General features: G+C 41.9%; 50 protein-coding genes and 1 tRNA gene (1 of these 51 running past the window's edge). 27 read left to right on the forward strand and 24 right to left on the reverse strand.

What is annotated here, in order from left to right:
- On the forward strand, nt 1–1,378 hold the 3' portion of the coding sequence (locus DCK90_RS11695; protein WP_108246395.1) for a dipeptidase. 11 nt of this gene lie to the left of the window's left edge; 1,378 of the gene's 1,389 nt are visible here — the last part of the coding sequence; its start codon lies beyond the left edge, outside the window; the stop codon is at nt 1,376–1,378.
- Here the strand turns inward: DCK90_RS11695 and DCK90_RS11700 are convergent.
- Nucleotides 1,375–1,953, reverse strand: a complete 579-nt coding sequence (locus DCK90_RS11700) for a PhnA domain-containing protein (RefSeq protein ID WP_108246396.1) — start codon at nt 1,951–1,953, stop codon at nt 1,375–1,377. The two genes, DCK90_RS11695 and DCK90_RS11700, sit on opposite strands and share 4 nt — an antisense overlap.
- 133 nt (nt 1,954–2,086) lie before the next feature.
- On the opposite strand from DCK90_RS11700, the gene DCK90_RS11705 reads away from it, so the two are divergent.
- The 5 genes from DCK90_RS11705 (at nt 2,087) to tamL (ending at nt 13,175) form a co-directional block, all read left to right on the forward strand.
- Nucleotides 2,087–2,452 carry a BlaI/MecI/CopY family transcriptional regulator gene (locus tag DCK90_RS11705; protein WP_108246451.1) on the forward strand — a complete coding sequence of 122 codons (366 nt, stop codon included), beginning with the start codon at nt 2,087–2,089 and terminating at the stop codon, nt 2,450–2,452.
- Nucleotides 2,453–2,454: 2 nt separating this feature from the next.
- A complete protein-coding gene (locus DCK90_RS11710; RefSeq protein WP_108246397.1) occupies nt 2,455–4,488 on the forward strand; it encodes a M56 family metallopeptidase in 2,034 nt (677 codons plus the stop codon).
- A 106-nt stretch (nt 4,489–4,594) separates the two neighbouring features.
- Nucleotides 4,595–5,695, forward strand: coding sequence for a DUF4407 domain-containing protein (locus tag DCK90_RS11715; protein WP_108246398.1), 1,101 nt, complete (start codon nt 4,595–4,597; stop codon nt 5,693–5,695).
- A 142-nt stretch (nt 5,696–5,837) separates the two neighbouring features.
- Nucleotides 5,838–10,835 (forward strand): translocation/assembly module TamB domain-containing protein, encoded by a 4,998-nt coding sequence (locus tag DCK90_RS11720; RefSeq protein ID WP_108246399.1) that lies wholly within the window; start codon nt 5,838–5,840, stop codon nt 10,833–10,835.
- Nucleotides 10,836–10,895: 60 nt separating this feature from the next.
- Nucleotides 10,896–13,175 carry a translocation and assembly module lipoprotein TamL gene (gene tamL, locus DCK90_RS11725; RefSeq protein ID WP_234414751.1) on the forward strand — a complete coding sequence of 760 codons (2,280 nt, stop codon included), beginning with the start codon at nt 10,896–10,898 and terminating at the stop codon, nt 13,173–13,175.
- Here tamL and DCK90_RS11730 read toward each other — a convergent pair.
- From DCK90_RS11730 to DCK90_RS11755, 6 genes are read right to left on the reverse strand one after another with little or no spacing between them, the layout of a single operon-like run.
- Entirely contained in the window at nt 13,172–14,944 is a 1,773-nt protein-coding gene (locus tag DCK90_RS11730) for a MutS-related protein (protein WP_108246401.1), read from the reverse strand. The genes tamL and DCK90_RS11730 overlap by 4 nt on opposite strands.
- A gap of 6 nt (nt 14,945–14,950) precedes the next feature.
- Nucleotides 14,951–15,310, reverse strand: coding sequence for an MmcQ/YjbR family DNA-binding protein (locus DCK90_RS11735; protein ID WP_108246402.1), 360 nt, complete (start codon nt 15,308–15,310; stop codon nt 14,951–14,953).
- A complete protein-coding gene (locus DCK90_RS11740; protein ID WP_108246403.1) occupies nt 15,307–15,711 on the reverse strand; it encodes a Dabb family protein in 405 nt (134 codons plus the stop codon). Before DCK90_RS11740 ends, DCK90_RS11735 begins: the two co-directional genes overlap by 4 nt.
- A gap of 1 nt (nt 15,712) precedes the next feature.
- Nucleotides 15,713–16,336 carry a DUF4230 domain-containing protein gene (locus DCK90_RS11745; RefSeq protein WP_108246404.1) on the reverse strand — a complete coding sequence of 208 codons (624 nt, stop codon included), beginning with the start codon at nt 16,334–16,336 and terminating at the stop codon, nt 15,713–15,715.
- A complete protein-coding gene (locus DCK90_RS11750; protein ID WP_108246405.1) occupies nt 16,329–16,688 on the reverse strand; it encodes a DUF4260 domain-containing protein in 360 nt (119 codons plus the stop codon). The genes DCK90_RS11745 and DCK90_RS11750 overlap by 8 nt, the downstream gene beginning before the upstream one ends.
- 3 nt (nt 16,689–16,691) lie before the next feature.
- Nucleotides 16,692–17,441 (reverse strand): cyclase family protein, encoded by a 750-nt coding sequence (locus DCK90_RS11755; protein WP_108246406.1) that lies wholly within the window; start codon nt 17,439–17,441, stop codon nt 16,692–16,694.
- A 369-nt stretch (nt 17,442–17,810) separates the two neighbouring features.
- On the opposite strand from DCK90_RS11755, the gene DCK90_RS11760 reads away from it, so the two are divergent.
- A complete protein-coding gene (locus DCK90_RS11760) occupies nt 17,811–18,632 on the forward strand; it encodes a leucine-rich repeat domain-containing protein (protein WP_108246407.1) in 822 nt (273 codons plus the stop codon).
- A 64-nt stretch (nt 18,633–18,696) separates the two neighbouring features.
- Here the strand turns inward: DCK90_RS11760 and hemW are convergent, their stop codons facing one another.
- The 7 genes from hemW to DCK90_RS11795 are packed head-to-tail and all read right to left on the reverse strand — an operon-like array spanning nt 18,697 to nt 24,548.
- On the reverse strand, nt 18,697–19,821 hold the full coding sequence (gene hemW, locus DCK90_RS11765; RefSeq protein WP_108246408.1) for a radical SAM family heme chaperone HemW: 1,125 nt from the start codon (nt 19,819–19,821) through the stop codon (nt 18,697–18,699).
- A 35-nt stretch (nt 19,822–19,856) separates the two neighbouring features.
- Nucleotides 19,857–20,213, reverse strand: coding sequence for a four helix bundle protein (locus DCK90_RS11770; RefSeq protein ID WP_108246409.1), 357 nt, complete (start codon nt 20,211–20,213; stop codon nt 19,857–19,859).
- Between the two features lie 59 nt (nt 20,214–20,272).
- Nucleotides 20,273–20,824, reverse strand: coding sequence for a crossover junction endodeoxyribonuclease RuvC (ruvC, locus tag DCK90_RS11775; RefSeq protein ID WP_108246410.1), 552 nt, complete (start codon nt 20,822–20,824; stop codon nt 20,273–20,275).
- Nucleotide 20,825: 1 nt separating this feature from the next.
- On the reverse strand, nt 20,826–21,305 hold the full coding sequence (locus DCK90_RS11780; RefSeq protein WP_108246411.1) for a hypothetical protein: 480 nt from the start codon (nt 21,303–21,305) through the stop codon (nt 20,826–20,828).
- A 44-nt stretch (nt 21,306–21,349) separates the two neighbouring features.
- Nucleotides 21,350–22,486, reverse strand: a complete 1,137-nt coding sequence (locus DCK90_RS11785) for a tetratricopeptide repeat protein (RefSeq protein ID WP_108246412.1) — start codon at nt 22,484–22,486, stop codon at nt 21,350–21,352.
- A gap of 11 nt (nt 22,487–22,497) precedes the next feature.
- Nucleotides 22,498–24,189 carry a M56 family metallopeptidase gene (locus tag DCK90_RS11790; protein ID WP_108246413.1) on the reverse strand — a complete coding sequence of 564 codons (1,692 nt, stop codon included), beginning with the start codon at nt 24,187–24,189 and terminating at the stop codon, nt 22,498–22,500.
- Nucleotides 24,186–24,548 carry a BlaI/MecI/CopY family transcriptional regulator gene (locus DCK90_RS11795; RefSeq protein ID WP_108246414.1) on the reverse strand — a complete coding sequence of 121 codons (363 nt, stop codon included), beginning with the start codon at nt 24,546–24,548 and terminating at the stop codon, nt 24,186–24,188. The genes DCK90_RS11790 and DCK90_RS11795 overlap by 4 nt, the downstream gene beginning before the upstream one ends.
- A 134-nt stretch (nt 24,549–24,682) precedes the next feature.
- Here DCK90_RS11795 and DCK90_RS11800 point away from each other — a divergent pair, with 134 nt between their 5' ends.
- Nucleotides 24,683–25,195 (forward strand): DUF456 domain-containing protein, encoded by a 513-nt coding sequence (locus tag DCK90_RS11800; RefSeq protein ID WP_108246415.1) that lies wholly within the window; start codon nt 24,683–24,685, stop codon nt 25,193–25,195.
- Here DCK90_RS11800 and DCK90_RS11805 read toward each other — a convergent pair.
- Entirely contained in the window at nt 25,192–25,746 is a 555-nt protein-coding gene (locus DCK90_RS11805) for a nitroreductase family protein (RefSeq protein WP_108246416.1), read from the reverse strand. The genes DCK90_RS11800 and DCK90_RS11805 overlap by 4 nt on opposite strands.
- 47 nt (nt 25,747–25,793) lie before the next feature.
- Nucleotides 25,794–26,681 carry a LysR substrate-binding domain-containing protein gene (locus DCK90_RS11810; protein ID WP_108246417.1) on the reverse strand — a complete coding sequence of 296 codons (888 nt, stop codon included), beginning with the start codon at nt 26,679–26,681 and terminating at the stop codon, nt 25,794–25,796.
- 218 nt (nt 26,682–26,899) lie between these two features.
- Between DCK90_RS11810 and hutH the strand changes: the two genes are divergently transcribed.
- Genes hutH through hutG form a run of 4 tightly spaced genes read left to right on the forward strand, consistent with a single transcriptional unit; the run spans nt 26,900 to nt 32,696 of the window.
- The gene (gene hutH / locus DCK90_RS11815) at nt 26,900–28,477 is read left to right on the forward strand and encodes a histidine ammonia-lyase (protein WP_108246418.1); all 1,578 of its coding nucleotides are present in this window, start codon (nt 26,900–26,902) and stop codon (nt 28,475–28,477) included.
- A gap of 1 nt (nt 28,478) precedes the next feature.
- On the forward strand, nt 28,479–29,705 hold the full coding sequence (gene hutI, locus DCK90_RS11820) for an imidazolonepropionase (protein ID WP_108246419.1): 1,227 nt from the start codon (nt 28,479–28,481) through the stop codon (nt 29,703–29,705).
- Between the two features lie 11 nt (nt 29,706–29,716).
- Complete coding sequence (locus tag DCK90_RS11825) at nt 29,717–31,720, forward strand: urocanate hydratase (protein ID WP_108246420.1); 2,004 nt, start codon at nt 29,717–29,719, stop codon at nt 31,718–31,720.
- 4 nt (nt 31,721–31,724) lie between these two features.
- The gene (gene hutG, locus DCK90_RS11830; protein WP_108246421.1) at nt 31,725–32,696 is read left to right on the forward strand and encodes a formimidoylglutamase; all 972 of its coding nucleotides are present in this window, start codon (nt 31,725–31,727) and stop codon (nt 32,694–32,696) included.
- 490 nt (nt 32,697–33,186) lie between these two features.
- Here hutG and DCK90_RS11835 read toward each other — a convergent pair whose 3' ends face one another.
- Together DCK90_RS11835 and DCK90_RS11840 are read right to left on the reverse strand one after the other, a co-directional pair.
- Nucleotides 33,187–33,636: a LexA family protein gene (locus DCK90_RS11835; RefSeq protein WP_108246422.1), complete on the reverse strand. Its 450-nt coding sequence runs from the start codon at nt 33,634–33,636 to the stop codon at nt 33,187–33,189.
- Nucleotides 33,633–34,892: a Y-family DNA polymerase gene (locus tag DCK90_RS11840; protein ID WP_108246423.1), complete on the reverse strand. Its 1,260-nt coding sequence runs from the start codon at nt 34,890–34,892 to the stop codon at nt 33,633–33,635. The genes DCK90_RS11835 and DCK90_RS11840 overlap by 4 nt, the downstream gene beginning before the upstream one ends.
- A 146-nt stretch (nt 34,893–35,038) precedes the next feature.
- Between DCK90_RS11840 and DCK90_RS11845 the strand changes: the two genes are divergently transcribed.
- Nucleotides 35,039–37,339 (forward strand): FdhF/YdeP family oxidoreductase, encoded by a 2,301-nt coding sequence (locus DCK90_RS11845; protein ID WP_108246424.1) that lies wholly within the window; start codon nt 35,039–35,041, stop codon nt 37,337–37,339.
- Between the two features lie 4 nt (nt 37,340–37,343).
- On the opposite strand, the gene DCK90_RS11850 is transcribed toward DCK90_RS11845, so the two are convergent.
- Together DCK90_RS11850 and DCK90_RS11855 are read right to left on the reverse strand one after the other, a co-directional pair.
- The gene (locus DCK90_RS11850) at nt 37,344–38,522 is read right to left on the reverse strand and encodes an acyl-CoA dehydrogenase family protein (RefSeq protein ID WP_108246425.1); all 1,179 of its coding nucleotides are present in this window, start codon (nt 38,520–38,522) and stop codon (nt 37,344–37,346) included.
- 43 nt (nt 38,523–38,565) lie between these two features.
- The gene (locus DCK90_RS11855) at nt 38,566–39,276 is read right to left on the reverse strand and encodes a tRNA1(Val) (adenine(37)-N6)-methyltransferase (RefSeq protein WP_234414752.1); all 711 of its coding nucleotides are present in this window, start codon (nt 39,274–39,276) and stop codon (nt 38,566–38,568) included.
- Nucleotides 39,277–39,467: 191 nt separating this feature from the next.
- Here DCK90_RS11855 and DCK90_RS11860 point away from each other — a divergent pair, with 191 nt between their 5' ends.
- Nucleotides 39,468–40,043, forward strand: a complete 576-nt coding sequence (locus DCK90_RS11860) for an outer membrane beta-barrel protein (protein ID WP_108246427.1) — start codon at nt 39,468–39,470, stop codon at nt 40,041–40,043.
- 54 nt (nt 40,044–40,097) lie between these two features.
- On the opposite strand, the gene rimM is transcribed toward DCK90_RS11860, so the two are convergent.
- On the reverse strand, nt 40,098–40,625 hold the full coding sequence (gene rimM, locus DCK90_RS11865; protein WP_108246428.1) for a ribosome maturation factor RimM: 528 nt from the start codon (nt 40,623–40,625) through the stop codon (nt 40,098–40,100).
- A gap of 12 nt (nt 40,626–40,637) precedes the next feature.
- The gene (locus DCK90_RS11870; protein WP_108246429.1) at nt 40,638–41,210 is read right to left on the reverse strand and encodes a 30S ribosomal protein S16; all 573 of its coding nucleotides are present in this window, start codon (nt 41,208–41,210) and stop codon (nt 40,638–40,640) included.
- A 264-nt stretch (nt 41,211–41,474) separates the two neighbouring features.
- On the opposite strand from DCK90_RS11870, the gene DCK90_RS11875 reads away from it, so the two are divergent.
- From DCK90_RS11875 to DCK90_RS11895, 5 genes are all read left to right on the forward strand, one after another.
- Nucleotides 41,475–41,930 carry a ferritin-like domain-containing protein gene (locus DCK90_RS11875; RefSeq protein ID WP_108246430.1) on the forward strand — a complete coding sequence of 152 codons (456 nt, stop codon included), beginning with the start codon at nt 41,475–41,477 and terminating at the stop codon, nt 41,928–41,930.
- Between the two features lie 149 nt (nt 41,931–42,079).
- Nucleotides 42,080–46,465 carry a DNA polymerase III subunit alpha gene (gene dnaE / locus DCK90_RS11880; RefSeq protein ID WP_108246431.1) on the forward strand — a complete coding sequence of 1,462 codons (4,386 nt, stop codon included), beginning with the start codon at nt 42,080–42,082 and terminating at the stop codon, nt 46,463–46,465.
- A 102-nt stretch (nt 46,466–46,567) separates the two neighbouring features.
- Nucleotides 46,568–46,885 carry a thioredoxin gene (gene trxA / locus DCK90_RS11885; RefSeq protein WP_108246432.1) on the forward strand — a complete coding sequence of 106 codons (318 nt, stop codon included), beginning with the start codon at nt 46,568–46,570 and terminating at the stop codon, nt 46,883–46,885.
- Nucleotides 46,886–46,969: 84 nt separating this feature from the next.
- The gene (locus DCK90_RS11890) at nt 46,970–47,899 is read left to right on the forward strand and encodes a DUF58 domain-containing protein (protein ID WP_108246452.1); all 930 of its coding nucleotides are present in this window, start codon (nt 46,970–46,972) and stop codon (nt 47,897–47,899) included.
- Nucleotides 47,900–48,024: 125 nt separating this feature from the next.
- Nucleotides 48,025–48,098, forward strand: a tRNA-Asp gene (locus DCK90_RS11895).
- 113 nt (nt 48,099–48,211) lie between these two features.
- Here the strand turns inward: DCK90_RS11895 and DCK90_RS11900 are convergent.
- Nucleotides 48,212–49,042: a ferritin-like domain-containing protein gene (locus tag DCK90_RS11900; RefSeq protein ID WP_108246433.1), complete on the reverse strand. Its 831-nt coding sequence runs from the start codon at nt 49,040–49,042 to the stop codon at nt 48,212–48,214.
- A 21-nt stretch (nt 49,043–49,063) separates the two neighbouring features.
- On the reverse strand, nt 49,064–49,807 hold the full coding sequence (locus DCK90_RS11905) for a ferritin-like domain-containing protein (protein WP_108246434.1): 744 nt from the start codon (nt 49,805–49,807) through the stop codon (nt 49,064–49,066).
- Nucleotides 49,808–50,445: 638 nt separating this feature from the next.
- Here DCK90_RS11905 and DCK90_RS11915 point away from each other — a divergent pair.
- From DCK90_RS11915 to DCK90_RS11950, 8 genes are all read left to right on the forward strand, one after another.
- A complete protein-coding gene (locus tag DCK90_RS11915; protein ID WP_108246436.1) occupies nt 50,446–50,889 on the forward strand; it encodes a GNAT family N-acetyltransferase in 444 nt (147 codons plus the stop codon).
- 8 nt (nt 50,890–50,897) lie between these two features.
- Nucleotides 50,898–51,095, forward strand: a complete 198-nt coding sequence (rpsU, locus tag DCK90_RS11920; protein WP_014033016.1) for a 30S ribosomal protein S21 — start codon at nt 50,898–50,900, stop codon at nt 51,093–51,095.
- A 31-nt stretch (nt 51,096–51,126) separates the two neighbouring features.
- On the forward strand, nt 51,127–51,318 hold the full coding sequence (locus tag DCK90_RS11925; protein WP_108246437.1) for a hypothetical protein: 192 nt from the start codon (nt 51,127–51,129) through the stop codon (nt 51,316–51,318).
- Between the two features lie 42 nt (nt 51,319–51,360).
- Nucleotides 51,361–52,167 (forward strand): pyrroline-5-carboxylate reductase, encoded by an 807-nt coding sequence (gene proC / locus DCK90_RS11930; protein ID WP_108246438.1) that lies wholly within the window; start codon nt 51,361–51,363, stop codon nt 52,165–52,167.
- 3 nt (nt 52,168–52,170) lie between these two features.
- Complete coding sequence (gene proB, locus DCK90_RS11935) at nt 52,171–52,941, forward strand: glutamate 5-kinase (RefSeq protein WP_108246439.1); 771 nt, start codon at nt 52,171–52,173, stop codon at nt 52,939–52,941.
- Nucleotides 52,942–52,946: 5 nt separating this feature from the next.
- A complete protein-coding gene (locus tag DCK90_RS11940) occupies nt 52,947–54,146 on the forward strand; it encodes a glutamate-5-semialdehyde dehydrogenase (RefSeq protein WP_108246440.1) in 1,200 nt (399 codons plus the stop codon).
- A 162-nt stretch (nt 54,147–54,308) separates the two neighbouring features.
- On the forward strand, nt 54,309–54,638 hold the full coding sequence (locus DCK90_RS11945; RefSeq protein ID WP_108246441.1) for a YegP family protein: 330 nt from the start codon (nt 54,309–54,311) through the stop codon (nt 54,636–54,638).
- Between the two features lie 579 nt (nt 54,639–55,217).
- Nucleotides 55,218–57,365: a DUF5723 family protein gene (locus tag DCK90_RS11950; protein WP_108246442.1), complete on the forward strand. Its 2,148-nt coding sequence runs from the start codon at nt 55,218–55,220 to the stop codon at nt 57,363–57,365.
- Nucleotides 57,366–57,671: the final 306 nt, after the last annotated feature.

Genomic DNA, 57,671 nt, shown 5'->3' on the forward strand with positions numbered 1-57,671 from the left:
CAATAATTACATTAATTCCAACAAAGACAGATTTATCAACGAGTTGATCGACCTCCTTAAAATCCCCTCCATTAGTGCGGACAAAGCGTACGCCAAGGATGTACTTGAAGCGGCAAAAGCTGTAAAGAAATCTTTGGACGATGCTGGTTGCGATAACACAGAGATTTGTGAGACCAAAGGTTATCCGGTAGTGTACGGCGATAAGATCATCGACCCTAATTTACCAACGGTCTTGGTATACGGTCATTACGATGTGCAACCACCGGACCCGATGAACCTGTGGACCTCTCCCCCATTTGAGCCGGTCATCAAAAAAACGGAACTCCATCCCGATGGGGCCATTTTTGCCCGTGGTGCGTGTGATGACAAAGGCCAGTTCTTTATGCACGTAAAAGCTGTGGAATACATGATCCAGAACGATGAACTGCCCTGCAACGTCAAGTTTATGATCGAGGGCGAAGAAGAAGTGGGAAGCGATAGTTTGGAGGATTTTCTAAAGGAAAACAGCGAAAAACTCAAAAACGATATTATCCTCATTTCCGACACGGGAATGATTGCCAATGATACGCCATCCATTACCACAGGATTGCGTGGATTGAGCTATGTGGAGGTGGAAGTAACTGGAGCAAACCGTGATCTTCACTCTGGGATATATGGTGGTGCTGCACCGAACCCGATCAACGTGTTGGCAAAAATGATTGCCCAACTACATGATGAGGATAACCATATCACCATTCCCGGATTTTATGATAAGGTCCAAGTTATTCCAGATGACGAGCGCGCTGAAATGGCCAAGGCCCCATTCAATCTTGATGCTTATAAAAAATCATTGGACATTGGCGACGTGCACGGAGAAAAAGGCTATTCTACTCCAGAACGATTTGGTATCCGTCCGACCTTGGATGTGAACGGAATTTGGGGCGGATATACGGGCGAAGGCGCCAAAACGGTTATTGCCAGTAAGGCATACGCCAAAATATCCATGCGATTGGTGCCAAACCAAGATTGGCACGAGATTACAGACCTGTTCACCAAACATTTTGAATCCTTAGCACCAAAAAGCGTCAAGGTAAAGGTTTCTCCGCACCATGGCGGACAGGCTTACGTTACCCCTATCGACAGTGATGGGTACCAAGCCGCTTCAAAAGCTATGGAGACCACTTTTGGAAAAACCCCGGTTCCACAGAGAACGGGCGGAAGTATTCCGATTGTAGCACTTTTTGAAAATGTATTCGATAGCAAAACCATTCTGTTAGGTTTTGGATTGGATAGCGATGCCATCCACTCCCCCAACGAACACTTTGGTGTTTGGAACTTTTTAAAGGGCATTGAAACGATACCCTATTTTTATAAATATTATACAGAGATGAAGGCCTAGGTCTTTTTAACGTATTTGGTCACGATAACAATTTGTTGGCCATCTACCTTGCCTTCAATATACTCGGCATTTTCGTGATCCAGGGAAATCCGTCTAACGGCGGTTCCCTGTTTTGCGACCATGCTGGAACCTTTCACCTTCAAATCCTTTATCAAAACAACATTATCTCCATTTTCGAGGATATTGCCATTTACATCCCGATGGATAATTTTTTCGCTCTCATCCTTTCCTTCACCGGTAGCTTTGGCCCATTCCAAGGCTTCGTCTTCCAAGTACATCATACCGAGCAGGTCTTGTGGCCACCCTTCAGACTTTAAACGATTGAGCATTCGCCATGCCACCACCTTTACCGCATCATGCTCGCTCCACATACTATCGTTCAAGCATCTCCAATGGTTGCTGTCCATCTCTTCCTGTTTCTCAATTTGATCAATACAGGTTTTGCAGGCAAGAATGCTTCCATCCAGACCGCCAGTGGACACGGGAGGCACCTCATAAACCTGTAAATTTTCGGTTGAGGCGCACAGTTCACAGATATTTCCGCTGCGCTCCTGCAAAGCTTCAAGTAATGCCATGGTGTATAGTTTGACGGCAAACTTAACATTTTACCGCATTAAACTGATACCTTTTAAATTAATTAAAACTCTACATTTGTAGAATTAAAATATTTATTCTATGTTTGTAGAGTACCATTTAAAATCATCAAAGATGCAATTGTCAAAATCCGAAGAAGAGCTCATGAACATTGTCTGGAAACTTAAAAAGGCTTTTATGAAAGACCTTTTGGATGCCTATCCAGAGCCCAAACCGGCCACCACCACAGTGGCTACGCTTTTAAAAAGGATGGCAGACAAAGGTTTTGTTGCCTACAACAGTATTGGCAGAAGCCGGGAATATTATCCTTTGGTGAAAAAGAAGGATTATTTCTCCAAGCATGTGAACGGACTCATTAAAAACTTCTTCAACGACAGTGCGAGTCAGTTTGCTTCGTTCTTTGCCCAAGAGACCAATTTGAGCAAGGAAGAATTGGAAGATTTGAAAAAACTGATAGACAACGAAATCAAAAAGAAGTAATTATGTTGACCTTCCTATTAAAATCCACGGCGTGCCTGGCCATTTTTTGGGCCTTCTACAAACTGATGCTGGAGAAGGAAAGCATACACCATTTTAAACGCTACTTTTTATTGCTCGCCTTGATCGCGTCCTTTATTATTCCCAATTTGGTTTTTGTCGAATATATAGATACTGTGCAGCCAAACTTGAGTGCATTTTCTCCGATGTCGGAACAAGGAGCTGACACAACAATCGAACACTCAATTCCACAAACCTCAGTTTTTGATTGGCAACTTTTACTATGGATAATTTATGGATTGGGCGTTATTGGCTTCGGGCTGCGTTTTATTGCCAACCTCTTGCGCATACGTTTACGCATTAAGAAGAACCCCAAGTTCAAGGACAATTTTGTGACCAAGGTGCTTTTGGCCCAAACATTACCGCCCCACACATTTTTCAATTTTATCTTTCTGAACCAACAACAATTTGAAGCTAAAAACATTCCACATGAAGTTTTACTGCACGAGGAGACCCATGCCCGTCAGCGCCATAGTTTGGATATACTTCTTATCGAATTGCTACAGGTTTTCCTTTGGTTCAATCCACTGATCTATCTCTTTAAATCATCCATTAAGCTAAACCATGAGTTTTTGGCGGACAAAGAGGTGATCAAAAAGAGCCATGATCATTCACAATATCAAAATACACTCTTGTCGTACTTATCAAACGGCATTGAAAATCATCAGTCGGTTGGCATCGCAAATGCCATTAATTATTCATCAATCAAAAAACGTTTTACAGTCATGAAAACAAACACATCCAGAAAATCATTTGTACTCAGGAGCCTTTTGCTTCTGCCCCTTACTGCCCTACTATTATTTGGGTTTAGTGAGCATCGTCAAATTGAAAGAGTGGTTGCCGAGGACCATGTCATTACAATTGATCTTTTGAGCAATGAAAGAGCAAAAATTGATAATGATATTGTTCATTTTAATGAAGTCGCTCAAATTATAAATCAGAAATACGTATCAACTTACGATTCTGGAAAAATGAAGGTGGATATGAATGTGGTTCAGCCTGTATATCTTAAAACCATAAACAATTGGTCCAAAGAAATTAGGACCACAGGCATTGAATTGATAGAGGTATTTGCCAATGAAGTGATTATGGAAGAAAATGAATTTCAAGAAAATGTTCCTATTACCTCTAGGACAACACTGTTGAACGCAAAACGTATGACCGTGATAGGTAAGGATCAAAAAGAAGCTGTAGCGGTTTCGTCTAGTTCAACGCTTCAAAATAACACCAACAAAACCATTAACCCGGTTGAAATCCATATCAATAAAAATGGCAAGCTGTTGTTTCAAAACAAGTTGGTCCCGTTGGAGGATTTGAAGAATGAGCTTTCAAAAATCAATGACCATCTCTCTTTTGATGAACGAGAAAAAACTATTCGTTCAATCATTAATGTTGATGCCGCTACCCCAAAAGACATCATCCAAAAAGTGGATATGATCTTTGAAGAATATGGTACCGCGACCATCAATATTGTGGGACCAAAAATGCAACAGCAAGGAAGCGCCACTCGCGCAGAAATGAAAGAGTACAACACCTTGGCCAAAAAGTACAATGAAATGGACCGTAACCACATGATGATTAAAAAGAGTGAGGTGATACGCTTAAAAGAAATCTATGGTAAAATGTCCGAAAAACAACGTTCAGACGCCGAGCCCTTCCCAGATTTTCCACCAGCCCCACCGGCTCCAGGCGCTCCTGAACCACCCATATCTCCAGTAAGCGGAGCAGGGGCGAAAGCCACCACACCTCACAATACAGTTCAACCTCCTGCACCTCCTGCACCGCCAAAGCCAATCGAGCACATTAAAAAAATGGTCGCTCAAGGAGCAACCTTTACCTTGAACGGCAAAGAAATTTCTGGGGAAAAAGCCATTGAGGTGGTCCAAAAGAACAAACGCATAAATATTGATTCTAGGGAATCCAACGGGGCCAACCCAGTGGTAAAACTATCAACCGACCCCATCGTCATAGAAAATTAAGTTTTTGAGACTTAAAAATTGTTAAAAGCCCCGATTATGGGGCTTTTCATGTAACAAATCGCCCAAAATCACGTTCTAATATCCTATCAATCAAAGAGAACACACTATGTTACAACGCTTTTTTATTTTCTGCTCCGGAGCGGACACCCAAATTTTAGAGACTTGTTCCAACGGGGAACGCAACAAATACGCTGGTATTGGTGCCACGGTATTCTTTACGGCCGTTATGGCATTTATAGCTTCGGGCTATGCACTTTACACCGTTTTTGACAACGTTTATATAGCCACATTCTTTGGTTTAATATGGGGCCTTCTCATCTTCAATTTGGATAGATATATTGTTTCCACCATCAAAAAGCGGGACAATTTTAAGGGTGAATTATTGCAAGCGGCTCCGCGAATTGTTTTGGCGCTGATCATTGCCGTTGTGATTTCCAAACCGTTGGAAATGAAGATTTTTGAAAAAGAGATCAATCAAGTACTCTTGGAAGAAAAAAATGCCATGACCTTAAACAACAAGGAACAATTGGCGCTCCAATACACCCCAAAAATTGAAAGCCTTAACCAAGATATTGCCAACCTGAAGAATGAAGTGGCTACCAAAGAAGCGGAGACCAACGCTTTGTACGACACCTATATTTCCGAAGCGGAAGGAAGAGCGGGCACTGGTCTTTTGGGCAAAGGTCCCGTGTACAAAGAGAAACGTGAAAAGCACGATGCGGCGCTAGTGGAACTCAATTCGTTAAAGGAAACCAACGCCGATAAAATTGAAAATATCGAGGCCCAGATTGCTGCCCTTCAAACCGATTATGATACGGCAGTGGCCGATTCCCAACCCATTATAGATGGTTTTGACGGATTGATGGCTCGTATAGACGCCCTTGGCAAATTGCCTTGGTTTCCTTCTTTCTTTATCTTTTTGTTGTTCTTGGCCATCGAAACCGCGCCCATCATCGCAAAATTAATGTCTCCGAAAGGAGAATACGACTTCAAATTCGAAGAGCAAGAAAGTGTAGTGGCTACTTGGATTACCCAAAAAGTGGAGCAACGCAAACTTTTGTTGGCCACCGATGGGGAGCTCAACCAGCAAATCTACGCGGACATTAAAAACGAGGAGGAGCTCTATCGCTACAAAAAGGAAAAAGCAGAAGAATTGTTACGTTTACAGGCGGACAGCTTCCACAAGCTTCAGGTGAAGAATCTGTAATTTTTTTAGTCGACAGTTGATGCTATCGAGATATTCTTTATCCCGTTTCAGCATCCTTCTTACATAGCACTGCCCTATCTTTACACGGTGTTTTTAAGCGATTTGAAAATAATAGTGACTAAAGCGCTTCGATTTAACGTGTATGAAGGATAATAAATGGAACCGGAAACGAATCCTGAGATTAATCGGGAAAAGCATTCTTGTTTTGTTGACATTGTTCATCATTTTGGTGGTGATCATCCGAACTCCTTGGGCACAAAACATTATTGTTTCAAAACTTACGGATTATGTATCCGGTAAAACAAATACCAAGGTCGAGGTAGAAAGAGTCTTCATCACCTTTTCCGGGAACATCATGGCAGAGGGAATATACCTTGAAGATAAACAGGGGGATACCCTTCTCTACTCCCAAGAAATTCAAATGGACCTCCCCATTTATCCTTTGCTCGTTAAAAATGAACTTTCCATAGACGATGTGGAATCAAAGAACCTCGTCGCAAATATTCACAGAGACACCGACCCCGAAAGTTTCAATTTTGCCTTTCTGATGGAGGCCTTTGCCACTTCGGATACTACTTCGGTTTCCGAGCCCATGTCCATTTCCCTGGGAGATTTCCAATTTACCGATTGGAAAGTGCGGTATGATGACACCTATCTGGGAACCAAAATCAATTTGAACCTCGGTGAAATGCAAATTGAGGTAACCGAATTCGACCTTGACGAAATGAATTTCAGAATAGATGATTTTGTTTTAAAGGACAGTCAACTTTCCTATGAACAGACCCATTCCCCGCCAACTTCCGATGATACTTCAACCTCGACCCCACCCAAAATTTCCATTGATGCCATTCAACTGGAAAAGGTAGAGCTTGTATACAATTCAGACCCAGATGACATTCAGACCAGATTGCAATTATCCGAATTTGATTTGACCGAGCTTGCAGTTGACGTTTCCAAAAACAGTTACAAAACGGATGAAATAACCCTAAAAAACTCCACCATTGTATTGAATCTAAATCAGGCCAAGGACACCATCCAAAGTCCAGAACAGGATATTGCTTTTCAGTGGCCGGAAATGGAATTACAGGCCAATCAACTGGATTTGGAATCAAACACCTTACGTTTTACGAGAAATGGTGCAAAGCAAAACGATTCTATTTTTAACCCTGATGCCTTTACCATCAATGAACTTACTTTCAAAGCGGATGATTTGAACTACGCTCCTTCGGACTTGGCTATTGAACTTGAAGCGTTCAGTTTTCGTGAAAGTTCCGGTATAGCCCTACAACAATTAGGCTTCGGAGCATCCATCACGGATACCAAAGCGGTTATTTCCAATTTGGCCTTACGGCTAAACGAGAGTTCTCTCAATGCCAATGCCGACATACGCTACGAATCCTTGGATTCGGCAATGAACAATCCGGAAAATAGCAGTCTTCAGTTGATATTGTCCCAATTGAGCCTGAATCCTTTGGATTTTCTGCGTTTTTCTCCAGAATTACAAAAAAACACCTACCTGAATACATTGTCCACAAATCCCATAACAGGATACGTTCGGGCTAGCGGAAGTCTGCAAAAAGTAGATGATTTTGAGTCTGAGCTGCAATGGGGACCATCCACATCTTTGAAATTGGAAGGAAGCCTTTCCAACGTTACACAAATGGAAACCCTTTCCTACAATTTGGACAACTTGGACGTTCGGTCATCGAAAGAAAACCTTCAACAATTTTTACCTTCGGATAGTTTGTCCATTAATATTCCCGAAACCATTACATTGACCGGTACGCTAAAAGGTGATCTTGAATCATTCCAGACCAATACCCTTTTAAAAATTCCAGAGGGACGGATAGCTCTGGATGCTTCTGTACAACTGGGGGAAACCAAAAAATTTAATGGAACCATTTCCACAGATAGTCTTCAATTGGGAACAATACTTCAAAATAATCAACTTGGGACCATTTCCCTACAACTCAAGGGTTCCGGTTCGGAAACGGAACTGTCCAATATGGATGCCCAATTGGAAGGAGTCATTGGTCAATTTAAATTCCAGGAATACAATTACAAGGATATAACCATTAGGGGGAAACTCTCCAACGGGAGTGGTGATATTTCACTTGCGTTAAAGGATGAGAACCTCAATTTATCAGCGAATACCCTCATCGATTTCACCTCAGAAAGCAACAATATAACCTTTACGTCCAACATCATCGGTGCCGACCTCCAAAAATTGGGCTTCACAAGAGATAATATTAAGATAGCAGGGGATATCGAAGGGTCATATAGAGGACTTTCCAGTAACTACGCCATTGAAGCTTCCATAAAAAATGGGATCGCTGTGACCAATGATAGGCAATATCAAATTGAGCCTATACTACTGAATGCACGCGTAGAAGATTCCATTACCGACGCCACCGTAAAGAGTGGTTTTCTAAATGGCGGTCTATATTCAAATGCATCCTTGAACCGAATAAAAACTGCTTTAAAAAGACAACTTGAGAACTATTTTTCCTCGGATAGTACCCTCTCCGAAAAACTGGATGATGTAGAGGCAAGATTGGATTTGGCCTTGAAACCAACCCCCATCATCTCCAAAGTATTCTTGGACGGTTTCGAAGACTTGGATTCACTGAACATTGATGTCAAATTTAATGCATTGACCAAAAAACTGGACGGGAAAGTATCCGTTCCAAAGTTTTCGTACGCCGGAAGTATTGTAGATAGTCTTGAAGTGGATTTGCAAGGCGATTCGACCAATCTGAATTTCTATGCAGGGCTCAAAAATTTTGAATACGACCCCATCAACCTTAAAAGAACCTTCATCAAAGGGAATTTAAAGAACAAAGAACTGGAACTGGACTTTAATTCCATTAGTGACACCACAGAGATTATGCATATTTCTTCAGAGTTGGTCTTTAAAAAGGATACCCTGAGCTTACATATTTCCCCCGAGAACCTATTGTTGAACAAAAAAGCGTGGGAAATTCCGGATGACAATAAAATCACGATGACCGAGGCTTATACGCAGTTTCAAAACGTAGTGTTGTCAAGGAACAATCAAAAACTGGAAGTTTCAACCACAGTGCCCAAAATGGACAAAGAGCATATTGGCATCATTTTCGAAAACTTCCAATTACAGACCTTTTTAAGCCTTTTAAACCCTGATGAAGCATTGGCAAAAGGAACGGTGCAGGGTAATTTTGTGGTGTTAAACCCATATGGTGCTTCGGGGCTGGTGTCCAAATTGGACATCAACGATTTCAGCGTGATGCAAAATCCGTTGGGCACCCTTAGTTTAAATGCCTCATCAAAATCGCTCTCCGATTATGATTTTGATTTGGCGTTGCAAAACGGAGGCGCGGATTTAAATCTGACAGGTGATTATGTGGCAAACGAAAACGGTGCACAATTAAATTTAGATCTGGATATTCAAAAATTTGAAACAAAGATTGTTCAAGCGTTTTTAAATGAAGAACTATCCAATCCGTCCGGGTACCTTTCTGGGAACATGGAAGTGAACGGAACACTAAGTGACCCAAATTATTCAGGAAGATTAAACTTTAACGATGTTGGCATTACCTTATCCGCCTTCAAAACCAACTTGGGCATAGATAATCAAACATTAAACCTGAATGAGGAAGAAATCACATTCGATAGTTTTAGCATTACCGATGCCGATAAGGGCACATTGGTTTTGGATGGTTCTATAATAACCGGAGACCTTCTGAACCCAGATTTTGAATTATCGATTACTGCTGACAACTTTAAGGCGCTTGACTCCAAAAAGGGCGATAACGAACTGGTTTATGGTACAGCGGTAATCGATGCAGATGTAGAGGTGACCGGCAATTTAGAGATTCCTATAATCAACGGAAGTTTCACGATTGGTGACGCCACCAACCTCACCTATGTGGTTCCACAAGCCCAGTATGAAATTCAAGGAAGGGAAGGCGTGGTGATATTTGTCAACAGAGAAAATCCCGATGCCATATTAACAAGGGATTCCAACGAGGCACCGGATTCCGTATTCGCTGGAATGGATATCAACACTACTCTGGAAATTTCCGACGATGCTGTCTTTAAGGTCGTGTTGGACGAAAAAACACAGGATATGCTGCAGGCCTCGGGCAATGCCAGTCTCAATTTAAATATAGCCCCCAACCAAGACATACGCTTATCGGGCAGATTGGAGCTTAGCTCGGGTTTCTACAGAACAAGCCTGTATAATTTGGTAAGCCGTGAGTTTACAATCAATAAAGGTAGTAGCGTTACTTGGTCCGGAGACCCGTACAATGCCAAACTGGATGTAACTGCCACTTACGAAATTGAAACTTCCGCAGCACCTTTGATGTCTTCCATTAGTTATGGTCAAGATAGCGGGGTTTCCAATCAATATCAAAGGGCTTCCACCTTTTATGTGTATTTGAACATTGGGGGTGAAATCACCGGTCCAGAAATATCCTTCGCTCTGGATATGCCAGAAAATGCACAAGGAAGTTATGGTGGCGGTGTGTATGGGCGTATACAACAGTTGAACCAACAGGAATCCGAACTCAACAAACAAGTGTTTTCACTGTTGGCTTTGAACCGTTTTTATCCTACCTCAGGAAGTGATGGAAGTGCCGGAGGCGCCGTTGCCCTAGCACGTAATAACGTGAACAAAGTACTATCCGGCGAACTCAATACTATCTCCAACAGATTATTGGGCAATACTGGACTGGAACTGGACTTTGACTTGGACAGCTTCCAAGAAACGCAAGGAGATGGACTACAGAACAGAACACAGTTGAACATCAGTGCTCAAAAGAAATTATTTAATGACCGTGTCATCGTTTCGGCCGGTAGCGCCGTTGATGTAGAAGGTACACCCTCCAGTTCCGAGACCGCCACACCCGTGATCGGTAATGTAACTTTGGAGTATCTTTTGAACGAACAAGGCAATTATAGGTTGAAGGGCTTTAGGAGACAGGAATACCAAAATATTATTGATGGTCAACTGATCGTTACTGGACTGGCATTTATTTTTGATAGGGAATTCAACAAATTTAGTCAATTGTTCAGTCCAATCAAACCAAAGACAAAGAAAGAAGAGGAAGACGAAGACGACACAGGAGAAAAGAACAACAACGATAAGAACCCATAATCCTAATATTAGTTTTTGAAACATCAAATCATAAAATATCTATTTTGTAACTGCCTTGTAGTGCTATTAGTGCAGTCGTGCGGTATAAAGAAATTCATTCCAGAAGGTGAGCGGCTATACACTGGGGCAGAGCTGGAATTGGATACTATTGGAGAAGTAGAAGGGCTAAAGGATGTGAAAACGGAACTTACCAACTTGGTAGAGCCCAACCCCAACACTACCTTTCTTGGAATGAAACCCGGTCTATATTTCCATTATAAAGCTCAGCGGGAGAAGCCCGGTTTTTTTTACAAATTCCTTAATAAATCTTTTGGTGAGGAACCGGTTTATTTTTCAGAAGTAGCTCCCGAGCGCATAGAGGAACTCTTGGTAAACCGGTTGGACAACAACGGTTTTTTCTACAGTATGGCCAGTTCCGAGACCATTCTAAAAGAAAAAAGTGCTTCCGTCAACTATACAGCAACCGTTCAAGAACCTTACACACTGGAAAATTATGAAGTGGACATGGATTCCTTACCGATTTATGATGAACTATTGGACATTGCCAAAAAATCACCACTATCCAAGGACAATCGCTTTGACCTAGATCTATTGAAAGCGGAACGGGAACGATTGGATTTCAATTTAAAGCAGCGGGGCTACTATAATAGCAATGCAAATCTTTTCATTTTTGAAGCGGATACCAATCAATATAAAAGCCGAAAATTTGATCTGTTTCTTCGTTTAAAAAAGAAAGCTCCCAAAAAAACGGCTATTCCCTATACCATCGATTCCATAACGGTATATCCAAATTATTCCATCGAGGGAGATACATTACCGCTTTCCAAACAAAACATTACCAATGTCAACGGAACGGACTTTATACAAAACGAGTATTACTTTAAACCTGAATTGCTGGAAACCTATATTTTGTTCAAAGAGGGAGACCTTTACAATGCCAACACCTCCAAAATCACAAGTAACCGTTTGTCCTCCTTGGGTAGTTATAAGTACGTAAACATTCAATATAGGGAACTGGATACCACAATGACCAATGGAAAGAGCGGCTCCCTCGCAGCAGATATTTATTTGGCACCGTTGACTAAACGTTCGTTACGTGCCGAAATTCAAGCGGTGACCAAATCCAATGGCTTCACAGGTCCGGGACTTTTACTGACCTATAGCAACAGAAACCTCTTCAAAGGTGGAGAGACCTTGAGCCTGTCCACCCATTTTTCCTATGAATCGCAATTGAGTTCTGGTGATAATTCAAATTTAAGCAGCATCGCATGGGGCGTAAAAGGTGATTTGATTTTCCCCAGATCCATCCCATTTTCACCAAAAAAATTCAGGTATTCCGTTCCCAAGACCAAGATCTCTGCTGGGGTCGATTACTTACGGCGAAGCCAGTTGTTTACCCTGAGTTCCATAAACGGTTCTTTTGGGTACACTTGGAAGGAAAACAGGTATGTGTATCACCAGTTAGACCCGATAAGTGTTAATTACTCCAGGTTGTCCAAAGTAACAGATGAGTTTCAACAAATATTGGACGACAACCCTTTTCTCCAAAGAAGCTTTGAGCAACGTTTTATCGCCGGGCTACTGTATGGATTCACTTATGACGAAGTATCCGATTTAGATAAAGAATATCCCATATTTTTCTCTACCAATATTGATTTGGCAGGCAACCTTTTCAGTTTGATAGATGGAGGTTCCGGCACCATATTGGGTTCCGAATATGCCCAATACGCAAAAATGGATGTGGATTTTCGATTCTATTTGAGATGGGACAGAGAGCAAACATTGGTTTCAAGAGTTTACGCAGGGTGGGGCGTGCCTTACGGAAATAGTGAAACATTGCCTTTTGTAAAACAATTTTTTTCCGGGGGACCGTATAGCGTTAGGGCTTTTAATATTCGATCACTGGGACCAGGAAATTTCAACGCTGTTTCGGAAGATTCCTCCACGGACTATTTCGACCGGTCGGGAAATTTGAAACTGGAAGCCAACTTGGAATATCGTTTTCCCATATTTTCATATTTAAAAGGCGCCTTTTTTGTAGATGCAGGGAATGTTTGGCTTACCGGAAATTATGAAGATTTGGAGAATGACCAGCAGACCAGCAATTCTTCCAACACATTGTTTACCGATGGCAAATTCGAATCGGATTGGTTAAATGAGGTTGCCGCAGGATTTGGATTTGGTTTACGGGTGGACATCCAGAACTTTGTTATCCGATTTGATTTGGCCTCGCCTTTTAGAGTACCGTATCAACATGAAAATGACCGTTGGAACGTTCCTTTCTTCGGAAACAATGGGAACAAGGCAACATTGAACTTTGCCATTGGTTATCCCTTCTAATCCTTGATGATATCCATCTTCCTCAACAGGAAGGACGCATTCATGTTTTGACAGACACCCTCCTTAAACTTATAATCAAAAAAGAGTTCGTCGTTTACGATTTGTGCATCAAAATAGCGGTTTTCCACTTCTGGAAGTTCATCGGCCAAGGTACACAGGCTCAAATCGTGTGTGGCCACCATACCGGTGGAGCCATTTTTCACCAATCGTTCCACAAACTTTTTGGAGCCTTCGGCCTTGTCCACACTGTTGGTGCCTTTTAATATTTCATCCAAGATTACAAAGCAGTCGTCCTTCTCCAACTCATCCACAATATATTTAAGGCGTTTGAGCTCCGCATAAAAATAAGAGGTCTCATCCGCCAAAGAATCTGAAGAACGCATACTCGTCAACAAACGTACAGGATTGTAATGTACCCCTTGCCCCTTTACCGGCAAACCCATGTTAGCCATAACTATCTGCAGTCCAATGGCACGCAAAAAGGTACTTTTCCCAGCCATATTTGCTCCGGTAACAATACAGAAACGTCCTTTTCCTATTTCAAAATCGTTCAGAATATTTTTTTGAGGGTCTACAAGTGGATGTCCTACTTCCTTGCCACTTAGTACAACATCGTTCTGTACCAATATTGGATAGGTATGATCTGGATGATTAAAGGCATATGTGCCCAAACTGATGTATGCATCAAACTGGGCAATGGCCGAAAACCAACCTTCTACCTCTTCTCCGTAGGTTGAAATCCACTTTTCAACGCTAAAAGCATAATAAACACTATATAAGCCTAGACCCTGCGCAAACATCGAAATTATGAGGTTGAACTGCTGCTCCAGCATCTTCATACTTTGAGAAAATTTCTTTAGAATTTTTGATGTCCTCTCCCCTTTTACTTCTAGTTTTTTCTGAAGCTCTTGCAGTAACTCTGAGTTGAAAGCATGTGCTTCCAGTTCCGAAATCAGTCGTTGGTGTTGTTGAATGGTTTCTTGAGCCTCCGATACATTTGTGGTAAATCCGATAATGTTCTTTGCATAGCGCCCTACGACTCCAGTACCCAAGAGATACCAGAACAGTATCAAACTTTCGGGCACTTGGCCCATAATCGCCAAGGTGATCAATACAATTGATAACACGCCAAAAATCGGCGGAACGATTCCCGCCCATTTGGGCATGAAAGACTTATGGCTTTTCATCCAGTCGGAAACCACATCGGGGGATATTTTGGGTCGAGTCTCTCCTGCCAATGCCGAAAAATGTTGACGCCATTCGGGTAATTGGGCCAGTTCCTGAATCGCTGCCTGTTTTTTGGCTATATCCTTTGGATACCCATCCAATAAAAGATTTGATAACACTTCCCTGCCTTGTTCCAAAACGGTACGGTTGGCGTATTGATAAAAAGAACCTCTACCAAACAAATCAAGGTCCTGTGCATACGGATGATTAGGTTCCAAGAACTCTTTTCCATCTGGCAAATGATGGAACTTTCGGGTCAATATATCCAATTCGGTGTCATTGATTTCAATGAGCCGTTGCAAGTATTCTTTATGTCTTTTTACGTTGCTGAATTTGGTCACCAGAAATAAAAACACTGCTATTCCCACCGGCAGCAAGTAGAAAACCAAAGTGTTCCCCCAAAACCAGTAGATTCCAAAAGCCAGTATCACAAATACAGACAACCGAAGGGTGGCCAAAACCCCTAATTGTTTTCGTGTTTTCTGTAATTCCTGTTGATGTTTCTCTTTTTGGGAGGAATAAAAGCCCTTTAAATCTTCCATGTACTATCAACCTAAATTGTTGAGCTCTTGTTGAAGCTTTTTGGTTAATCCGGATACGACCAGCTCATAGGAATGGTCGACTAAATCCTTAATCAATTGAGGTGGGAGTTGTTCCAAAAACAATGTATTCCAATGTTTTTTGCTCATGTGGTAACCCGGTATAATGGCTCCATCATGTTCCTCTCTGAGCTCCTCGCTCCTTTCTGGGTCGCACTTTAGATTACATTGGGGCGGGAGCCGTTCCAAAGGGACCAAGGCAAACATTTTGCCCATTACCTTAAACACTAAAGTATAGGCATCAAAAGGCAACTCCTCTGTCACCCCCTTTTTGCTCAGGCAAAGTTCCCTAAGCTCCTCTACATTCATTTTTGGATGCCTTCGGAGTCGTATACAATGACCTTTTCCCAAAGGTCCTCGCACTCTTCGATAAAAACGAGGTGTGGCGGCTCTGTTTGATAGGCTGCTTGGTCTTCGGCAGATTCAAAAGATAGAATCAGTGAGTATGTAAACGAATCGTCAACTACATCCCGAATCGCCTTTGGTGGCTTACCTATGAATTTGGTTTTGGCATACTCGGAATTGTTCAAAAATTTGGTCAAAGAGGCTTCAAAGGTATCCCTGGCCTCTTGGCTATCGGGATTCTTGAACCAAAAGAACACCGTATGCGTAAAAGTATGGTCAAAATTAGTCTTCATTTCATTTTTGATTTGTACACAACTGGAGGCCAAAACACCTACCAAAAGCAAGGTTATTATTTTTGTTTTCATACTATTCTTCTAAAGATTGTTTTTCTCTGTTCGATATTTCAAGAGCGGAATAATCCAATGTCCACCCAATGGTCTCTACTATTTTCTCCACCACCAAAACGGCCTGCAAAGCTTCCTTTCTGGCAGTTTCCATAAGTCCGCTCTCCGGTATCTTTTGTTTGATGTGCTCCTTGGCCTCTTGGTTGAGATTGGTCAAATCTGTGGGCGAAAAGCTGTTGAAGATACCATTTTTAATGTCGTAAAACTGAAGGTCGGGCTCAATGGACAATACTTCCGGTTCCGGAAAATGGCTCAGTACTATCTTCTTGTTCTCATTTTCGGCCTTCATGTTTAGCTTGTTCAAATCGTAGCCAATGTGTGCTTTGGCCTTAATGACTATCAATGCTTTCTTCTTACTTCGGAACAGGCTCATAAAGCTGTCCTTGGTATTCTCGTAGTGATAGATTTCAGCAAAATCTCCCTCCACGGACACCAATTTGCAAACGCTTCTAATTTTATTGAGGATTACGGTGGACTGTTCCTCTGTAATTTCCTTGTCCTTCTTTTTTCGAAACAGGGAATAGACCCAATACATTAATATTGCGCCCAGAATCAACCCTAAAACTATATCAACAATGTCACCCATGTTTCTTGCCTATTTCACCCAAATGGGTAAACTTGAATCCGTTGTCATATTTTAATCCGTAGCCAAAAATTCGGTCCAACGCGGAGTGTGAAAATAGAACTACCCCAATCAATTGGCATAAAGGTATGGAAAAGTAGATGCCCGTTAAATAGATTATAATGCCAACGCCTTTATGATGGAACAGGTTGTAGCAAAAAGCGCCGGCCTTGTCTCCGAAAAGGTAGCCCAACATACCGATATCGGGTGTCAATATCAATACTAAAAACCACCACCACACATAATCCAATAGACTGAACAGATAAATGCCAAAAGCGAACATCAGGGCTTCTTCCAGTTTTAGCGTTGTCTTCATTTGTTAATCTTCAATTTTAAAAAGTACCGGCCTACTAGGACTCGCATCGTTCTCAAAAGGCGCCACTTGAAGGTTTAAGAAATAGGTGCCGTCCTCCACAGGATTTGGTACATAAATAAACTCGGTAATGGTTGCTCTGGTTCTCGGTTTTCCGCTCATGTTCCAAAAGGCCTTGTGCGACAACAGTTCGCCCCCATCCCTTTCCTTATCCACGGATGGCAGGTCAATCAGTAAATGTTCCACTCCTTTTTTTACCAGATACTTTGCGGCATCCTCCATAAGGTAAGGTGGGTTTGAATCCGAGTATCTTTTGGACTTTTTATCCCCCAAATTTGGCAGTGTACGTATCACTACGGCTTGTCGTTTTTTGTTTCCCAAAGCATATTTTAATTGCTTTTCGGAGATGATAAAATCACCGTTCAATTGTTCGGGTGCCACCGTGATTACCTCGGCCAAAAAGAAAAATTTCTTTAATTTTTTGTTGATGGAATTGAACTCCTCCGATATATGTCCCAAACATTCCGTGTGTGTTACATGCGAATGTGGGTTGAACCAAATATCGTTGAAATTGGTGGATGCTCCCTCGGTTACCTTGCCCACAAATCCATCTTCTTCGTGCGGTGCTATTTTTGGTGGGTCCAAGTACCAGGCGTTCACGTTTTTGTCGCCACCTTTGAGCGATATGGAGATATCCAAGGGTTTTGTCAGATCTATTTTATAGTTTCGGGAGTTGTGTTTTATGGTGGCAATCAAATTTAGGTTATTTTAAAATTCCCAATACCATTGGGAGTTAATTCTACTTCATGGGTTTCTGCCTGCGCAGGAATGACAATTTACTACTTTAAATTAATCATAAAAAGGTCGGAGGCAATTCCGTCGACCAAAAACTTGGCTTTTTGAAAAGTCTCCATCAATTGGGAATGGGGTTTTATCAATCCAAACAGTGCATTTATCAATTTCGAATAAATCCTTAAATCGATATAAACTAACTTAAATCAATATTAAAAAAATTACATTATCAGAGTAATTCTCAAAATAGCGGATAATATTAACAAGGAAGAACTTTTAAAGATTGATTCTCTTTTAAAATCAGAAGGGATTGATGGAATTGAACTTTCGTACTTGGGTGAAGCTTATGGCCCTGTTTGGAAAAAAGAGGTAAATTATGATCTTAGTTTTATAAAAAAAATATCAAGTTTAAAGGGATTATCCTTATTCTTGCCCAAAACAGAACGGCTTGATTTTTTACCAATGACTTTGGATTGGTTAACCTTGGGGGAGTTTAATAAAAAAGAGGTGTCGCTAGAACCCATTTCTAAGCTCGGTAAACTTAAATCTTTGGATCTTGTCAGAAATTCAAAAGACATTGACAAGCTGTCCGAATTAAAACAACTTGAGCATGCTTCATTTACAGGTTATCCTCTAAACCAACTTGAATTTCTCAACAAATTAACCGGATTAAAAAGTCTATATCTGGGGTTTTGCAGGGGAGAGAATCTCTACTTTCTACGAAATTTAAAAAAGCTCAGAAATTTAGAGTTGTTACGAATCAACAATCTGAACAGCATAAGTTCTATTTCTGGATTTTCAGAATTAGAATGGTTAAGAATTCAAGATCAAGCTCAAATTACAGAACTTCCCTGTCTTTCAAATCTTATAAAATTGAACCATTTATCATTGATCAATCTTAAAAACCTGACCTGTATAAATTCTCTAGAAAGAAGTCATGTTAAAGAACTGGTGATTCTAGACTCCAATCTGACCATCGAACAATTGGCACCGTTGGTAAAGTCAAAAATTAAAAGGGTTTGTATTAACTTGAAAAGAAAGAAAGAAACCCAAAATATTGAAAAGATTTTGGGAAATAGAATTGTACCGTATGCTTCTACTAAATCCGAAAATCTGAAAAACAAATACTATAGCCGTTGGATGGATAAGCCCTGAATAATTATAATTATTGCTCCTTACTTCTCTTTACCCCTCATTAAAGGTGGCTGACCTTATTAAACTATTTCAAGAAAAACAAATCACTCGCAATGCCATCCGCCAAAAACTTGCCTTTTTTAGTGGTTAGCAATTTTCCATCATCCACAACTAACAAACCTTGATCTAAAAATTTTGATGATTGTTGGTTGAAATACTTCAGATAATTTTCCCCAAACTCCGATGCTATCCTATCCAAATCCACACCCCAAATGGTGCGTAGGCCGGTCATCACATATTCGTTGTACCTATCGGTCGTGGAAAGTGTCTCAATTTCCATGGGCAATTCGCCTTCTTCCATTTTTTTGATGTAGGTCGGGTTGTTTCGGATATTCCAACTGCGATGTTTTCCATCATAAGAATGTGCCGATGGCCCAACGCCCAAATAGGTCTTACCCAACCAATAAGCGGTGTTGTTTTTGGAAAAGTAATCAGGCTTGCCAAAATTGGAAATTTCGTAGTTCACAAAACCGTTGGATTCCAAAGTATCCACCAGAATATGAAATTGCTCTTGTGCCTGCTCGTCATCCACATCTGGAACAACACCTTTTTCTATGAATTTTTTGAGTGCAGTTCGCGGTTCCACGGTCAGTGCGTAGCTTGATATGTGAGGCAGGTCAAAATCCAATGCTTTTTGGATGTTGGCCTTCCAACGGTCATTATCCATCCCTGGGATTCCATAAATCAAATCGATGGTAATGTTGTCGAAATATTGTATTGCCTTTTTGATGCATTGCTCCGCTTCTCCGGCATTGTGGGCACGGTTCATCAATTTTAAGTCTTCATCAAAAAAAGATTGAATACCGATACTGAGACGGTTGGTCGAACTGTTGGATAGTTGGATTATCCGATTGTTGGATAAATCATCAGGGTTGGCTTCCAAGGTGATTTCCGGACGGTCAATTACTTTGTAGTTGTCATACACCGCCTGTATCAAAAATTCAATTTCATCATTGGATAAAACGGATGGGGTCCCTCCGCCAAAATAAATGGTTTCCACTTGATCATCCACCTCCGATTTCCGCAGCTCCAGTTCTTTGGCAATGGCGCTGACCATAACTTCCTTTTTACCCAACTGTGTGGAAAAATGGAAATCACAGTAATGGCAAGCTTGCTTGCAAAAAGGAATGTGAATGTAAATACCGCTCATTCAATGGACAATTAACAATTAGCAATGTACAATTATCATTTGGTCCTTTTTGTAGTCTTTAATATGGAGAACATAATTTTGGAGAGTTCATCAGCTTTGGAAATTAGAGCCGTGGCTTCCCCTTTTGATATGTATTCTGAATCTTTCAGCAGTGAAAGCCAGTATTTTACTTCCAAACTTTCTTTGTAGGCTATTGAGATTTTGGCCGAAAAATCTGCTGTTGAAATAGCGCCGTTTGCCTCAGAAACATTGGCTCCAATCGATGTGCCCGAACGAAGCATTTGTTTGGACAATACATATTCACGTTTTGAAGCTACAACACTCTTATATAATCTGACGATTTCCAATGCAAAATCGTAAGATTTCATCATCAAGGGATTCTTTTTTAGCATAAAGTAGGTGTATTTGGGTAATTTTGGACTGTTTATCGATAATTGTCAATTGGACATTGTTATTTAATCTTATCAGGATTTTGTTTGATAAAAGCCTCCCAACCTGTATAACTTTTACCGACCTCTACCCTGCCCTCGTTGTAGAAATGACAAACGGCGGCGGCCAGACCATCGGTACTGTCGAGATTTTTAGGCAAACTTTTCAGTTTTAAGACACTTTGGAGCATCCGGGCCACTTGTTCTTTACTGGCATTTCCATTGCCCGTGATGGCCATTTTAATCTTTTTGGGCATATACTCTGTGATTGGTATCTCTCTGGATAATCCTGCCGCCATTGCCACACCTTGGGCACGTCCCAATTTGAGCATGGACTGTACATTTTTTCCATAAAACGGGGCTTCGATGGCGATTTCATCGGGGTGATAGGTGTCGATGAGTTCCAACGTGCGTTCAAAAATAAGTTTGAGCTTGGTATAGGGGTCATCATACTTTTTCAGCATCAACTCGTTCATCTGCACAAAGTGTATTTGTTTGTTGATGACCTTAATGATACCGAAACCCATAATCGTGGTTCCCGGGTCTATACCCAATATGATTTTTTCTGTTGCCAAATTAGTTGGTGTTTAATACCAGCGGAAGCCTAAACCGCAAACCTACGGGGTTTCCTCTTTTCAATGCAGGGGCTACGGTAGTCAGGTCGTTCAAACGTTCAGAGATTTTAGTGTTGAAATCCGATATTTCATTGAGTACCGATGTTTTTTCTTCCACGTTCAACACCGAAATAAAACCGTGCTCATCAATCAGAAAATCAATATAAACGGTATCGTTCATATCGTTTCGAACTTGAAACATGAGTCCGGCCAAAGCTTCGGAAAAATATTCGGTGATCACATTTTGGAAACACTCCTGTTGAGCATCTTTGGGAGCGGTTTCGTCACAATCATCGAAAAGTGGATATTGATCCACATCGTTCCAATCGATGGCCATAAGTTCCTCGTTCACCAATTTTTGGGTCTTGTCCTCCTTGGACTCGAACAGCTCGCAGGACACGAGCAACCCCATAAAAATGATTAACAAAACAAACTTCTGCATGACAGCCCCTAGAATTTGGCTGAAATTACGACATTTTGAAGAAATCAGTTGCCGGCAAAATGGATTTCCTGCTTTATTTCGGAAATACGGTTTTGTACCCGTTCCTTGAGCCAAGGAACCACATCTGGGTACATGTCGAGCAACGTTTCGTAATAGTTTAAACTAGTTTTAGGGTCTTTGTAGTATTCATCTGCCAAAATACAGATTTGGTAATAGTTGTAATAATTGTCCTTGTTCTCTTCCCAAGCTTTTACATAGTAATCCATGGATTTTTTGGTATGTCCTTTTAATCGGGCTATGCGGCCAAGGTCGGCATATTCCTGTGGAAATGTAGCCATTCGCTCCTCAATGGATCTCTCGATATAGTATTGGGCACTGTCCAGTTGTTTTTCTTCAAAAAATACATCCCCCAAACCAATGTACGCTGCTGCAACTTTATCTGGAAAGCCGCTTAATTTGTAATAGGCCTCCAACGCTTTTTCCGGCTCCCAGTTTCGAAAGTAACAAAAGGCCAATTTCTCATAAACAAAAGGCTTTTGCTCCCCCAATTCCAATAATCGTTCGAAATGGGGAATGGCTAATTGAAACTGTCCGTTATTAAAAAAAGCCAATGCCTTTAAATTGATCATGGCCACATCGTTCTCGTAAGAGCGAAGTCCCTTATCAATATAGACCAAGGCTGAATCCTTTATTTCTTGACCTACATAATACTTGCCCAATGCGTATAAACTCCGTAAATGGGTACTGTCCACTTCTACAGCAGTTTTGAAAGCCTTGTTGGATTTATCTGTTTTATCCAAGGATTCGTAGGTTCTTCCCAAGTAATAGAAATACTCTGGATTCTTTTGTTCCGATGATGTCAAAACCTGAAACATTTCCATGGCGGACAAATAGTTTTTGGTTTTCAACAACAGTTTGCCCAATTCAAAGCGTGCCAATTCCAATGAAGGGTTATTGTCCAAAATAGCTGTATACTGCGCAATGGACTTATCATAATTCCCTATGGCATTGTAGGCCCTAGCAATCTGAAAGTTTGCCTTTTCACCCCCTTCCTTTGCATATGTATTGATGGCCGATGTATAGTTGCCCAAAGCATACAAACTATCCGCTACCGACAAAGCCGATGTTTGTGCACCGGCTTTAAAAAGTATAAACAGAAAGAGAACAAATACCGTCTTCAAATTGAGATTCTTTATTTTAGTTTAAATGTGATGGGAATGGAAAAAATAACGTCAGCTGGATTTCCATCTTGTTTTGCAGGTTTCATTTTGGGTAATCTTGCTATAATTCTATGAGACTCCTGTTCCAAAATAGGACTTGGCCCTTTGGATTTGATATCCACGATATCTCCGTCCGCGTTTATCCCGAACATAATCGCCACTCGGCCTTGAATTCCCTTTTCTTGGGCTTCTTGTGGATACCTAAAATGTTTACGGATATGGTTTTGGACATTCTCTAAGAAACAGGCCCTTTTGTCAGCTGCACTTTCACAGCCTGGAAAAATGGGTGCCTCATCGATAGCAGTAAATGGTACCCAACCATCTCCGCGCTCACTAAACTTTTGAATCTCTTTGTTCAATTCATCGTCATCATTGCCATCTAACTTAAACGTGATTGGAATCGAAAAAGGAACCTTGACCGTCTTACCTTCGTGTTTACCCGGTTGCATTTGTGGCAGCTTGGATAAGATACGCTCAGTTTCTTTCTCTAGAAGTTCATGAGGTCCCCTCATATTGATATCGCCTACATTCCCCTGCTCATCCATTATGAAAATAGTACTTACCCTGCCTTGAATACCTAAAGCTTGTGCTTCATCAGGATAATTAAAATGTTTACGGATGTGTGCTTGAATTTTTTCTTGGAAACAAGCCCTTTTATCTACGGCATTTTCACAGCCTGGAAAAACAGGCACTTCATCAATAACTCCAAAAGGCACTCCATACTCTTTTGTATCCGTAGCACTGTAACCGACAACGACCATTTCCTCTATTGGAACTACTCCTACCTCTTCTACTTTTGATTCATTTTCGCTCTCACAGGAGGTGTAAACCAACATCCCTAAAATAAGGGGCAACAACAATACATACTTTAACTGCCATACTGCTTTGGACTTCTTTTTTTGTAACATGACTATTCGTTTTTTGATTAGTGATCTATTAAAAAATTGATTGACAAAACTGATATTTTGTGTGTGGAACGCTTCCGACAACAGCATCTCGAAATGTGCTGCCTTGTTTTGCTTGACCGCCTTTTCATCAGCAATAAATTCATGAAGCTCGGCAAGTCTACTTTGGTAGATATACACCAACGGATTGAACCAAAATACGATTCGGGCCAGCTCAAAAAAGAGCAAATCCAAGGTGTGCCATTGCTTCACATGCACCAACTCGTGAGCCAAGATGTTGACTTCCTTGTCCTTTTTGATATCCTCGCCCATAAAAATGTTTCGAAAAAAGGAAAAGGCGGAAGAGCTCTTAGGAACGGTGACCTTGGTAAACTCTTTAAAATTCTCCACAACACTTTTATTTCTAAGCCTTGCAAGTTGAATTAACTTGTACGCAAACCAAATGGCAGCCAAAATGCTTCCAGCTGCCAAAACCAAATACGGCCATGGAATACGTTCCAGAAAACTTGTTTGTTCAGCACCGGGACCCAACACCACACCGTTCAGTTGGGATAGAAATACTGTTGTGGTCTCCAACTCTTGTGGCATAGTGGTCTGTAGGGCCTGAATCTTTACCCAAGGCAATATTAGGGACAGCGCAAACGTACCCAAGAGGTATACACGGTTCCATTGAAAAAAGGTCTCTTTCTTTAGAAAAAGGTCGTAAGTCAATAAAAAGACCAGCTGAAACGCCAAGGATTCCAAGATATAGATAATCATTTCTCGTTGTCTTTAATGTTCTTCATAATGTCTTCGAGTTCCTTCAAGCTGATATCGTTCTTCTTCATGAAAAAGGATACCATACTCGTAAATGACCCTTGGAAATACCCATCCATCAAGGTATTCAAACGTTGATTGCTGTACTCTTCCTTTTTCATCAAAGGAAAGTACACATGTCCCTTCCCTACCTTCTCATGGGACACGAATCCTTTGTCCTCTAAAATCCGAACAATGGTGGATACCGTATTATAAGCTGGTTTGGGTTCGGGCAATTCATCCAAAATGGCTGCAACATTGGCCTTTTTCAACTGCCATAAAAGCTGCATTACTTCTTCTTCTGCCTTGGTGAGTTGTTTCATTTTTCAACTAACTTTTTAGTTCAACATGAAACAAATATAACTAAATATTTAGTTTAAACTAACTTTTTAGTTTAAGAATTGGATTTTGTTTGTAACAATTGTCCGCTACATTTGTCTAACAGTAAAACACTTCCATGGATATTGCATTGCTCATTTTGGGGTTTCTTCTGATGCTGGTCGGTATACTGGGCAGTTTTTTGCCCGTTTTACCCGGGCCGCCCATTAGTTGGGTCGGACTACTTTTGCTCTACTTGACCAAGGCGGTACCAGATAATTGGTGGATTGTTGGAATCACGTTTGTACTCGCAATTACCATAACCATTCTGGATTATATAATACCAGCCATGGGCACCAAACGGTTCGGTGGCACCAAAGGAGGCATGTGGGGTACTATGATAGGGCTTTTAGTGGCCATCTTTGTACCTATTTTTGGTCCGTTCGGCATCATCATATGGCCATTTATTGGTGCATTGGTGGGAGAATTATTGAACAAGGCCAATAAAAAAACCGCCCTTAAGGCGGCTTTTGGTTCGTTTTTAGGTTTTTTGACGGGTACTTTTATGAAGTTTGTGCTTACGGTTGCTTATGCCGTTTTTTACGTTTACATAGCCATCAAATACGCGGGAGAACTTTTCACGTTTAGTTAGTCAAACCACTCCACTTTATCGGCAATCGGGGTTCTTGCGGATGGTATTACATCACCCTCGAAATATCCCATGTAGAAGAAGCCCAAACATTTTTCTCCCTCATTCAAATCAAAGAATTCGTCCATAAACTTGATGAGACCGGGTGAAGACCAGTAGCTTCCTATGCCAAGTTCGGTGCAACACAACCACATATTTTGTACCGCCATTGCCGTAGAGGCAATTTCCTCCCACTCGGGCAAACTCTCTTTTGGGTCACGTTGCATACAAATGGCAATTACAACTCCCGAGCTGGACGGATTGAACTGTAATTTTTTAATGGTCATCTGTTTTGGGTTCGGGTCCACCTCTTCATATTTGTTCGAGAGGAAAACACCCAATTCCTGTTTCTTCTCGCCAGTAAGGACTTTAAAGCGCCAAGGTTCGGTTTTCTTATGTGTAGGGGCCCAATTGGCCGCTTCCAAAATCTTCTCCAAGGTTTCCTTGGCGATGGGCTTATCTATATACTGCTGAGGAAAAATACTTCTTCGCTCCTTGATCAAATCAAATATCATACTACTTATTTATGTTGAATCCAAAGTTACACTCCAAAAGGTTCACATCATAATTTCATGAGCAAGTCCATACATTTTTGAAGCGCAGGATTGCGATTATCGGTTTTCCAGACCATGCTCAGCACCGCCCGTTGTTTTATGTTCTTCATTTCAATAAACTTTACCTTCATCTGAAATCCATGTTGAAGCGTCGTCGGTACAATAGCAATGCCCAATTTATTCTCCACCAATTTAAAAATGGTTTGTGCATGTACCGATTTATGGGACACATTCGGAACAAATCCACTATCTTCACAAATACTGAGCACGGTATCGTAGTACATGGGACTGTAATCTTGAGAAAAAAGGATAAAATCCTCATCTGCCACTTGGTTGATGTTCTTAAAATTCTTTTCATTCAAAGGATGGTCTTTTGGCAGCACCAAAGAAAAGGTGTCTTCAAAAACAGGTCGGACATCCAGACCTTTTGGTACGCGGGACAATCGGACAAAACCAAGATCCAATCGGTCTGCCAGTATCGCATTGATTTGCGCCCGGTTCGAAAGCTCTTCCAAAGTGGTATGGACTGTTGGGTATTTTTCCTTCAATCCCAGCAATAAATTGGGCACCACATTTTGCATGGCCGAACCCAAAAAACCGATTCGCACCTCCCCCAATTGCCCTTCTCCTATAAGTTTTATCTGTTTTTTGGTCTGCTCCAGATGATTTAAGATAAACTCGACCTCCTTTTTTAAAAACTCCCCCGCAGGAGTCAGGCTCACCTTTTTCTTGTCCCGAACAAACAATTGGGTGCCCAATATTTCTTCCATCTGTTTGATTTGCGTACTCAAACCAGGTTGGGAAATAAACAACTTTTCGGCTGCTTTTCTGTAATGAAGCTCTTCGGCCACTGCCAAAAAGTAGATGAAATGTCGAAGCTCTATCTGATAATTCATAGTTATTGATTATTACAAAAATAAGTATTGGTAATTATTAAACCTAATTGATACTTTTGAATAACCGTGATTAATCATCTAAACAAAAAGCTGTCAGGTCGAGCGCAGTCGAGACCTTATTTTTAAACTTTGAGTCGCTTAACTTCTCGACTGCGCTCGAAGTGACAGCCAAACACCATTGATTTCAATTAATCCTTGGGTAATTTAATTTCAACAACATGGCGATAGACCGAACATTTCAATTTGGTGAAGACCATTTAACCGCAAGCATAGCTTTGGGTATGGCCCATGGCTCCATAAAAGGTATTCTTACCGATGAATGCCTGCAACATGTAAATGCGAGTTACCAACGTGTACAGCGTATCGTGGAAAAAGGCGATACAGTGTATGGCATCAATACGGGTTTTGGCCCATTGTGCAGCACCAGAATATCCAAGGAAGACACCAAAATCCTTCAATCCAATATATTAAAAAGTCATAGTGTGGGAGTGGGCGAACCTATTTCCACTGAATTGGCAAAAATCATGTTGATTCTTAAAATCCATGCTTTGGCTAAAGGGTTTTCCGGTATTGCCGAAACCACCCTGCAACGTATGCTTTGGCATTTGGAAAACGATGCCATTCCCGTGGTTCCCTCTCAAGGTTCCGTAGGGGCTTCTGGCGATTTGGCCCCACTTTCACATTTATTTTTGCCATTGATTGGTTTAGGCAAAGTGGAATACAACGGAAAGACCATCCCAACCGAGGAATTATTCCAAAAAACGGGATTACAACCTTTGGAACTGGGACCAAAAGAAGGTCTTGCCTTAATCAATGGAACCCAATTTATTGCTGCTCATAGTGTGATGTTGGTTCATAAACTGCAATATTGTTTACGGCATGCGGACATTATCGGCGCCATGATGCTCGAAGGACTACAAGGTTCCATGAAACCCTTTTTTGAGGAATTGCACGAACTAAGACCCTTTAAAGGGAACCAACACGTAGCGGGCAGAATCCGTACCCTGCTTCAAGGTTCTGAGATTTTGGAAGACCATATCGATTGCGAACGGGTGCAGGACCCCTACTCCCTTCGTTGTATGCCACAAGTGCACGGTGCCTCACGTAATGCTTGGCTTCATTTGAAAGAGCTCTTAGAGATTGAACTTAACTCGGTGACAGACAATCCTGTCATCATAAATGATGAATTGACCATTAGCGGTGGAAATTTCCACGGACAGCCCTTGGCCATGGCATTGGATTATGCCGCACTGGCCGCTTCGGAAATTGGAAACATCTCCGACCGACGCATCTATCTGGCGCTCGAGGGTAACAGTCCGGGTGTTCCGAAATTGTTGATGAACGATACGGGTATCAACTCAGGGTATATGATTTTGCAGTACACCTCCGCAGCATTGGCCAGTGAGAACAAAAGCTTGTGTTTTCCTGCCAGTGCGGACAGCATTCCCACCTCCTTGGGACAGGAGGATCATGTGAGTATGGGCTCCATCAGTGGTAGAAAAGCACTGAACATTATTGAGAATGTAGAGAAAATTCTAGCCATTGAACTATTGACCTCGGCCCAAGCATTCGAATACAGAAAACCATTAAAATCAGGAATTCTGTTGGATGAAATCCATACATTTCTGAGAACCAAGGTGGCCTTTGCCGAAAGCGACCGTGTCTTTGCTGATGACATTGAAAAAGGAATCGAAATCATTCAAAACAGGGAAATCATTGATTTGGTAGACCGTGTGATGGACGAAAAACAACTGAAGTGGAACGCACCACATCTTGATGAATTTGAAACATACTAAAATGAACAGACCACTTTTAATAGGACCTTTTACCCAATTGATACCCATGACGAACCTCCCCTTAAAAGGAGCGCTGAAAGATGAACAATTGACCATCATCGAAAACGGGGGCATTTTGGTTTCCGAAGGAAAAATTCTCAAAGTCGGTGTTTTTGATGATTTAAAATCCGAAGATGTCGATGTGCACCATATCGAAGGCCAACATGTTTGCCTGCCCGGATTTATAGACTCGCACACCCATATATGTTTTGGCGGAACGCGTGCCCGTGACTACGCTTATCGAAATGCCGGAAAAACCTATTTGGAGATTGCAAAAGCAGGTGGCGGTATTTGGGATACCGTGACCCAGACCCGAAAGGCATCACAACAAGAATTGGTTGAAGGGATTGTTTCCAGAAGCCAAAAACATCTCAAAAATGGGGTCACTACTATCGAAGTAAAAAGCGGTTATGGTCTTTCTGTGGATGAAGAATTGAAAATGCTACGCGCCATCAAACAGGCCAACGAAACCTCAAACGCAACCTTGGTCCCGACCTGTTTGGCAGCCCACATGAAGCCGAAAGATTGGGATCAGGACAAGAATTATTTGGACGTCATCATAAATGAATTGTTCCCGATCATCAAAACCGAAAACTTGGCCAAGCGCGTGGATGCTTTTGTGGAAGAAAGTGCTTTTTCCACCGAAGAAATTAAACCGTATTTTCAAAAAGCAAAGGAAATGGGATTCGATATTACCGTACATGCCGACCAATTTACCACGGGAGGCAGCCAAGTAGCCGTAGATTTTGACGCGGTGAGTGCCGACCATTTGGAAGCCAGTACCGAAAAAGAAATCCAACTGTTGGCCAAAAGCAACACCATTGCAACGGCGTTGCCCGGGGCATCCATCGGTTTGGGTTGTGCCTACACCCCTGCCCGTAAAATTTTGGATGCAGGCGGTGCTTTGTCCATTGCCAGCGACCACAATCCAGGGTCTGCGCCCATGGGCGACCTGTTGACCCAGGCCAGTATTTTGGGAACTTTTGAAAAACTCTCCAACACCGAAGTACTTTCAGGAATTACGTTTAGAGCCGCTGCCGCTTTGCGTTTGGCAGACCGGGGAAAACTGGAATCAGGGTCACAGGCAGATTTTGTGGTTTTTCCAACAGATAATTATCAGGAGATTACCTATCACCAAGGGCAATTAAAGCCAAGCCAAGTTTGGAAAAAAGGAACGCCCATCCACTAATACATTGCATCATGACCGAATTTCAGCAACAAATAGTACAAGGCATACCCGATCAGCTTCCCACAAAAAAAGCCTATCCCAAAAATGGGAATCCAGCTCCAAAGCGTAAAGACATTCTTTCCAAAGAGGAGAAAAAACTGGCCGTACAAAATGCGCTTCGTTATTTTCCCGAAGCTTGGCACAAAGAACTTGCTCCTGAATTTACGAAGGAACTCAAAACCTATGGCCGCATTTATATGCATCGGTTTAAGCCCGATTATGAAATGTATGCCCGACCTATTTCGGAATATCCTGCTAAAACGCATCAGGCAGCAGCCATCATGCTGATGATTCAGAACAATTTGGATCCTGCCGTGGCACAACACCCCGAAGAATTGATTACCTACGGAGGCAATGGGGCGGTTTTCCAAAACTGGGCACAGTACCTGCTCACGATGGAATATTTGGCAGAAATGACAGAGGAACAGACCTTGAACATGCATTCTGGGCATCCAATGGGTCTTTTCCCATCATCCAAAGAAGCACCAAGAGTAGTGATTACCAACGGGATGATGATTCCCAACTACTCCAAACCCAACGATTGGGAACGTTTCAATGCCCTTGGCGTTACCCAATACGGACAAATGACCGCAGGTTCCTACATGTACATTGGACCACAGGGCATTGTGCACGGAACCGCCATTACGGTCATGAATGCGTTCCGAAAAGTGTTGGAGAAAAACGAATCCCCCGAAGGCAAGATTTTCTTGACAGCTGGACTCGGCGGCATGAGCGGTGCCCAACCCAAGGCTGGGAATATTGCAGGAGGCATTACTATTTGCGCGGAAGTCAACCCCGAAGCTGCCAAAAAACGCCACGACCAAGGTTGGGTGGATGAACTTTTGGTGGATTTGGACCTGTTGGTCGTTCGTACGAAAGAAGCCATTGAAAACAAAGAAGTGGTTTCCTTGGCGTACATCGGCAATGTGGTGGATGTTTGGGAACGTTTTTACGAAGAGGATATTTTTATCCATTTAGGTTCCGACCAAACCTCGTTACACAATCCTTGGGCGGGCGGTTATTATCCCGTTGGACTTTCTTTTGAAGAATCCAACGCTTTGATGGTGGAAAATCCAGATACATTCAAGGAAAAAGTACAGGAATCATTGCGAAGACAAATCAATGCCATCAACAAACACACCGCAAAGGGTACCTATTTTTTTGATTATGGCAATGCCTTTTTATTAGAAGTTTCCCGTGCAGAGGGTGATGTGATGGCCGAAAATAATATCGATTTCAGGTACCCTTCCTACGTACAGGATATTTTGGGACCCATGTGCTTTGACTACGGATTTGGACCCTTCCGATGGGTCTGTACATCTGGTGACCCAAAGGACCTTCAAAAAACGGATGCCATAGCCCTTGAAGTCATGAAAAAGATAAAATCCGAAGCTCCAGAAGAAATCCAACAACAAATGCAGGACAACATCAAATGGATTTCGGATGCGGAACAAAACAAATTGGTAGTGGGTTCACAAGCTCGAATCCTTTATGCTGATGCCGAGGGACGAAGCAAGATTGCGGATGCTTTCAACACAGCTATTGCCAAGGGGGAAATCAGTGCTCCCGTGGTGTTGGGACGCGACCATCACGACGTAAGCGGAACGGATTCGCCTTTTAGAGAAACCAGCAATATTTACGATGGTAGCAAGTTCACCGCCGATATGGCCATTCAAAATGTGATTGGCGATAGTTTTAGAGGTGCGACTTGGGTCTCCATCCACAACGGTGGCGGCGTTGGCTGGGGCGAAGTTATCAATGGTGGGTTTGGTATGGTACTCGATGGTTCCAAAGAAGCCTCCAAACGATTGAAGAAAATGTTGTTTTTTGATGTTAACAATGGTATTTCCCGAAGAAGTTGGGCCAGGAACAAAGAAGCCCGCTTTGCCATTGAACGAGAAATGGAACGCTCCCCCGATTTAAAGGTAACTTTGCCGTATCTTGTAGATTCCGATATTTTGGACCATCTTTTTTAATGTGATGAAACACTACGAACCCCCGAAAAAAGACCTTTGGACCGGCAGAGTCTCCAATAAATGGTTGTATCTGCACGAAAAAGTGCATTGTACACCCTTGGAGGAACTTCCCGAAGCACAGAAAAAATCCATTTCCCTTTTGGGCTATGCCTGCGATGCCGGTGTGCATCGGAACCAAGGTCGTGTGGGTGCAGAAGATGGCCCGGATGCCATCAAAAGCAGTTTTGCCAAAATGCCCAACCACTTAGGCAGTAATGTGCTTTTGCACGATGTGGGCTCGATAACTTGCACCAATAGCGATATGGAATCTGCCCAAGAACAACTGGCTGAAGCAGTCAAAACTCTTTTGGAGAAAAAACAGTTCCCAATTGTTTTGGGCGGTGGGCATGATATGGCCTACGGGCACTTCAGCGGCATCAAAACATATTTGGATGATAAAAAAGAAGGGCAAACCCTCGGCATCATAAATTTTGATGCGCATTTTGATTTGCGGAAAAATACGGAGCAGAGCAATTCGGGCACTCCGTTTTATCAGATAGCGAAAGACTGCGAAAAAAAGGGCATCGATTTTAACTATCTCTGTCTCGGCATCCGTAAAGATGCCAACGACCGAAATCTATTTCAAACGGCAAGGGACCTTGATGTCATCTATGTGATGAACGATACGTTCCAAATTCCTCTACTGGAAGAAATCACAACCTGGATCAATGCCTTCGCCAAAAATGTGGACCACATTTATGTGACCATCGACTTGGATGGGTTCTCTTCGGCCTACGCGCCTGGGGTCAGTGCTGCTTCGCCCATGGGTTTTAGCCCATATATGGTTTTGGAATGTTTAAAAACGATTATCGGCTCTGGAAAACTCATCAGTATGGATATTGCCGAAATGAATCCGAAGTACGACATTGACGGACAAACGGCAAAATTGGCCGCTTCGCTAGTGCATCATATAGCGCATAGTGTTTCTGGAAGTTGACATTTTAAAGGTTGAGATTTCTCACACTTCTCCCGATAGCTATCGGGATTTGGTTCGAAATGACATGACCATTCAAAGAAGATTAACTGGTCATTTCGAAATGAGGAACGCAGTGACGATTGAGAAATCCAATTGTTATTTTAGCCATTAATACTATAAATTGTTTGATACGAATTTCCACTAATTTTTATTAGCTGTACCCTTCCCTACACAAACAAAAAAAGCCTTCCAAAAGGAAAGCCTTTCATTGGCGAGCATCGGTTTGATGCTTCAACCTGATTCCAATCATCGCGACTGGAATCCAACACAACGGAACAAAGATAACAAAGGATTTTGAACTTGCCGTCTTTTCAATAAAAATCAGGTTAAAATCATCCCCAGAAAACAAATTTCTTATTCTACTCGGAACATAGCCAATGGTTTGAAACGCCTGCCTGTCCGCCCTACAGGCTGGCGCTCGGAGATGAGACTGTTCGTTTTTGACAAATCATCAAACTGCTTTGATCACATAGGTAACCACTCCCCAAATAATCAAGTCGCTTTCGCTAAGCACCTTTATGGGTTTAAAACTCTCATTTGCGGGCATTAGGGTAATAGTATTCTTTTCTATGTGCAACCGTTTTACGGTAAACTCACCATCCAAATAACAAACGGCAATCTTGCCATGTTCCGGGTCTAAACTGCGGTCTATGACCAAAAGATCCCCATCATCCAGTCCTGCGCCTATCATGGATTCTCCACTCACCCTCGCATAAAAAGTCGCTTCTTTGTTTTTGATCAAGGTTTTGTCCAAACTGATGCGTTTTTCCTTAAAATCGTCTGCAGGTGAAGGAAACCCTGCGGATACGGTATTTTTGGACAAAGGCGCACCCTCACTTTGTTCTTCGCTTGGCACATAAAAAGTAAGTGATTCTGTTTCTGGCAATTTTTTGGAAGTCATTTTACTTTGATGATGTCATTAATGTTTGTGGTGTATTTAGGCGAAAGATGTTTTTGACGCATCTTCCATGTTCTTTCCAAATCTTGATTGGCTATTTTCATTTTGTGAGTGCCATATTTATCATTGATACCGTCCATAACTTGCATGAGCTTATGGTGTTTTGGGTTTTCGGACAGGAACAGATCCAATTGTCTCTCATTGGTAGGCACCAGTCCCGACACGATCACCCCTGCCTTTTTATACTTGATTCCTGGTTTGAAGAGTGCCACAGCTGCCCTAACCGCATAATTGCTAATAGTGAGGCTTGAATCCGTAGCATAAGGCAGCGTAATGATAAGACTGCTCCTATCTTGTGGCTCATCCTTTTTGTGCCTGTCACTTCTTAAAAGCACAACCAAATAGTTACAACTGCTTCCTTGGCTCCTCAATTTTTCGGCACAACTGGTCGCAAAAGTGGATATCCTCTCTTTGATATTTTCAATATCGGAATAGGTGCTTTCAAAACTTCTGGTAGTGGCTATGGCCTTTTTGTCACGGGTGTCATCGTCCAAATCCAATGTCGGGATGCCCTCCAAATCTTTCTTCAGCCTAAGACCAATGATGGCCATTTGTTTTTTTACCCATTCATCCGACAGTTGGGTAAAATCATAGGCTGTTTTTATATTTTTGGTCTGGAGCCGCTTCTGGTTTCCCCGCCCTATCCCCCAAACGCTTTCAATCTTGGTCCATTTTAAGGCTTTGATCCTTCTTTCATCAGAATCAATAACGTACACACCCCCTGTTCTGGACTTTAGTTTTTTGGCAATCTTATTGGCTACTTTGGCCAATCCTTTTGTGGGCGCTATACCAATACTGATAGGGATTCCTGTACATTTTTGGACCATTCGTTGGATTTCCCTTCCGTAAGCATCAAAGTCATAACTTTTGAAACCATCAAACTTTAAAAAAGCTTCATCCACACTGTATACTTCCATATTGGGGGTGAATGTCCCTAGAATATTCATTACTCTACTGCTCATATCGCCATAGAGGGGGTAATTGGATGAAAACACTTTGATGCCATTTTCCTTACAAAATTGTCTGTACTTAAACTCCGGGGCGCCCATGGGCAATCCGAGTTCCTTTGCTTCATCGCTTCGCGAGATAAAACAGCCATCGTTGTTGGACAGGATACCCACAGGAACATTATTGAACTGGGGCTGAAACGCCCGTTCACATGAGGCATAAAAGTTATTGCAATCTACAAGGGCGAACATGCTTTTTAAAATACTCGATTTTTGCTAAATTACATAGTAAATATATTGCGATACAAATTCAAATTAAAGGTAATTCCATTCAGTGGACAAGGTTATCCAAAGTTGCAAGAAATAGCTATCCAACCTCAAAAACCCTATATTAAGGCATGCAAGAACAATTTACCAGAAACGTTTCCCTTACCGGCAACATCAAATTCACAGGCCTACAAATTAAAGAACCCATGCAAACCGCAGCAGGTTTTTTAGGAGTTAAAGAAGCATTGAGACATAGCTTTAAAGAAATGGGGATTGTCAATTCCATGCGGAGCCTGTTAGAAATGAACCAAGAGGATGGATTTCGTTGCCCAAGCTGTGCCTGGCCCGTACCAGAACATCCGTCTAAAATTGCAGAATATTGTGAAAATGGTGCAAAAGCCTTGGCCGACGAAGCAACTAGAAATCATATTGGAGCAGATTTTTTTTCAGAACACTCGGTGGAGGAACTGTCCAGATTAAGTGATTTTGAACTGAATAAACTAGGACGCATTGTAGAACCGATGGTTCTAAGGTCAAACAGTATTCACTATGAACCCATCACTTGGCAAGATGCGTTTGAGTTGATCTCGGATGAACTGCACCAATTACAAGACCCTAACGAGGCCATTTTTTATACTTCGGGCCGATCTAGCAACGAGGCTGCCTATCTCTATGGGATGTTCGCTCGTGCCTTTGGCACCAACAATATGCCGGATTGCTCCAATATGTGCCATGAATCATCAGGAGTAGCGCTTTCTGAAACCTTGGGAATCGGGAAAGGTTCCGTAAAACTGGATGATTTATATGGTGCAGAAGTCATTCTTGTAGTGGGGCAAAATCCGGGTACAAATCACCCAAGAATGCTATCTGCCTTGGAAAAGTGTAAAAAGAACGGCGGTAAAATCATCAGTATAAATCCATTGGCAGAAACAGGATTGGTCAATTTTAAAAATCCACAAAGTTTAACTGCTATGTTTGGCAACGCTGAACCGCTAGCAGATATTCATCTACCCGTAAAAATCAATGAAGATGTTGCCTTGGCCAAACTAATTCTGAAAAAATTAGTGGCACTTGACGCCAAAAACTCCAATGTCATCGACCATGAATTTATTGTTGAATATGTTGATGGATATGATGCCTTATTGAAAGATTTGGGCCGATATGACACGGAAAGCCTTCAGCAAAGAACCGGGGTCTATATGCGAAAAATAGACAAGGTGGTCGAATTATTGGCCAAAAATTCCAAGATTGTGGTGTGCTGGGCCATGGGAATCACCCAACACAAAAATGCAGTGGATTGCATCAAGGAATACGTGAATATTTTGTTGCTAAAAGGCGCAGTCGGCAAACCATTTGCCGGCACCTGTCCTGTTCGGGGACACAGTAACGTACAAGGTGACCGCTCTGTTGGCATTATGCATTACGTCAACAAAACCCTTAATTCCAAAATACAGGAACATCTCAATTTTGACCCTCCTACCAAAAAAGGTTACGATACGGTAGAGGCCATAAAAGCGATGTATGAGAAAAAGGCCAAGGTCTTTGTCTGCTTGGGAGGAAATTTTGTAATGGCAGCCTCGGATACCCAATACACGGCCGAAGCCATTCAAAATTGTGATTTGACCGTACAAATCAGCACCAAACTGAACCGTAGCCATTTGGTGACCGGCAAAACTGCCTTATTGTTGCCCACATTTGGTCGCTCCGAAAAAGATGAAAAGAACGGAGAGCTCCAATTTTTGACCATGGAGAGCAGTACTGGAAAGGTAAGACAGAGCAAAGGATTATTAAGACCTGCTTCTGAGCACATCAAAAGTGAGCCAGAGATTATTTCTTTATTGGCCCACACTTATTTTCGGGGAAACCATTCCATGAACTGGTACGAGCTTGGACAAGATTACAACTTGATTCGGGAATTGATAGACAAAACCGTAAAGGGATTTGAAAATACAAGCGAACAATCCAAAGGTTTTGGATACTACCTACCCAACAATGTACGCAATCGGGATTTTAGAAAACTTCCCAACGGTATGGCACAATTGTCCATTACCCCATTGCCCGACCATCAACTGAAGCCAGATGAACTATTGTTGATGACCATTAGATCCCACGATCAGTTCAATACTACCATCTACGGATTGGATGATCGTTACCGTGGCATACATAATGAACGCCGTGTGGTTTTTATGAACGAAGAGGACATGAAGGAAAGGGGGTTAGAGCAAGCTGATATTGTGCATCTTCATAGCAACTATGATGGTATACAGCGTACGGCCGAAAAATTCCTCGTAATCAAATATCAAATTCCAAAAGGAAACATGGCTGCCTATTTTCCTGAAACCAATATGCTGGTGCCGCACAATCATTTTGCCGACAAGAGCCAAACGCCCATCAGCAAATCGATTAAAGGTACCGTAGAAAAGGCTTCGTAATGTATTATTTGAAGGCCTGAATACCTGTAATATCGGCTCCCGTAATCAACAAGTGAATATCGTGCGTGCCTTCATAGGTTATTACACTTTCGAGGTTCATCATGTGACGCATTATGCTGTACTCTCCGGTGATTCCCATACCTCCAAGCATCTGCCTTGCTTCTCTGGCGATTTTTATAGCCATTTCCACATTGTTGCGTTTGGCCATGGAAATTTGAGCCGTTGTGGCTTTACCATCATTCTTTAATTGCCCCAAACGAAAAGCCAATAGCTGTGCCTTGGTAATTTCTGTAATCATTTCGGCCAATTTCTTTTGCTGAAGTTGATAGGCCGCAATGGGCTTCCCAAACTGAACACGTTCTTTGGCATAACGGAGGGCGGTATCATAACAATCCATGGCAGCGCCAATAGCTCCCCAAGCAATCCCATACCGAGCTGAATCCAAACATCCCAAGGGTGCACCCAATCCATTTTTGCCGGGTAAAAGATTTTCTTTGGGCACTTTTACGTTATCAAAAATAAGTTCTCCGGTGGCGGAGGCTCTTAACGACCATTTGTTATGGGTCTCTGGTGTGGAAAAACCTTCCATGCCTCGTTCCACGATAAGCCCGTGTATTCTTCCTTCATCGTTTTTGGCCCATACCACCGCAACATCGGCAAATGGCGAGTTGGATATCCAGAGTTTGGCTCCGTTCAGTAGGTAGTGGTTCCCTGCATCCTTGAACTTAGTTTCCATCCCTCCCGGGTTGGAACCATGATTGGGTTCTGTAAGTCCAAAACACCCCATCCACTCTCCTGTGGCCAACTTTGGAAGATATTTTTTACGCTGTTCTTCGTTACCGTATGCAAAAATCGGATACATAACCAAGGAAGACTGAACGGACGCAGTTGAACGAACTCCACTATCACCACGCTCTATCTCTTGCATGATCAAACCATAACTGATCTGGTCCAGCCCGGCACCACCGTACTCTTCAGGAATATAGGGCCCAAAAGCACCAATTTCGGCAAGCCCCCCGATAATCTGTTTGGGAAACTCTGCTTTTTGAGCAAACTCCTCTATTATGGGCGATACATCGCGCTTTACCCATTGACGGGCTGCATCTCTAACCAGTTTATGCTCCTCGGAAAGCAAATCATCCAAGTTATAGTAATCTGGGGCTTCAAATAAGTCGGGCTTCATGCTGAATAAATTTTAGTAAATATAACATTTCATCTACGCATTGTTACATTTTTAAATAAAATGCTTGCGTTAATTTGATGTATTCCTCGGTGTATTGATGTCTTGCTGTCTCAATAACCAAATCATCAATGACGGTCTCCTTTTTATTGAAGTTGAACTCCATCAAACTCCGTTTAAAATCCGAATCAGGATTACCTTTTACCCTTGTGATTCTCATCGGAAACAATCCTACCTTGTTGGCCAAGGCGATAAATGAATCTTCTTCCTTAAAAGGGATGATAACCGAAAAAATGCCATTGTCAGTCAAAAAATGGGATACCCCTTGAACTAATTCCTCAAAAGGAAGCGAACTATTTTGCCTTGCACTGTCCCGGGATTGGCTGCTACTGGCCACTTCTTCAGTATAAAATGGTGGATTGGAAACAATCAAATCATATTTGTCGTCCATTTCATTCACAAATTCATCAAAACCCGCATGATAACAGAACAGTCTGTCTCCCCACGGGGAAGCCTCAAAATTGTAGACGCACTGTTCATAAGCGTCATCGTCAAGCTCTATGGCATCTATAGTCTCGGCCACCGAACGTTGGGCAAGTTGCAGTGCAATAAGTCCGGTCCCTGCTCCTATATCCAAAATGGATTCAGGATAATTGTGCAAAGATGCCCAAGCGCCCAACAATACCCCATCGGTACCGACCTTCATGGCACATTGGTCTTGATGGATAGTAAATTCTTTGAATTTGAATGGTTTCATTGCATCAAAGATAAAGCAATACATGTACCTGATTTACAAATATCAATTGAAACAGGGCATTCGTTAGTTCAAACAGGGCATTCGTTAATTCTACCGTTTGCAAATCAAATGAATATGGTTAATTAGCCTACAACTAAAGGGGATAGTCCCCGATAAAATCATTACCAAATTATTTAAACTTTTTTATGATTATGAAGAAAATCTTATTTTCACTACTACTTATGTTTGCCGTAGCACAAGTTTCACAGGCACAAGAAGAAGGTAAATTCCGTGTTGGGTTAGACTTGGGTTACACAATGCCAGATGGTGGAGGCGGAGTATTGATAGCTATTGAACCAAAGTACAATATCGCCGACAACATGAACATTGGTCTTCGATTTGAATCTGCTGCCATGGCCAAAAATGTAACTTCTGATGGAGTATCTTTAGAGGCTAGTTTGGCCGCAAGCGGAACCTATTCAGGTACTTTTGACTATTATTTTACCTCTGGAAGCTCTTCCTTTGCCCCATTTATGGGTGCTGGAATTGGATATAGCTCCATAGCCAATATAGATTTTGATGAATCAGGCCCTGACAGTGAAGAAATTGAGTTGGATGGAAAGTTTGGAGGGCTTATCCGTGCAGGTTTTGAGCTTGGTAAACTACGTTTAGCTGCAAGTTATAACCTTATCGGCAAGTCTGATCTAGGAGAAGGCATTGAAGTAAAAAACTCCTACTTGGGCATATCTCTAGGATTCTACCTAGGTGGTGGCAAGTGGAAAAAATAAAATTTCGTCGAGTTTTGTTAAGTGAAGAGGGGGCTATTTTGCCTCCTTTTTATTTTATCCCAAATATAAATCTACCAAACCTTCGGGAGTTTTAACATGGATGGTTTTATTTTCCCTATCCACTTTGATAATAATGTCATCACTAACGGGAATCAATAACTCCTTATCCCCTTTCTTGATTTCAAATAAATCTTGAGAAGCACTATCGTTCACGGATTCTATGATACCAATATCACCGTGGACCTCATCCATAACGGTAAAACCGATTACTTCATGGAAATAAAACTTGTTTCCCTTTAGCGGCGGCAGCATGGTAAGTGGTAGATAAAGTTCCGAACCGACAATATTATCGGCACTGGATTCGTCCTTAACCTCTTCAAAATCGATGCGGAGCAAATTGGATTTGTGCAATCGGCATCTATCAATAAAAAATGGAATCAGGTTGTTTCCAAAAGAAACAAGCACTGATTCCATATTTTCGTAGATATCGGGCTCATCGGTGTCCAATTTAACCAACACCTCGCCCTTAAAACTATATTTTGAAACGACTTTGCCCAGGTAGAAACAGTCTTCCTTGCGCATCGCCTAACGTTTCTATTCTTCTTTTTTGTCAGCTTCTTCAGCGGCAGGAGCTTCCTCAGCAGGTGCTTCTGCAGTAGTTTCCTCGGTTGAAGCTTCAGCAGCTGTTTCTTCAGCAGCCTCCTCTGCTACTTCCTCTTCAGGTAGTGCAGCGGCAGCTCTCTTCTCGTTAACCTCTTTTTCAGCTTCCAAGGCTTTTGCTCTAGCCTCTGCATCGGCCTTGCTCAATCCATCTTTCTTATCTTGGATTTTTTGCTCTTTCTCTTCCAACCAAGCGTTGAATTTTTCTTCAGCTTGCTCTTCGGTCAATGCTCCTTTGCGAACACCGCCCAACAAGTGATGCTTCAACAAAACACCTTTATAAGAAAGGATTGCTCTTGCAGTATCTGTAGGTTGCGCACCGTTTTGCAACCATTTTACGGAACCATCAACATCTAGATTGATTGTAGCTGGATTGGTATTTGGGTTGTATGTACCCAATTTTTCCAAAAACTTACCGTCTCTTTTTGCTCTAACATCGGCAGCAACTACCCAATAGAATGGTTTACCTTTTTTACCGTGTCTCTGAAGTCTAATTTTTACTGGCATATCACATTAATTTGTAGGGTGCCCGACCCTGATTATTAATTCTTTTTTATTCGCTTATCCGTTAAGCGGGTGCAAATATACACTTATTTGTTTATAGCACAGTAATTAAACCAAAAAAAGTTAAATGGCTTTAACAACTGACGGTCCTTCCGTTAAACCTATTTTAAACCCTCCTCTATTTTTGGTTTTGAGCATGTTAACCCTTAGTTTAAATATAGAAGTCATCGAAAAACGATGACCATTAACCTAAAATGAAGAGAGATTATGAAGTATACAGTAGAAATGTCGTACAAATTAAATGAACTTTTGGAAAGAACCTATGATGCTGAAAAAGGATTTAAACAAGCAGCTGATAAGGTAGATAATAAAACTATCAAGCAATTTTTCTTGGATAGCCACAATCAACGTGAAAATTTTGGAAAAGAGCTCAAAGCTGAGATTATGTCGTTTGGAGAACAACCAGAAGATAGTGGAAGCACTAAAGGCAGTATCCACAGATCATGGATCAATTTTAAATCCGTTTTCTCTTCCAACAATGAAGAAGCAATGTTAGAAGAAGTACATCGCGGAGAAAAAGAAGCGATAGAAACTTACAACGATATTCTTCAGGATAAAGATTTTGTGTTGCCACCAACCACGGAAAGTTTGTTGATGAAGCATAGAAATGCCATCAGAAACACCTTGGAAACGGCAAACATTTTTGAAACAGCAGTATCATAATTCCAAAAGTTAATAGATACAATCAGCGGAAAAAAGTCGGGATATATTCCCGGCTTTTTTTAGTTGATAACTCCTAAAAACTCTATTTCTCCAAATCTATCTTCTTCCGTAATTTTATCTATTCTTTTTTTGACAGATACAGATAGCCTATGTACTTGATTTTTGACACGGAAACCACTGGTTTGCCCAAACGCTGGGACGCCCCGATTACCGATACTGACAACTGGCCCAGATGCGTTCAGATAGCTTGGCAGTTGCATGATGAACTCGGCAATCTGATAGAGCACCAAGACTTTTTGGTAAAGCCCGAAGGTTTCAACATCCCGTATGAAGCGGAACAGATACATGGCATATCCACCGCACTGGCTGAAGAAAAAGGCGTGCCTTTAAGCGAGGTTTTGGAAGCTTTCAACAAAGCTTTGCAACAGACCAAATTTGTGGTGGGTCAAAATGTGGGGTTCGATATCAACATTATGGGATGCGAGTTCCACCGGGAAAGTGTGGAAAGTCCTTTGACCGAACTCCCAGTTCTCGATACCTGTACCGAGCACACCGCAGAGCTTTGTAAAATACCGGGAGGACGTGGCGGTAAATTCAAATTGCCCACCCTAACCGAACTGCACGAATTCTTGTTCGGCGAGCCCTTTGCCGAAGCGCACAACGCCACGGCGGATGTGGAAGCCACAACGCGCTGTTTTTTGGAACTGGTCCGTAAAAAACAATATTCCTATCAAGAACTGGATGTGCAACCCGATTATTTTGAGCGTTTCTCCGAGGCCAATCCGCAGGAGATAGAGCTCATCGGGCTAAAGCACATCAACCTAAAGGCAGCATCAAAAAAAATTGCCGATGCCCTTTGGGCCGAAGATACCGGTGGGGTTTCCGACGCGGAAATCAAAGAGAATGTGGAAACTTTGGAGGACGAACCCTTTGTTCACCTGCACAACCACTCCCAGTTTTCGGTACTCCAGTCCACCATCAACATAAAAGATTTGGTAAAGGCCACTGCCAATCATGGCATGCCTGCCGTTGCCCTTACTGACCACGCCAATATGATGGGCGCCTTTCACTTTGTGAAAGAAGTGATGGGGCACAACAAAGCGGCAAAGGCCAAGAACGAAGAACTTGTCGCCAATGGCGAAGAACCTACCGAGAAAGAAATTACCCCCATCGTTGGTTGTGAATTCTTCGTTTGCGAAGACCACACCAATAAAAACGTAAAGGACTACGGACATCAAATTGTGCTATTGGCCAAAAACAAAAAAGGCTACCACAACTTGGCCAAAATGTCCTCCATTGCGTATACCAATGGTTTCTATTACGTGCCCAGAATCGATAAAAAGGTGATTGAGCAATACAAGGAAGATGTAATTGCCCTTACCGGAAACCTATATGGCGAAGTGCCCAACAAAATCCTGAACGTTGGGGAAAACCAAGCAGAAGAAGCACTTCTGTGGTGGAAAGAACAGTTCGGTGACGATTTCTACATTGAGATCATGCGTCACGGTCAAGAGGATGAAGATCGGGTCAACCAAGTTTTGGTACGAATGGCGAAAGACCATAACGTAAAACTTGTTGCCACCAACAACACCTATTATTGCGATAAAAAAGATGCCGAAGCACACGATATTCTACTGTGTGTAAAAGATGGCGAAAAACAATCCACACCCATTGGTCGCGGACGAGGTTATCGTTACGGACTGCCTAACCAAGAGTACTATTTTAAGTCTTCGGACGAAATGAAGGAACTCTTCAAAGATTTGCCCGAAGCCATATTGAACATCAAGGAAATCGTGGACAAAATCGAGCCGTACGACCTTGCCAGTGATATTTTGCTGCCCAAATTCAGTATTCCCGAGGAATTCAAGGACCCACAAGACGATGTAGATGGAGGCAACCGTGGTGAGAACGCCTACTTAAGGCACATTACCTATAAAGGTGCCGAAAAACGGTATGGAGAACTGACCGATGAAATTCGGGAGCGGATAGACTTTGAGCTGGAAATCATTAAAAACTCCGGATATCCAGGTTACTTTTTGATTGTGGAAGACTTTATCCGTGAAGCAAGGAACATGGATGTTTCCGTAGGTCCGGGAAGGGGTTCTGCCGCTGGGTCTGTAGTTGCATATTGCTTGACGATTACCAATATCGACCCCATGAAGTATGACCTACTTTTTGAGCGGTTCCTAAATCCGGACAGGGTATCCATGCCCGATATCGATATTGATTTTGATGATGAGGGCCGTAGCCGAGTAATGGACTACGTGATCAATAAATATGGTGCAAACCAAGTGGCGCAAATCATTACTTACGGTACCATGGCCGCCAAATCATCCATTCGGGATACCGCCCGGGTTTTGGATTTGCCCTTGGGCGATGCCGACCGTATTGCCAAGTTGATTCCCAACATGTCCAAGCTCAACAAGATATTTGGCGTTGAGGAGAACGAACTTAAAAAGAAGTTCCGTTCCGAGGAACTCGAAAAAGTATACGAGCTTCTCAATATAGCCGAAACCGATGATCTAGAAGGACAAACCTTAAAAATGGCTCGTGTTCTCGAGGGTTCGCTGCGAAATACAGGAATCCATGCCTGCGGGGTCATCATCACCCCGGACGATATTACCAACTTCGTACCCGTTTCTGTCGCCAAGGATTCCGACCTGTACGTTACCCAGTTCGACAACTCGGTGGTGGAAAGTGCCGGTCTGTTGAAAATGGATTTCTTGGGATTGAAAACCTTGACCCTGATCAAGGACACCGTCAAAATTGTAAAAGCAAGAACAGGAATAGAGTTGGTCCCCGATGATTTTCCGTTGGATGATGAAAAAACATACGAGCTTTTTCAACGAGGTGAAACAGTAGGGGTGTTCCAGTACGAATCCCCAGGGATGCAGAAACACATGAAAAACCTGAAACCTACGGTTTTTGATGACCTTATCGCCATGAACGCCCTCTACCGCCCCGGTCCCATGGAATACATTCCCAGTTTTATTGCACGTAAACATGGTGATGAAGAAATAACCTATGACCTTCCGGACATGGAAGAGTACCTACAAGAAACCTACGGGATTACGGTATACCAAGAGCAGGTGATGTTGCTCTCGCAAAAATTGGCCGGTTTCTCCAAAGGTGATGCGGATGTACTTCGAAAAGCCATGGGTAAAAAGATTTTTGCCCTGCTGGAAAAGCTAAAACCACAGTTCCTGGATGGTGGCGAAAAAAATGGACACCCACGGGATGTTCTGGAAAAAATATGGAAGGATTGGGAAGCATTTGCCTCCTATGCATTCAACAAAAGTCACTCTACCTGTTACGCCTACATCGCCTATCAAACAGCTTATCTAAAGGCCCACTACCCTGCCGAATACATGGCAGCAGTGTTGTCCAACAACATGAACGACATCAAACAGGTCACCTTCTTTATGGAAGAATGTAAACGGATGGGACTGGAAGTTTTGGGGCCGGACGTCAACGAATCCTACTATAAATTTGCTGTAAACAAGGACAATGCGGTACGTTTTGGTATGGGGGCCATAAAAGGCGTGGGACGCTCTGCTGTGGAAACCATAGTTGAAAACCGCAAAGACGGGGGAGCATATAGATCCATCTTTGACATGGCAAAAAGGGTCGACCTGCGGGCGGCCAATAAAAAAGCTTTCGAGAACCTAGCATTGGCAGGTGGTTTCGATTCGTTCGGAAATACACACCGAGCACAATACTTTCATGATGAAGGAGACGGCATTACTTTTTTAGAAAAAGCGGTAAAATACGGTTCCAAGTTCCAAGAGAACCAAAATTCGTCACAAGTAAGCCTTTTTGGCGAAGCGAGCGATGTACAGATTCCAGAGCCCATTGTTCCTCCTTGTGAGGAATGGGGCACCATGGAAAAGCTCCGTCGCGAAAAGGAAGTGGTCGGTATTTATATTTCAGGCCACCCATTGGACGATTTCAAAAAAGAAATCAAGGCTTTCTGTAAAAATACCGTTAGCGATTTCGCCCGATTGGAAGAGCATGTAAATCGTGAACTCACAGTCGCCGGGGTCATTACCGATGTTCAGCACCGCGTTTCCAAAAACGGTAAAGGCTGGGGCCTCTTTACATTGGAAGATTATAATGAATCCTACGAATTACGGATTTTTGGAGAGGAGTATTTAAAGTTCCGTCACTTTTTAATGATCAATTCTTTCGTACATGTGCGAGCGTTCGTTCGTGAAGGCTGGGTAAACCGGGATACGGGCAAAAAAGGTGACCCAAGGCTTCAGTTCAACGATTTTAAACAGCTTCAGGATGTAATGGATGCCTTTGCCAAAAAGCTCACCATCAAACTGAATATAGATCGCCTGCAAGAGCAACGCATCAAAACACTTAAGGACACTTTAACATTGCATAAGGGGGACCATCCGATAAGTTTTGTAATTTATGAGATGCAAGAGGAAATCAAACTCAAACTATCGAGCCGAAAACAAAAGGTAAAGATAAACAGCGAGTTACTTTCCGAACTGGAAGCACATGAGATTCATTACAAGTTGAATTAGACCATAATTATTGTCAATAGCGCAATAATTAAAACGAATACGCCCTATGTAAGTTAGATGGGCATTATTTGACTAACTTTGCATAATATTAAAACAAATAAGATGGCACTAGAAATAACAGATGCGACTTTTGACGAAGTTGTTTTAAAAAGTGACAAGCCTGTCCTAGTCGATTTTTGGGCAGCATGGTGTGGGCCTTGTAGAATGGTAGGTCCAATCATTGAAGAAGTAGGACAAGAATACGATGGCAAAGCTGTTGTTGGTAAAGTTGATGTTGATGCAAACCAACAGTTTGCTGCTAAATACGGCGTACGTAACATCCCTACTGTTTTGGTTTTTAAAGATGGTGAAGTTGTAAACCGTCAAGTAGGTGTATCTCCTAAAAAAACCTATACAGATGCTATTGATGCAGCACTGTAAAACAAAACTTGGAATTAGATTTTAAAAAAGGTTTGGCAAATGTCAAACCTTTTTTATTATATCTTGTCTTTCAGAAATCAGTTTATGGACGTACGATCGGAACTCAGTAAAGCCACCTTTTTCCAAAACTTGGAGCTTTTGGCCCATCAAATTGTGGAGGGGTTTATCAGCGGCATTCACAAAAGTCCGTTCCATGGATTTTCGGCAGAGTTTGCCGAACATAAGATTTACAACCCCGGACAGAGCACCAAACACATCGATTGGAAGCTCTTTGCCCGGACGGACCGCCTGTACACCAAACGTTTTGAGGACGAGACCAACCTGCGCTGCCATATGATTTTGGACAACTCGGCCTCCATGCACTATCCGGAGGTGAAGGAATATTCCTTGGACCACCTCAATAAAATTAGTTTTGGGATACTTTCCATTGCCGCTTTGATGCAGGTTTTGAAAAAACAACGGGATGCAGTGGGTCTCAGCATTTATTCTGACACGTATGATTTTCATGCTTCGGAAAAGAACAGTGAACGCCATTTTCAAATGCTGTATTCCAAACTAAATGAGGTAGCAGCGCATAAAACAAATACCAAAGAGACCAAAACCTACACATTCCTGCATCAAATAGCAGAAAAAATACATCGAAGGAGCTTGATTTTTCTCTTTACCGATATGTTTCAGACAGAAACCGAGGAGGAAAAACTTTTCGAGGCCTTGCGCCATCTCAAATACAACAAACATTCGGTAGTTCTTTTCCATCTTTTAGATAAAGAGCATGAACTCAACTTTAATTTTGACAATACGCCCAAACGTTTTGTGGATGTGGAAACGGGTGAACAGATAGATTTGTATGCCGATTCCATTAAGAAAGCATATTCAGAAAAAGTGCTAAAATATCAGAAGGATCTCAAACTAAAATGTGCCCAATACCAAATAAAGTATGTGGGCGTAGATGTTCGATCCGGCTTTTCCCAAGTATTGAACTCGTTTATGATAGAGAGGCAAAAATTCGGTTAATTATTTTTTTAAAAAAATGTTTTGCCATATCCGAAATGAGAATGTATATTTGCACTCGCTTTAAAAAAGCAAATGAACAAGATTTGAATCCGACTGTTGTCGGAGTCTAGAAAGATAAAATCATTGGTCTGGTAGTTCAGTTGGTTAGAATACCTGCCTGTCACGCAGGGGGTCGCGGGTTCGAGTCCCGTCCAGACCGCAAAAAGCTCCGAGAAATCGGAGCTTTTTTGGTTTTACACCTTTGCTTTATTTCAATAAAAAAGTCCCCATTACTAAGGCAACAGGGACTTACTTTCTATCAGTACAACTTTATTATTCAGAAACAATAAAGAGACTGGCGATGGCAACTGCATCATCTCCTGATAATGCTTCGTCATATGCTTCAGTGGATGCTTCCATGCTAAATGAAGGGCCGCTTCCCAATGTGGTTACGTCCACACCTCCCTGAACTACATTTTCCTCACCATTGTATACAGCCTGTGTAGCTTCAGGCATACCGGCGCCACGCTCATTGTTGGTAATCCAGCCTTTAAGACCTCTCAATCTTCTTACTTCAGAGGCGTGCATGGCTTCTACGGCATGTATCTGCAAAGCAGGAGTCAAGAAGTCAGACCCCAACAAATTACCAGCCTGCCCTTTGTAGGCCCTTACCCCAGTATCTTCAAACGCTTGGGCGAGTGCCAATAATTGAGCATAAGCGGTTTCTTGACCTACGCCGTTCTCATTGAACGGGTCAAAAGCACCTCCAGCGGTAAAATCGAAAGTAGGTTTTTCTACCGGGGTAACTCCTGCACCTTCCAATCCTGCAATCAGGAAATCAACATGTGCTTGTTCGTGCTTTGAAATTTGCATGTAAACTGTTTCTGGCCTACCACTTGGCAATACTCCGGATTGAAGGGCCAAATCATAAAACTCGTCCTCCAAATACTCCAAGGTCAATGCCAATTGCAATGCACTTACCGGGTCGCTTCCTGAATCTTGTGCAAAGGTTTTATTTGGCATTGTGGCCAATCCAAAGGGAATTGCACTTAACATTGCCTTTTTACCAAGCGAACCTAAGGTACCGAACATGTCCCGGCGCGATGGCTTGCCCTCCAATAGGGTTTCATTAGTAAATCCGTCCAAAAATTTTATAATATCCATATTGTATATCTTTTTTAAAGTTTAAGGTAAATTGTTTGCTGTGAAAGGAGTCTGTATGAATCCCGTATCTCCTACTGCGGAAAGAACCACCGATGGGTCCAAAGCTGCTGCAAGTCCGGTGTCCGTAGTTACATAATCATCTCCGGCGAAATCTGTGGAACCTGGGTTAAGCAGTGTCCGAATTGCGGAAGCATGCCTCGCCTCTACAGATACAATCTTCCCTGCCAATAGCAGATATCCAGGGTTGCTGATCAGACGGCCTGCACCATTGTAGGCTGCCACTCCAGTATCTTCCAATACACTTGCAGTGGTAAGCACTTGCTCCCTGTTATTGAAATCCAAATCACCATAATCAAATTCCAGTGTAGGAAGTACCAACTCAGTATTACCCTCTACGGCTGCAGTAATAGCTGTCTTAAAAAAGTCCCTATGGTTTACTTCATGATAATAAAGGTCTGTCAACACTTGCATTTCCTCATCGGATATGTTCGCATAAAAGGAATTTACGACCTTGGTGTAAAAATCAGCTTCCAACTGTTCCAGTGCATATGCATAATTAAGGACACCCAAATCTCCTTGACCAAGATCAAAAATATCTGGATTTGGATTTGGGTCTGGGTCCGGCATCATTCCCATTCCATTGTCATCGTTGCTACAGGCCACCAAAAGACCAGCTCCAACAACTCCCATACCTCCCAATTTTAGAAACTGGCGGCGGTTTGTTGCCTTTTCTACCGGTTTTACTTTGACTATACTTTTTCTCATAAGGCGAATTGTTTTAAAAGGTTAATACGATCCTACTTACGAGGTATATGAGAAGTGGTTTGGTCTTAAATGTTAAAAAAATGTGAAAGCTTTGAAATCTTCTTGTTTTTTAACTCAAAACGCAGGAAAAATTAAAAAGAAGTATAAAAATCTACATTACCTGAATTTTAAACATACTTCTGTAAGTATTTGATTTATAAATATATTACAATCCAATAGACATATCTTTTAATTAAATTGAATGTCTTCAGCCCTGATGTATGGAAATCTCGGTATATGGTAAAAAAATATACATCTTTCATTATATAAAACCCGACACCTATAACGTTATAGCTAACATAAACCTCTTGTATTATTGGGATTTAAGGCCTGATTTTCTTACCTTTGTATCGATGAACGTCAAGCTCCACGAGAGAAAAAACTGTAGAATCCTAAGTTTTAATTATCTGGTATTCAGAAACCAGCCAGATAAGTTCATTCCGCCTACCTTTTAATTACCTTCCCTTCACCCGGGAAGTAGACCCTATTACTATGGGAACTTAAGGACCTTTCGTCCATCCTTTTCCATTTAGCCCTAATCGAAGCTTTAACTAAACTAAAAACTTAAAAATTAATCCGTTATCGTTCAAAACAAAAGCATGGTAATTAAGACCTACGATGCCTATACAAGGCTTTCTACCATGGAAGCCGACCGGTTCGCCAATTTTCTCTTTGACCACCAAGAAGGCAAGAGAGCTACAAAAAAAGCCATTAGAAAGGCCATACAATATTCTACCAAAGATATTCCCGGCCTTGGCGGATATGTGTTCGCCATGGAGGATAAAAATGAAATTTTAGGTTTGGCAGTGGTGAACAAAACAGGTATGGGAGATTATATCCCCGAAAATTTTTTGGTCTTCTTTGTGATTCACAGAGACCATAGGAACAATGATATAGAGCAAAAATTATTGGATTATACCCTCCAATATTGCAAAGGGGACGTTGCCGTTCACATTACAGGTGAAAACCAATATCCGAACAAAAAATTTTTTGAAGAAAAAGGGTTCCGTGCAACCCATTTAGAAATGAGATTGAACAGATAAACCATTATATGTTAAAAATTGAAGTTAAGCCAGGCGAAAGTATTGAAAGGGCTCTAAAACGCTATAAAAGAAAGTACAGAAATACAAAGCGTTTGGACCAAATACGAAGCCGTCAAGAATACACAAAAAAATCAGTAGAACGCCGAAAAACACTTAAAAAGGCACAATACAAAGAACAATTCCTGAACGAACAGGAAGACCAATAACATCTAAAATTAAAGTATCAATAACAAAAAAATGAGACTTTCTAGAATTAAAAGGGAAACCAGATATGAAAAACGCTATAGCGTTAAAATGGGAGAGCTTACCACCCGTGTCACCTACATAAAAAGGTACATTATGGGGCTTCCCGTCCGCACTTTGCACAAGTACCGTTCAACCTATTACGGTAAGGTCAAAGACTGCAAAGAATGCAATGTATTATCATAATAAGATCATCATAATTTATTATATAACCCTTTAATATAAACAATGAAAGTATTGGTTATTGGCGCAGGTAACATGGGGCTTACCTATGCCACAGGTATGTCTAAATCCAAACTGTTGAAAAAACGCAACATCATGGTGCTGGACAAGTCAAAGGAAAAATTGGAAGAAGTTGGTAAAATCGCCTATTTCGATGCCATAGACAAAATCGAAGATTGTGTTCCTCAAGCGGATATCATCTTTTTGGCCGTAAAACCCTATCATGCCGAAGAGCTTTTCCAACGCATGAAATCCTTGGTAAACCCAGAACAATTGTTCATATCCATTATGGCAGGGGTTACCATCAATTTTATACAAGAATCACTTGGTATAAAAAAAGTGGTAAGGGCCATGCCCAATTTACCAGCTCAAGTTGGTAAAGGTTTGACCAGCTACGTGTCCGCCGAGGAAGTTTCCCGATTGGAACTTTTTATGGTTGAAGGCCTATTGGATACCACCGGAAAATCCCTCAGGGTAAAAAGTGAGAAATATATTGATGCATCCACCGGAATTTCCGGAAGTGGACCAGCATATGTTTTCTACTTCATGCAAAGTATGATGGAAGCCGCACTACAAATGGGATTCTCCGAAAATGTTTCCAAAGTACTCGTGAGCCAAACCTTTACAGGTGCCGTGGAGTTGTTCAACCAGAACAATCTAAACCCCGATACCTGGATGGAGATGGTAGCCTCCAAAGGAGGAACCACCAGGGCCGCCTTGGACTCCATGGAAGACAATAATGTAAACGAATTAATCAAAGAAGCCGCCTTTGCAGCATTCGGTAGAGCTGTGGAACTAGGCGAAGAATACTAAAACATGTATAAAGAACTAGTGGTCATCAAAGTAGGTACAAATGTGATGACCAACAAAGACAACAGAATTGTAAGACCAGTGCTCAACAATTTGGTACAACAAATTGCAGAGCTTTACGAACGGGACATCATGACCATTTTGGTCTCCTCTGGATCGGTAATCGCCGGTAAAGAGGTTCTGGGAAAAGCCAAAATAAAGGATAAGACCCAACGTAGGCAAGTATATTCCGCCATTGGGCAACCCAGAATGATGAGGCATTATTATAACATATTCAACGATTACGGAATGAAGTGTGCCCAAGTGCTCCCAACAAAAAGGGATTTTAATCCTGGTGTGCACCGAGACAACATGATCAATTGCTTGGAAGGACTCCTTTCCGAAGGAGTTATCCCGATAGCCAATGAGGATGATGCCGTTTCCGTATCCATGTCCATGTTTTCGGACAATGATGAATTGGCCACCTTGCTGGCACAACTGATGAAGGCAGACAGACTTATCTTAATGACGGATATTGATGGCCTTTACGATGGACATCCAGAAAAAGCCGATTCCAAGGTAATCGACAAGGTCGAACCAAAAGAAGACTTGGATAAATATATAGAAGAAGGAAACAAACAAGAAGGCGAAGGCCGCGGTGGCATGGGATCAAAATTAAACTATGCCCAAAAAGCAGCAGCAGCCGATATTCCATCCTACATTGTAAACGGTAAACGAGATAACGTAATCTTGGATGTTGTAGAAGGAAAGAACGTAGGAACAGAAGTTTCAAAATAACAACAATGAAATTATTAAAAACAGATTTAAAAAATAAAGTATTACAAGATATGGAGCGGATCCTTGATGAAAATCGGGACGAATTGCTCCAAGCAAACAAAAAAGATCTAGACGCATTCAACCGCGATGATCAGGCGTTGTACGATCGTTTGGTGGTGGACCAAAAGAAAGTGGACCAAATGATTCAGGCCGTAAAAGAAGTTCGCGTGCAAGATGATCCCGTTAACAAAGAAATCTCCACAAGGGAATTGGACAACGGGCTCAAAATCATCAACAGGACGGCACCTTTTGGTACGATAATGATTATTTACGAGTCTCGCCCCGATGTAACCATTGAGGCAGCCGTACTTGCATTTAAGGCCAATAATAAAATATTGCTAAAGGGAGGTAAGGAAGCTTACCATAGCAACAAGGCCTTGGTTAAGTTCTGGCATCAAGCCTTGACCGAAAATGGTCTATCCAAAGATTATATCCAGTTTATGGAGATGGACAGGACCCAAACGCAGGAGTTCCTAAGGAACCCTGACCAAGATTTGGACCTTATCGTGCCCCGTGGAGGTGAGCGTTTAATCGCTTTCGTAAAAGAACATGCCAAATGCGCAGTGTTGATCAGTGGTAGGGGAAACAATTTCCTATATGTGCACAAAGAGGCCGATTGGGAAAAAAGTTTAAAAGTGATTTTAAATGCAAAAACCCACAAGATTTCGGCCTGTAATGCCTTGGACAAAATTTTAATAGACACTCAAATTGATGGTTATGAGGACAAGCTGAAGGAATTACAGCAAGTACTTACGGCCAACAATGTATCCATAATTGTGGACGATGAAGTCAAAAAAACATTGACGAATGAGGATACCATTACAGATGAATCCATTTGGCAAGAAGAGTTTTTGGCCATGAAGTGTGTAATTGGTGCCATCGACAATATCGAAGAGGCTATGGATAAAATCAACAAGAACTCTGGAGGGCACTCAGCATCCATAATGACGGAGAACAATAGCGTAGCCAAAACGTTCATGGAAAATGTGGACTGTGCTGCGGTATACCAAAACGCATCCACCCGTTTCACCGATGGTGGACAAATGGGCGTTGGTGCCGAGCTGGCAATCAGTACGGACAAATTGCACCATCGAGGCCCATTGGGACTGAAGCAATTAGTTACCAACAAATACTATGTATTTGGCGATGGGCAAATCAGGGTATAACCTATATACTATATCAAACTACAAAGGGAGGCCACTGGTCTCCTTTTTTTCATAATGTCCATCCAGCAAGGTCTGAAACTTTATTTTATTATCAAATTTCAAGGTATTTATTGGTAGTTTTTTAAGAAAATCTCTAGATTTATTACTTAAAATATATAAAATATGGGAAAATTTGAGATTAACACGGATAAAGCCGGAAAGTTCAGGTTTAATTTAAAAGCTGGAAATGGCCAAGTTATTTTGAGCAGTCAAGGGTACACCACCAAATCTGCTTGCGAAAATGGTATCGAATCTGTAAAAAAACATTCACAGGACGATGATAATTTTGAAAGAAACACAGCGAAAGACGGCAGTCCTTACTTTAACCTAAAAGCATCCAACGGACAAGTTATCGGAAATAGCGAAATGTATTCCAGCGATTCTGCTATGGAAAATGGCATTGCATCCGTCAAAAAAAATGCTCCAGACGCATCAGTGGAAGAAATTTCCTAAAAAACTGGTATCATTTTACAACGATTAAGACAGCCTGAAAGGGCTGTTTTTTTTATGCCAAACTTTCATCCACCAATTCAAATGGGCCATTCATTGGTTCAAACAGGCCATTCGTTAATTGGGCACCTTAAATCCCATTTATTGATTCTATGTTTGTCATGCAATAGCGTTAGTGCATATTGATAAGCAAGGTCAATTTAACGCATGCACAGATAGCAATTCACTTTTGACGACTGTTGGTCATAAAAGTGTTTAGTTTAGTTGAGGTTTCCGTTACGCCAAGGAACTACAAAAGTTCCTTGGTTGTAATGGTTTTTTTATTTAGAACCTACCCCCTCTCCATAATTTATTAATCCAGAGAATTATTTGTTTGTTCAGATAACCATGAAGACCTCATATTTCGGCAAAAAAAGGGGCTTCAAAAAAACCTAGATAAACTCAACTAGCCCATCCGTCAATTCAAAACCCTCATCCATGCATTGGTCCCTTCAAAATCCATTCATATGTATTCTCTTTGGAATCGATTCAAAATAAAAATTAATAACCCTTGCCCTTTTCAGGTCTTAAAAATTTAAAAACATGATTTCAAAGAATACTTTCCTGAGTTTGGTCCTACTCTTATTCACGTACGTGCTATCTGCACAATCTTACGTAGGCTTTTTGGAGGACAATTACAATGGTGTACATGGAATAATTTCCAACCCGGCCAACATTGCCGACTCCAACCTTAAAATGGATGTGAACATTTTTGGCTTTAGCGCACTTTATGCGAACGATTACATAGGCTTTAACCTAGGTGATGCCTTTGGTAATGCAAGTGAAGCTTTTGATAACGCCGAAACATTCCCGACAAACAATAACTTTTTAGCCTTTAACGTGGATGTAATGGGTCCATCGGTAATGCTAAGTATGAGCAAAAAACACTCGTTGGCCATTTTCACAAGAGGAAGGGGTATCTTCTCCGTAAACGATATCAACGGGAACCTTTTGGAAAAAGAAGGTGGTTACGACGAAGGTGAGGATTTTTCCCTTGTTGAAGATGATATGTCAAGTTCATTTAGTGCGTGGGGCGAAATTGGAGCAACCTATGCACGTGTTCTTCTAGATGACAAGGAGCATTTCCTTAAAGGAGGTGTATCGGTCAAGTATATTCAAGGTCTAGCCAATGCATATATAAACGGCACGGACATTTCTGTAGATTATAATTCCACCACCGAAGAAGTTACTACCACCGGAGAGCTACGTTACGGCAGTACGGGAGAAGTGAGTGAAGAGGGAAATTTGGGAAATGTATTCGAATCTGGCGCAGGTAATGGCCTTGGAGCAGACCTAGGGTTTGTATATGAATGGCGTCCCAACCACGCCGAATTCACTAAATTAAAGAGTGATGGTACAACCGTGGTCAATCGTGGGGTGAACAAATACAAAGTAAAACTTGGCATTTCAGTTACCGATATAGGAACAATTGGTAATGTAGATGGCATTGACAGGATATATAACTTGAACAAAACCCAAGATGCCAATAATTTTGATGGCGATGTGCTAGAAGAAGCCCTCATCGACAATTTTGAAATAATCGGAGAAAGAACGTCCGTAAGTTATACCCTTCCAACTGCATTGCACACCAATGTGGATTGGAACGTAGCTTCCAAACTATATATGAACTTTAACGGGGATATGTCCTTGACTCCTAAAAACGGTGTCAATATTGGCCGAATCATTAATCAATATAGACTCACACCTAGATTCGAAACCACTTGGTTGGCTGTTTATTCACCTTTGAGCATTATTGAAGGGGGTACGTTTCAGTGGGGAGCCGGATTAAGATTGGGGCCCATTTATTTAGGTTCTGGGTCCATCCTATCTTCTCTGGTGGGCGAAAACACCAAAGCTCTGGACCTTTATGCAGGACTTAAAGTTCCTCTTTATCATAATAAATTGAAGGATAAGGACAATGATGGCATCATCAACCAAGAGGACAGATGTCCCGAAATTGCTGGGCCAGTGGAAAACCAAGGTTGCCCATGGGAAGATACCGATGAAGACGGGGTTTTGGATAAAGATGATGATTGTCCAGAAGTTGCCGGGCCTGAAGAAAACAACGGATGCCCTTGGAAAGACACCGATGAAGATGGTATTTTGGACAAGGACGATGAATGTCCAGAAGTCGCAGGACTCAAAGAATTTAACGGATGTCCCGACACCGACTCAGATGGTATCGAAGACCGAAACGACCGTTGCCCCCAAACACCTGGAACAATCGAATACAACGGATGCCCCGATACCGATGGCGACACCATTCCCGATGTGGACGACCTATGTCCAAAAGTTGCAGGCACCGTAGCCAACAATGGTTGCCCGGAAGTAACCGCCGAAGTTCAAAAACAGTTGAACGATTACGCTAGAACTATTCTGTTCGATACCGGAAAAGCTACCATCAAGCCGGAATCCGTTTCCGTGATGGTCGATATCCTCCAAATATTGAATGAATATCCAAATGCCAAGTTTACCGTGGAAGGACATACCGATAGTGTGGGCAGTAACACCACTAACCAAAACCTATCGGAAGCTAGGGCCAACTCCGTACGCGATTTCTTGATCAACGAAGGAATATCCGGCAGCAGATTATCTGCTATTGGTTACGGAGAAGATAAACCAATTGCATCGAATTCAACAAAACTTGGAAGACAACAAAACAGACGAGTAGAAATCAATTTGATTAAATAAAACCATCCTACCCATATTTTCAATTTGATTCATAGAGCAAAGGTTTGGTGTAACTCAGTTGTTCTTAAATAATCGGGATGGCAGATCCGCCAAGTGTATCTTGGCGGATCTTTTATTTAAACAAGTAAAATCTTACAAAAATCAGGTTTTTAGCAATAAGTGCTTTTTTCACTCATTGATCCAAATGGGGCATCCGTCAATTGGAACCCACCATAGGTGAATTCATGCCTAATTCTTATCTAATTAGTCCTTTAATTTATACTACCAAATCTATTTCTTGATCGGCCCCACCAAGAAATCTTAGTA

The sequence above is a fragment of the Muricauda brasiliensis genome, assembly GCF_003057865.1.
Lineage (GTDB): Bacteria > Bacteroidota > Bacteroidia > Flavobacteriales > Flavobacteriaceae > Flagellimonas > Flagellimonas chongwuensis.

Bases quoted from the DNA above. Each gene is read 5' to 3' on its own strand.
- DCK90_RS11700 (WP_108246396.1), bottom strand. From the start codon at position 1,953: ATGGCATTACTTGAAGCTTTGCAGGAGCGCAGCGGAAATATCTGTGAA.
- DCK90_RS11705 (WP_108246451.1), top strand. From the start codon at position 2,087: ATGCAATTGTCAAAATCCGAAGAAGAGCTCATGAACATTGTCTGGAAA.
- DCK90_RS11710 (WP_108246397.1), top strand. From the start codon at position 2,455: ATGTTGACCTTCCTATTAAAATCCACGGCGTGCCTGGCCATTTTTTGG.
- DCK90_RS11715 (WP_108246398.1), top strand. From the start codon at position 4,595: ATGTTACAACGCTTTTTTATTTTCTGCTCCGGAGCGGACACCCAAATT.
- DCK90_RS11720 (WP_108246399.1), top strand. From the start codon at position 5,838: ATGAAGGATAATAAATGGAACCGGAAACGAATCCTGAGATTAATCGGG.
- DCK90_RS11730 (WP_108246401.1), bottom strand. From the start codon at position 14,944: ATGGAAGATTTAAAGGGCTTTTATTCCTCCCAAAAAGAGAAACATCAA.
- DCK90_RS11735 (WP_108246402.1), bottom strand. From the start codon at position 15,310: ATGAATGTAGAGGAGCTTAGGGAACTTTGCCTGAGCAAAAAGGGGGTG.
- DCK90_RS11740 (WP_108246403.1), bottom strand. From the start codon at position 15,711: ATGAAAACAAAAATAATAACCTTGCTTTTGGTAGGTGTTTTGGCCTCC.
- DCK90_RS11745 (WP_108246404.1), bottom strand. From the start codon at position 16,336: ATGGGTGACATTGTTGATATAGTTTTAGGGTTGATTCTGGGCGCAATA.
- DCK90_RS11750 (WP_108246405.1), bottom strand. From the start codon at position 16,688: ATGAAGACAACGCTAAAACTGGAAGAAGCCCTGATGTTCGCTTTTGGC.
- hemW (WP_108246408.1), bottom strand. From the start codon at position 19,821: ATGAGCGGTATTTACATTCACATTCCTTTTTGCAAGCAAGCTTGCCAT.
- DCK90_RS11770 (WP_108246409.1), bottom strand. From the start codon at position 20,213: ATGCTAAAAAAGAATCCCTTGATGATGAAATCTTACGATTTTGCATTG.
- DCK90_RS11780 (WP_108246411.1), bottom strand. From the start codon at position 21,305: ATGCAGAAGTTTGTTTTGTTAATCATTTTTATGGGGTTGCTCGTGTCC.
- DCK90_RS11790 (WP_108246413.1), bottom strand. From the start codon at position 24,189: ATGATTATCTATATCTTGGAATCCTTGGCGTTTCAGCTGGTCTTTTTA.
- DCK90_RS11795 (WP_108246414.1), bottom strand. From the start codon at position 24,548: ATGAAACAACTCACCAAGGCAGAAGAAGAAGTAATGCAGCTTTTATGG.
- DCK90_RS11800 (WP_108246415.1), top strand. From the start codon at position 24,683: ATGGATATTGCATTGCTCATTTTGGGGTTTCTTCTGATGCTGGTCGGT.
- DCK90_RS11805 (WP_108246416.1), bottom strand. From the start codon at position 25,746: ATGATATTTGATTTGATCAAGGAGCGAAGAAGTATTTTTCCTCAGCAG.
- DCK90_RS11810 (WP_108246417.1), bottom strand. From the start codon at position 26,681: ATGAATTATCAGATAGAGCTTCGACATTTCATCTACTTTTTGGCAGTG.
- hutH (WP_108246418.1), top strand. From the start codon at position 26,900: ATGGCGATAGACCGAACATTTCAATTTGGTGAAGACCATTTAACCGCA.
- hutI (WP_108246419.1), top strand. From the start codon at position 28,479: ATGAACAGACCACTTTTAATAGGACCTTTTACCCAATTGATACCCATG.
- DCK90_RS11825 (WP_108246420.1), top strand. From the start codon at position 29,717: ATGACCGAATTTCAGCAACAAATAGTACAAGGCATACCCGATCAGCTT.
- hutG (WP_108246421.1), top strand. From the start codon at position 31,725: ATGAAACACTACGAACCCCCGAAAAAAGACCTTTGGACCGGCAGAGTC.
- DCK90_RS11835 (WP_108246422.1), bottom strand. From the start codon at position 33,636: ATGACTTCCAAAAAATTGCCAGAAACAGAATCACTTACTTTTTATGTG.
- DCK90_RS11840 (WP_108246423.1), bottom strand. From the start codon at position 34,892: ATGTTCGCCCTTGTAGATTGCAATAACTTTTATGCCTCATGTGAACGG.
- DCK90_RS11845 (WP_108246424.1), top strand. From the start codon at position 35,039: ATGCAAGAACAATTTACCAGAAACGTTTCCCTTACCGGCAACATCAAA.
- DCK90_RS11850 (WP_108246425.1), bottom strand. From the start codon at position 38,522: ATGAAGCCCGACTTATTTGAAGCCCCAGATTACTATAACTTGGATGAT.
- DCK90_RS11855 (WP_234414752.1), bottom strand. From the start codon at position 39,276: ATGAAACCATTCAAATTCAAAGAATTTACTATCCATCAAGACCAATGT.
- DCK90_RS11860 (WP_108246427.1), top strand. From the start codon at position 39,468: ATGAAGAAAATCTTATTTTCACTACTACTTATGTTTGCCGTAGCACAA.
- rimM (WP_108246428.1), bottom strand. From the start codon at position 40,625: ATGCGCAAGGAAGACTGTTTCTACCTGGGCAAAGTCGTTTCAAAATAT.
- DCK90_RS11870 (WP_108246429.1), bottom strand. From the start codon at position 41,210: ATGCCAGTAAAAATTAGACTTCAGAGACACGGTAAAAAAGGTAAACCA.
- DCK90_RS11875 (WP_108246430.1), top strand. From the start codon at position 41,475: ATGAAGTATACAGTAGAAATGTCGTACAAATTAAATGAACTTTTGGAA.
- dnaE (WP_108246431.1), top strand. From the start codon at position 42,080: ATGTACTTGATTTTTGACACGGAAACCACTGGTTTGCCCAAACGCTGG.
- trxA (WP_108246432.1), top strand. From the start codon at position 46,568: ATGGCACTAGAAATAACAGATGCGACTTTTGACGAAGTTGTTTTAAAA.
- DCK90_RS11890 (WP_108246452.1), top strand. From the start codon at position 46,970: ATGGACGTACGATCGGAACTCAGTAAAGCCACCTTTTTCCAAAACTTG.
- DCK90_RS11900 (WP_108246433.1), bottom strand. From the start codon at position 49,042: ATGGATATTATAAAATTTTTGGACGGATTTACTAATGAAACCCTATTG.
- DCK90_RS11905 (WP_108246434.1), bottom strand. From the start codon at position 49,807: ATGAGAAAAAGTATAGTCAAAGTAAAACCGGTAGAAAAGGCAACAAAC.
- DCK90_RS11915 (WP_108246436.1), top strand. From the start codon at position 50,446: ATGGTAATTAAGACCTACGATGCCTATACAAGGCTTTCTACCATGGAA.
- rpsU (WP_014033016.1), top strand. From the start codon at position 50,898: ATGTTAAAAATTGAAGTTAAGCCAGGCGAAAGTATTGAAAGGGCTCTA.
- DCK90_RS11925 (WP_108246437.1), top strand. From the start codon at position 51,127: ATGAGACTTTCTAGAATTAAAAGGGAAACCAGATATGAAAAACGCTAT.
- proC (WP_108246438.1), top strand. From the start codon at position 51,361: ATGAAAGTATTGGTTATTGGCGCAGGTAACATGGGGCTTACCTATGCC.
- proB (WP_108246439.1), top strand. From the start codon at position 52,171: ATGTATAAAGAACTAGTGGTCATCAAAGTAGGTACAAATGTGATGACC.
- DCK90_RS11940 (WP_108246440.1), top strand. From the start codon at position 52,947: ATGAAATTATTAAAAACAGATTTAAAAAATAAAGTATTACAAGATATG.
- DCK90_RS11945 (WP_108246441.1), top strand. From the start codon at position 54,309: ATGGGAAAATTTGAGATTAACACGGATAAAGCCGGAAAGTTCAGGTTT.
- DCK90_RS11950 (WP_108246442.1), top strand. From the start codon at position 55,218: ATGATTTCAAAGAATACTTTCCTGAGTTTGGTCCTACTCTTATTCACG.